The following is a 44569-nucleotide window of genomic DNA, read 5'->3' on the forward strand; positions in this document are numbered from 1 at the left end:
GTGCCGAGTCGGAGATCCTGTCCTTCCTCGCGGGCAACGTGCTGCGCGGCGAGACCGGCCTGGAGGAGCTCCTCGAGCGGGTCCGGGAGACCTTCGGCATGGAGTCGGCGGCCCTGCTGGAGCGGGAGAGCGACGTCGACCCGTGGACCTGCGCGGGCCGGGCGGGCCTCGGGCCGGCTGTGGCGCGGCCGGAGGACGCCGACGTGGACATGCCGGTGGGCGACCACATGGCGCTCGCGCTGACCGGCCGGGTCCTGCCCGCCGAGGACCAGCGAGTGCTGGCCGCCTTCGCCGCCCAGGCCGCGGTCGTCCTTGACCGCAGCCGGCTGCAGGAGGAGGCCGACCAGGCCCGCACGCTGGCCGAGGGCAACCGGATCCGTACGGCGCTCCTGGCCGCCGTAAGCCATGATCTGCGGACACCGCTGGCCGGGATCAAGGCGGCCGTGTCGAGTCTGCGGTCCGACGACGTGGCGTGGTCGGAGGAGGACCAGGCCGAGCTCCTGGAGGGCATCGAGGAAGGCGCCGACCGGCTCGACCACCTGGTGGGCAACCTGCTCGACATGTCCCGGCTGCAGACCGGTACCGTCACGCCGCTGATCCGGGAGATCGACCTCGACGAGGTGGTGCCGATGGCGCTCGGCGGGGTGCCCGAGGACAGCGTGGAGCTGGACATCCCGGAGAGCCTGCCCATGGTGGCCGTGGACCCCGGGCTCCTCGAGCGGTCCGTGGCCAACCTGGTCGAGAACGCCGTCAAGTACAGCCCTGGGGGAGTGCAGGTCCTGGTCTCGGCCAGTGCCATCGCCGACCGGGTCGAGGTGCGCGTGGTCGACCAGGGGCCCGGCGTCCCCGACGAGGCCAAGGAGCGTATCTTCGCGCCCTTCCAGCGCTACGGCGACGCCCCGCGCGGTGCCGGAGTCGGTCTCGGCCTCGCGGTCGCCCGCGGTTTCGCCGAGGCCATGTCCGGCACCCTCAACGCCGAGGACACGCCCGGCGGCGGCCTCACCATGGTGCTCACGCTCCGTGCGGCGGGACCGCGCCCGGAGCTTCTCCACCCAGCGGAACCCGAAAGGCAGGTCACATGACCCGGGTGCTCGTGATCGACGACGAGCCGCAGATCGTGCGCGCCCTCGTGATCAACCTCAGGGCGCGCAAGTACGAGGTCGACGCGGCGCACGACGGCGCCACCGCCCTCCAGCTCGCCGCCGCCCGCCATCCCGACGTGGTGGTCCTCGACCTGGGTCTGCCCGACATGGACGGCGTAGAGGTGATCAGGGGCCTGCGCGGCTGGACCCGCGTGCCGATCCTGGTGCTGTCCGCCCGGCACTCCTCCGACGAGAAGGTCGAGGCGCTGGACGCGGGCGCCGACGACTACGTCACCAAGCCCTTCGGCATGGACGAGCTGCTGGCCCGCCTGCGGGCCGCCGTCCGCCGCGCCGAGCCCACCGGGGGCGGCGAGGACGACGTCCTGGTGGAGACCGACGGGTTCACCGTCGACCTGGCGGCGAAGAAGGTGCACCGGGACGGCAGGGACGTGCGGCTGACGCCCACGGAGTGGCATCTGCTGGAGGTGCTGGTGCGCAACACCGGCCGGCTGGTCAGCCAGAAGCAGCTGCTCCAGGAGGTGTGGGGGCCGTCGTACGGGACGGAGACGAACTACCTGCGGGTCTACATGGCGCAGCTCAGAAGGAAGCTGGAGGCGGACCCGTCGCATCCGAAGCACTTCATTACGGAGCCGGGGATGGGCTACCGATTTGAGAAGTGAGCTGTGGGTCGGCCGGGGGTCCGGGGGGTGTCCCCCCGGGAGATGCAGCATCACGGAGCCGGGATGGGGTACCGGTTCGAACGTCAGTGCCTTGGGTACGAAGCTGTCGGCGGGCCCCGGTACGCTTTCAGACATGAGTGCTGTCCCTCGTTCCGAGAAGCCGGTGGGCCGGTTCCGGCGCATGCTCGACCGGCTCTCCTCGTCGCAGGAGGACCTGGAGTCCGAGGAGCTGCGGGAGGACACCGAGACCGCGGGCTGCACGCGGATCGGCGACTGCCACGACCGCCAGGTCGTGACCGTTACTGGTACCTTGCGCACGGTCACCCTGCGGCCGCGTGCGGGAGTCCCGGCCCTGGAGGCCGAGCTGTTCGACGGCTCCGCCGCCCTGGACGTGGTGTGGCTCGGCAGACGCTCCATCGTGGGGATAGAGCCGGGGCGCAAGCTGATCGCATCGGGCCGGATCTCGATGAGCCGGGGCCGCCGCGTGCTGTTCAATCCGAAATACGAACTGAGACCCCTCGGACGGGAGTAGCCGGTGACGTCGCTCGACAAGCCGACCGAAGAGACCGAAGAAGCCGCGCGGGATGCCCGGGCGGTGACCGAGGCCGCGCTGTTCGAGGCGTTCGGCGGCGTGCGGGGCATGGTCGAGACGGTGCTGCCCGGCCTCCTCTTCGTCACCATCTTCACGATCAACAAGGACCTGCACCTGTCGGCGATCGCCGCGCTAGCGGTGTCCCTGCTGCTGGTCGTGGTCCGCCTGGTGATGCGGGACACCGTCAAGCACGCCTTCAGCGGTGTCTTCGGTGTCGCCTTCGGCGTCGTCTTCGCGATGATGACGGGCAACGCCAAGGACTTCTACCTGCCCGGCATGCTCTACACGCTGGGTCTGGGACTCGCGTACATCATCACGACCCTGTGCGGCGTCCCGCTGATCGGTCTCATCCTCGGTCCGGTCTTCAAGGAGAACCTCTCCTGGCGCACCCGCAACCCGGGCCGCAAGAAGGCGTATGCCAAGGCCAGTTACGCCTGGGGCGCGATCCTGCTCGCCAAGTGCGCGATCCTCTTCCCGCTGTACTGGTGGGCCAACACCGCCCAGCTCGGCTGGGTCCTGGTCACCCTCAAGATCCCGCCCTTCCTGCTCGCCGTCTGGCTGACCTGGGTCTTCCTCGCGAAGGCGCCGGCTCCCATCGACGTGTTCGCGGAGATGGAGGCGGAGGAGAAGGCCGAGGAGGAGCGGAAGGCCGCGCTGGCGGCGGAGCTTGGTGAGGCTGCGGGTGGGCGGCGGCACCGTCGGGAGGCGTAGTACCCGGCGGCGGTGTCGGGTTGTTTCGCCCCCGCCGCCCCTTCCCATTCCCATCCCTGGGGGCTGCCGCCCCCAGACCCCCGCATTCGGCCTGGACGGCCTCGTCCTCAAGCGCCGGACGGGCTGAGTGGGAAAGGGCGCCCTGGGATTCCAGGGCGCCCTTTGCCGTCGTAATTCCTGAAAGGCTCAGCTCGCCGCGTCCTCCCGGCGCACCGACAGCAGGTCCTCCAGCTGCTCCTCGCGGGCCTGGGCGGCCACGAAGAGGAGTTCGTCGCCCGCCTCCAGGGAGTCGTCCCGGGTCGGGGTGAGGACTCGGGTGCCGCGGATGATCGTCACCAGGGACGTGTCCTCCGGCCACTCGACGTCGCCGACCTGGGTGCCGGCCAGGGCCGACTCCTCGGGGAGGGTCAGCTCGACCAGGTTCGCGTCGCCGTGGCTGAAGCGGAGCAGTCGGACCAGGTCGCCGACGCTCACCGCCTCCTCGACCAGGGCGGACATCAGACGCGGGGTGGAGACGGCCACGTCCACGCCCCAGGACTCGTTGAAGAGCCACTCGTTCTTCGGGTTGTTCACGCGAGCGACGACGCGCGGGACGCCGTACTCCGTCTTCGCCAGCAGGGAGACGACCAGGTTGACCTTGTCGTCGCCGGTCGCGGCGATCACGACGTTGCAGCGCTGGAGCGCCGCCTCGTCCAGGGACGTGATCTCGCAGGCGTCGGCGAGCAGCCACTCCGCCTGCGGGACGCGCTCGACCGAGATGGCGGTCGGCGCCTTGTCGATGAGAAGGACCTCGTGGCCGTTCTCCAGCAGTTCGCCCGCGATCGAGCGGCCGACCGCACCGGCACCGGCAATGGCGACCCTCATCAGTGACCGCCCTCCTCTTCGGGACCCTTGGCGAAGGACGCCTCGACCGTGTCGACCTCGTCCGTGCGCATCATCACGTGGACCAGGTCGCCCTCCTGCAGCACCGTCTGCGAGGTGGGCAGGATCGCCTCGCCGAGGCGGGTCAGGAACGCCACGCGGACGCCCGTCTCCTCCTGGAGCCGGCTGATCCGCTGACCCACCCAGGCCGCGGAGGTGTGCACCTCGGCGAGCTGGACGCCGCCGGTGGGATCGCGCCACAGCGGCTCCGCGCCCGAGGGCAGCAGCCGGCGCAGCATCTGGTCGGCCGTCCAGCGGACGGTGGCGACGGTGGGGATGCCCAGGCGCTGGTAGACCTCGGCACGGCGGGGGTCGTAGATACGGGCCGCGACGTTCTCGATGCCGAACATCTCGCGGGCCACGCGGGCGGCGATGATGTTCGAGTTGTCACCGCTGGAGACGGCGGCGAACGCGCCGGCTTCCTCGATGCCCGCCTCGCGCAGGGTGTCCTGGTCGAAGCCGACCCCGGTGACGCGACGGCCTCCGAACCCGGAGCCCAGTCGTCGGAAGGCGGTGGGGTCCTGGTCGACCACGGCGACCGTGTGCCCCTGTTGCTCCAGGGTCTGGGCGAGAGCGGAACCCACTCTCCCGCAGCCCATGATGACGATGTGCACGACCGTCCTTCCGATGTCAAGAGTTACTGCTCAGCCACATCAGGGTCTCAGACCGAGGCCCAAGCTACACACGCGCGGTAGGACGACGGCACCCCTGTGCACGGTTGCGTCCCTGCTCGCGGGTCAGCGCCGGCTGATGCTGCGGACGCTGACCAGAGTCAGGACTCCGAGGCCGACGAGGGCGGCGGCGGCGCCGATCAGCTCTGCGGTCGCGTGCATGGAACCTCCATGGGGCGGCAACGGCCGGGAAAACGGGCGGGTTTTGTCATATAGGCATGCGCATCGCGCCACCCGCGGAATCCGCAGCCGCACGACCCCCTGTTTTCACCCGTAGAGCAGATGGGGGGTGGCGGGTGGTTGGTCCCCTGTTCGAACGCCTACGATCCTCTGTTGTGTCCAAACTGACCGACGTGCCCAAACGGATCCTGATCGGGCGCGCACTGCGCAGTGATCGGCTCGGCGAAACGCTCCTGCCGAAGCGCATCGCCCTCCCCGTCTTCGCCTCCGACCCGCTGTCCTCCGTGGCGTACGCGCCGGGAGAGGTGCTGCTGGTCCTCTCCATCGCGGGCGTGTCGGCCTACCACTTCAGCCCCTGGATCGCCGTCGCGGTCGTGGTGCTGATGTTCACGGTGGTCGCCTCGTACCGGCAGAACGTGCACGCGTACCCGAGCGGCGGCGGCGACTACGAGGTCGCCAACACCAACCTGGGGCCCAAGGCGGGTCTCACGGTCGCCAGCGCCCTGCTCGTCGACTACGTCCTCACGGTCGCCGTCTCCATCGCCTCCGGCATCGAGAACCTCGGCTCCGCGGTCCCCTTCGTGGTCGAGCACAAGGTGCTGTGCGCGATCGCCGTGATCGTGCTGCTGACGCTGATGAACCTGCGTGGCGTTAAGGAGTCGGGCTCGCTGTTCGCGATTCCGACGTACGTCTTCGTCGCGGGCGTCTTCATCATGATCGCGTGGGGTGCGTTCCGCGGGCTGGTGCTCGACGACACCATGCGGGCGCCGACGGCCGGGTACGAGATCAAGGCCGAGCACCAGGGCCTGGCCGGATTCGCCCTTGTCTTCCTGATGCTGCGCGCCTTCTCCTCCGGTTGTGCGGCGCTCACCGGCGTCGAGGCGATCTCCAACGGTGTGCCGGCCTTCCGCAAGCCCAAGTCGAAGAACGCGGCGACCACGCTCGCGGCCATGGGCCTGCTCGCCGTCACCATGTTCTGCGGCATCATCGCGCTGGCCATGGTGACCAAGGTCCGCATGGCCGAGAACCCGGCCGTCGACCTGATCCACAACGGCGTCGCGCTCGGCTCCGACTACGTTCAGAACCCGGTGATCTCCCAGGTCGCGGCGGCCGTCTTCGGCAAGGGCAGCTTCCTGTTCATCGTGCTGGCCGCGGCCACCGCGCTGGTGCTGTTCCTCGCCGCGAACACCGCCTACAACGGCTTCCCGCTGCTCGGCTCGATCCTCGCCCAGGACCGCTACCTCCCGCGCCAGCTGCACACCCGCGGCGACCGCCTCGCCTTCTCCAACGGCATCGTGTTGCTCGCCGGCGCCGCGGCACTCCTCGTGTGGATCTACGGCGCCGACTCGACCCGGCTGATCCAGCTCTACATCGTCGGCGTGTTCGTGTCCTTCACGCTCAGCCAGACCGGCATGGTCCGGCACTGGAACCGCCACCTGGCCACCGAGCGGGACCAGGCCAAGCGCCGCCACATGGTCCGCTCGCGCGCCATCAACACCTTCGGCGCCTTCTTCACCGGGCTGGTCCTGGTCGTCGTCCTCGTCACCAAGTTCACGCACGGCGCCTGGGTCGCGCTGCTCGGCATGGTGATCTTCTACGCGACGATGACCGCGATCCGTAAGCACTACGACCGGGTGTCCGAGGAGATCGCCGCCCCCGAGGGCCCGAGCGACGACAGCATCCGGCCGTCCCGCGTCCACTCGGTCGTCCTGATCTCCAAGATCCACCGACCGGCGCTGCGGGCCCTCGCCTACGCGAAGCTGATGCGCTCGGACACGTTGGAGGCTCTGAGTGTCAACGTCGACCCGGCCGAGACCAAGGCGCTGCGCGCGGAGTGGGAGCGGCGCGGTATCGACGTACCGCTGAAGGTGCTCGACTCGCCCTACCGCGAGATCACGCGGCCGATCATCGACTACGTGAAGGGGCTGCGGAAGGAGTCGCCGCGCGACGCGGTGTCCGTGATCATCCCCGAGTACGTGGTCGGCCACTGGTACGAGCACCTGCTGCACAACCAGAGCGCGCTGCGGCTCAAGGGCCGGCTGCTGTTCACACCGGGCGTCATGGTGACCTCGGTGCCGTACCAGCTGCAGTCCTCGGAGGCGGCCAAGAACCGTGCCCGCAAGCGGCAGGACTGGAACGCGCCGGGTGCGGTGCGGCGCGGTCCGGCCGAGCAGCGGGCGAAGGAGACGTCCGCACCGAAGTAGACTGGAGGGCTGTTGCCCGGCCTTTCCCCCCCTTGACGTTGTGGAGTCACCCCGCCATGCAGGCAGAACCGAAGAAATCGCTGGTGGGGACGGAGTACGAGGTCGAGGTGGGGCCCGTCGCCCACGGCGGGCACTGCATCGCCCGTACAGCCGACGGCCAGGTGCTGTTCGTCCGGCACACGCTGCCCGGTGAGCGGGTCGTGGCGCGGGTCACCGACGGCGAGGAGGGGGCCCGGTTCCTGCGCGCGGACGCGGTGTCGGTGCTGGAGGCCTCCAAGGACCGGATCGAGGCGCCCTGCCCGTACGCCGGGCCCGGGCGGTGCGGTGGCTGCGACTGGCAGCACGCCAAGCCGGGGGCGCAGAGGCGATTGAAGGGCGAGGTCGTCGCTGAGCAGCTGAAGCGGCTCGCGGGTCTCACGCCCGAGGAGGCCGGCTGGGACGGCACGGTGCTGCCGGCCGAGGGCGACAAGCTCCCGGCGGGTCAGGTGCCGCAGTGGCGGACCCGGGTGCAGTACGCGGTGGACGCCGACGGCAACGCCGGTCTGCGCCGCCACCGCTCGCACGAGGTCGAGCCCATCGAGCACTGCATGATCGCGGCGCCGGGCGTGAGCGAGCTGGGCATCGAGGACCGTGACTGGTCCGGGATGGCGTCGGTGGAGGCGATCGCGGCAACCGGATCCCAGGACCGCATGGTGATCCTGGAGCCCCGCCCCGGCGCCCGCCTGCCCCTGGTCGAGCTCGACAAGCCCGTCTCCGTCATGCGCGTCGAGGAGCATGACGGCGGCATCCACCGCGTCCACGGTCGCGCCTTCGTCCGTGAGCGGGCCGACGGCCGCACCCACCGGGTGGGCAGCGGCGGCTTCTGGCAGGTCCACCCGCAGGCGGCCGACACCCTGGTGAAGGCGGTCATGCAGGGCCTGCTGCCCCGCAAGGGCGACATGGCGCTCGACCTGTACTGCGGTGTGGGCCTGTTCGCGGGGGCGTTGGCCGACCGCCTCGGCGACAAGGGCGCGGTCCTCGGCATCGAGTCCGGCAAGCGGGCGGTGGAGGACGCGCGGCACAACCTCGCCGCCTTCGACCGGGTGCGGATCGAGCAGGGCAAGGTCGAGAGCGTGTTGCCGCGCACCGGCATCACGGAGGTCGACCTCATCGTCCTCGACCCGCCGCGAGCGGGCGCGGGCCGGAAGACCGTCGAGCACCTGTCGTCGCTGGACGCGCGCCGGATCGCGTACGTCGCCTGCGACCCGGCCGCGCTGGCGCGGGATCTGGGGTACTTCCGGGACGGAGGGTATCGGGTGCGGACGCTCAGGGTCTTCGATCTGTTTCCGATGACTCATCATGTGGAGTGTGTGGCGATCCTTGAACCGGCCGCAAAGGGCTCCTGAACTGCAGTTTTGTGTGCACGCATCATGTGCGGTGTGGGCGTTACGGGCGATATCTTGACGCTGAAATGACGCTCGTGACGCTCATTTGACGCTCGTTCTGATGGGGCGTCAGGCGCGTTTTTGGGCTGGTCAGGGCACTCGCACGGGCGGCCGTAGCCGGACGGTGCTGTACTGAAGAGGCAGTATCTCTCCGCCCAGGGAGGGCGGCATGTGTCCCTCGCCTCCTCCCGATCGGGACGCGTGGCGCCGCCGATCGAGTTGGTCCCGCCCGCCGCGTCTCAGACGCGTCAAGCATCCCTGGATCACTGCGGGCCTGATCGTGCTCGGCTTTCTCGTGGCTTTCGGTGGTCTTGGGGCGCTCCTGGAAGAGCAGGACCGGAAATCCACCACCTCCGAGACGACGCCCTCCGAGACGCGCGACGCCCCCTTGCAGCCGCGCACGAGCGCCCCGACCCCTCCGATCACGAAGCCGCCGCCGGATACGGCGCCACCGGGCGTGGTGGTGCTGCGTGTCATCGACGGCGACACCATCGAAGTGCGCGGCGACGGCCATATCGTGCCGAAAGGCACCGTGGCCCGCGTCCGGCTCCTGGAGATCGACACACCGGAGCGGGGTGCCTGCTTCGCCGACGCCGCCACGGCTCGGACCACCGAGCTGCTTCCGCCGGGCAGCAGTGCGCGCATCCAGCGCGACGCAGAGTTGACGGACCGTTATGACCGCTACCTGCTGTACATCTGGAACGAGCAGGGCACCTTCGTCAACGAATCCCTCGTCAGCAGTGGACATGCCGAAGCCGTCCTGTTCCCGCCCAACGACAAGTACTGGCCGGTGATCTCCCAATCTGAGGACACCGCCCGTCAAGCCGTCGCCGGCCTGTGGGCGGCCTGTCCGGAGACGACCGAGCCTTCGGTACCGGACATGCCCGCACGTCCTGATCTGCCCGATGGGCCTCCGGCCGGCGTCCCCGACGTGGATTGCTCGGACCTTCCCGGTCCCGTGTGGGTCGGCCCCGAGGATCCCCACCGACTGGACCAAGACGGTGACGGCATCGGCTGCGACACCAACTGAACAAGAACTGACGGCTGCGTCCACCGAGCGCGACGTGCGCTTCGGCGTGGACGCGGGCTCACGATGAAGAGGCCGTGGATTGGTCTCGCCTGCATCGGCCAACCGATCATGGCGGGACAAGCCTTGGTGCAGTAAGGCGAGTCATAGATTCTGGGTGAAGAAGGCTGCCAGCTTGTCGGCGACCGGCTTGACGTACTGGTCCAGGTCGTACAGGTCGATGTGTGAGGCGCCCTCGATCAGGAACAGCTCCTTGGGGTGCGCCGCAGCCGCGTACGTCTCTTCGTTGTGAGGTCGGCTGGCGGATTCCGTGCCGACAATCAGCAGGAGGGGGTGCGGCGCGATGAGACTCACCACATCCAACACGGAGAAGACCATCTGCTTCTCCAGCGACCAGGCCAGAACCTTGTTCTCCCACCGGGAGTGTGCCCCGCGCGCCGGATTGAAGTAGTAGTCCGGAGCCTCCTTGAGCGGAGCGAAGGCGTTTTCGGCCTCCGGGCCTGGGATGACGGGGAAATATGTGGGCTCGTCTCCGCGTGAGAACGCCTGCCTGGCCGCACCGCAAGCCTCCAGCGTGGAGGCCAGAATGCCGTGGTCGCCGCCTGCCTGCTCATGAAAGACGCCACGCTGATCGCCTACTCCGCTGACGGTCGCAACGGCCTTGATCCTTCGATCGGTGGCCGCCGCGCGGCGGGCGTGTAGCCGCCTCCACCGCAAATACCCATGGCGCCGATCCGGTCCGGATCCACCTCTGGGCGGTTACCGAGGTAGGTCACCGCGTTCTTGATGTCCTCGATCTTCGCGAACGGGTCTTCGTCGTGGCGGGGGTAGCCTTCGCTCTCTCCGTACGACCGGTGGTCGAAGGCCAGGGCGACGAAGCCCCGGTCGCACAGTTCACGGGCGTAGCGACCGGAGGTCTGCTCCTTGATCCCGCCGCCCGGGCTCACGGTCACCACGGCGGCGCGTTTCTGGCCCGTCTCGTAGTCCTCCGGAAGGTAGAGGTGGCCCGCGACGGTAATCTCGCCGCTGCGAAAATGAACATCGATAGGCACCGTGTGCTCCTTCATTGCTTGCTCCTGGATTCCGCGGCCGAAAGGGACTTCCGGCGAATGAGCGGACCGTGCTGGGGGTCCAGGCTGCGGCAACTGGTTCAGGACGCCGGGCCGCAGTTCGAAGCGGTCAGGTTGATGGTGCCGCGCTGCACCTTCGCGTCGTGGGGCTGCTCGGTGATACCGGCGTTGGTGATGTAGATCCGGTTTCCGCGCACCGCGGTGGCGGTGGGGGAGGCGAGGCCGTCCAAGGCGGTGAGGACGGTTTCGGTGGTTCCGGCGGGGTGGATGACCGCGATCTTGGGGGGTGTGAGGCCGTACTGTGCGGCGAACACCACGTCGGAGCGGTCGTTGAGGAAGTTGAAGTCGTCGGCGCCGGTGAGGTTGCTGGTGACGGTGTGGATCCGGCCGGGTGCGCCGGTGACGGTGACCGGTATCCGCAGCAGGGTGCCCTTCGAGTAGTTGGTGACCCAGACGGCGCCCTTGTGGAAGCGGAGGCCGTTGGCGCCGAGCCGGTACGGTGCGGGAACGGACGGGTCCGGCGTGAAGGCGGGACCGGTCAGCCAGGCGCTCGCCGTTCCGCCGGAAGCCGGGACGGCCCATACGGTGCCTTTGAAGCTGTCGGCGGCGTACAGGGTGCGTCCGGCCGGGTCGAGGGCCAGGCCGTTGGGGAGTCCGTCGGTGGGCAGAGCGGCGATGCGGCGAGGGGTGCCATCGAGGGGCAGCTTCCATATGCCGGACCGTGAGGTGTCGGAGGACTTCACGTTGAAGTAGACGGTGCCGTCGCGGCCGCGCGTGATGCCGGCGAAGGTATCGCCCAGCTGCCCGGCGGCGATCACCTTGCTGCGCCCGGACGGATCGACCCGCACCAGCGTCGGAGGCTTGCCCGCGAAGCTGCCCGCCATGGAGATGGTCAGAGAACCGTCCGGGTTGACGGTGAGGTTCTCCGGCACCTCACCGGCGGCGAAGTCGAACGTGGCGAGCGTCTTCACATCGGTGACGACCGGCCTCGGGGACGTCCGGTCCGTCGCCGCGGACGCGTACGGCGCCGAGACGAGGACGGCCGCCGTCGCGACGATCGCCGCCGCGAGTCTGAACCGCTTCTCCAGGTGGAGGGTTGGCTGGGCTGTGGTGGGGATTCCCATGTGGTTCATCACGCTTTTCTTGGCGTTGGGGGGGGAAGGGACATCGGCGTGCCGCACCTTCGCTAGGGCAGGCGGGCCCAGAAATCGTTGAGGATCTCGGCGCCGACTGCGGGGGCGTCGGCCATCCACCAGTGTCCGGCGTCATCGAGGACGGCGACCTCCGCGCCCGCCTCGGTGGCCATCTCCTGCCGCATGTCGTGGGTGCCGGTGAGCAGGTCGTCCGTCACGAAGAGGGCCAGGCCGGGACGGGCCGCGGCGGCCGAAGCCTTCTGCCCGGCCTGTGCCAGTGCGGGCTGGGCGGCGGACCGGTAGAGGGAGAGAACCGCGCGCCACATGTGCTCGTCGAAGCCGGCGGCCAGCCGTGTGGCGATCGGCTCTCCCACACCCCACTCGCGGCAGTTGGCGATGTGCTCCTCCAGTGATGCCTGGAGCTTGTCCTCCACGAAGCGCTCGCCCTCTCCCGGTGTCTGCACCATGCGTGCCAGCGCGTGCCACTCGTAGTCGGGATGGAAGACGCCGATCGCGTCGCAGACCCAGCTGCGGATGAGGTCGGGCCGGTTCATGGCGAGGTTGAAGACGTGCAGGGCGCCGTAGTCGTGTCCGACGAGGTCGACCGGCTGCTTGAACTCCTCCAGGCAGGCGACCAGCCAGTCGAGATAGCCGTCCAGACTCACGTCGAAGCCGTCCCGCAGCGGCGCGCCGAACCCGGGGGGTGACAGGCAGATGATGTCGTCGCGGTCCAGCTCCTTCAGCAGCATTGACCAGACGGCTGATGTCTCGGGGCCGCCGTGAACGAAGACGGCGGGGCCGTGCGTGCTCATGAAATGCCTCTCGCAAGGGCTCAGAACTGCATGACGCGATGCCTGCCGAGCAAGGTGCTCGCCAGATGCCGCGACTCTAGTACGTACGATCGTACGTAACAATACGGTCGTACGTATCTGCCGGTGCGGTCGACCGTACATGAGCTAGATTGGTGCCATGCAGACAACTCGTCCTGGTGACCAGCGACGCCGGGTCGTCCTGGAGCGAGCCGTGCAGATCGGGTCGGTCGACGGCCTCGAAGGCACGACTCTGGGCCGGCTCGCGACCGACCTCGGCATGTCCAAGAGCAGTCTGCAGGCGCTGTTCCCCACCAAACTGGACCTGCAGCTCGCCACCGTCGCAGCCGCGCACGACGTCTTCTCCGACCGGGTCCTGGGCGCGGCCGGCAGGGCCGAACCCGGCCTGCCCAGTGTGTACGCCGTGCTCGATGCCTGGATCGACTGCCAGGACCTCTTCGACGGCGGATGCTTCTTCGCCGCGGCGTCCCACGAGTTCGACGGCCGTCCCGGCCCCGTCCGCGATGCCCTTCGCAACGGCTTGCGGCGCGGCCTCCAGGTGGTGGCCGAGCAACTACGCCTGGCCGTCCGCCTCGGGGAACTCGCCCCTGACACGGACATCGACCAGCTCGTCTTCGAACTGCACGGCGCGGTCCTCGAATCGAACCTCGCCCGCCAGCTCCTCGGAGACCCCAAGTCCGACGACCGCGCCCGCCGCGCCATCCGCGACCGCCTGGACCGGGCCGCCAGCACCCGACAACCGCAGGTCAACACCCCGGAAGTCCCCGGCGGTTAGCAGAGCTCGCCCACACCGCGTCGGCATCGAGAAAAGGTCATCGAAGGGCGCGGCACAGGCTTCCAGCGGCCCCGGGACGGGCTGACACGGCAATCACTCGGACATCACGGCGGCCAGACAGTGGGAAGCACCCACCGTCTGGCCTACTGCCGCCCTGAACCGCAGTCAACGAACCACGGCCGGCAGGGCCGCCGCGCACTCCGTCCGGTCGCCCGGATCCTGGTCATGCGGATGGAAGGTTGCCTAGGCGCTCGGCCATGTTCAGCTCGAACCCCCTGTCCTTGCCGAAGCCGGCGGCGTTCAGCCTCGTGAGCATCGCCTGTGCTTCGGGCCAGTTGTCCACCCCGGCGAGCACGTGGTTCGAGACCCAGAGGTCCCCTTCCGAGGGGACGCCGGCGCGCGCGTTGACCAGCTTCTTACCGGTCTCCAGCGCGCGCTTCTCGAAGCGGCTCACGCGCTCGGCGAAGGCGTCGACGAATGCGTCGAGTTCGCTGTCGGGAACGGCTCGGTTGATCCAGCCATAGCGTTCGGCGATGTCCGCGTCGAAGTCGTCCGCGCCGAGGACGATCTCGAGGGACCTTGAGCGTCCCACCAGGGCGGCGAGCCATTCGACGCCGCCGCCGCCCGGAATGGAGGAGCCGGCGACCTCGATCAGGGAGAACACCGCCCGCTCCCTCGATGCGAAGCGCATGTCGCAGGCGAGGGCGAACTCGAACCCCTGGGCTCGGGCTCGGCCGCGCACCTTGGCGATGCTGATCACGGAGGACTGTGCGAGTCGGGTCACGAAGCTCGGCCAGTGGTCGAACGACGCAGCGCCCGGCTGGTCCGGTACCACGCCATGCTGCTCAAGGTCGTGGTGGTTGACGAAGAAGTCCTCGTCCCCGCTCTCGAAAACGACGATCTTGAGATCGGTGTCGCGCTCGATCTCGTCCATCAGGACGTTCAGTTCCGCGAACGTCTCCAGGTCGAAAAGGTTCAGCGGGGGATTGTCGAAGACGATCCGCCAGTAGGAGGGCGATTGGCGGATGATGCTGAGTCGATTGGTGACGGCCATGCTGCGTACTCCGTTCAGAGGATCATTGCGAGGTGGGGTGCCGATTCAGGCGCCGGCCTTCGACAGCGCCTCGAACTCGTCGTCGGTGAGCTCGACACTCGCGCCGGCGAGGTTGTCCTCCAGGTGCGCGACGCTCGACGTCCCCGGGATCGGGAGCACGACCGGGGAGCGCTTGAGGAGCCAGGCGAGGGCGAGCTGCGACGGTGAGGCGCCGTGCTGCTTGGCGAGTTCGGTGAGCGGGCTGCCTTCGCCGGTGAGCTGTCCGGTCGCGAGCGGGAACCAGGGGATGAAGCCGATGCCCTGCTCGGTCGCCCAGTCGAGCAGCTCTTCCGAGGAGCGGTTGGTGAGGTTGTAGAGGTTCTGCACGGAGACGATCGGCGCGATCTCCTGCGCGGCCTCGACCTCGGCCACGGTGACCTCGCTGAGGCCGATGTGGCGGATCTTGCCCTCGTCCTGGAGCTTCTTCAGCTCGCCGATCTGGTCCTCGAACGGGGTGTCGGGGTCGATGCGGTGGAGCTGGAGCAGGTCGATGCGGTCGACGCCGAGGCGGCGCAGGCCCAGCTCGACCTGCTGGCGGAGGTAGTCGGGGCGGCCGAGGGGCGTCCAGAGGTTGGGGCCCTGGCGGGTCTGGCCGACCTTCGTCGCGATGACGATGTCGTCACCGTACGGGTGCAGAGCCTCACGCAGGAGGCCATCGGTGACATCAGGACCGTAGGCGTCGGCGCTGTCGAAGAAGTTCACGCCGAGCTCGGCGGCGCGCCTGATCACACGGACGGCTTCGCCGCGGTCCTTCGGCTCGCCCCAGACGCCCGTGCCGGTCAGCTGCATCGTGCCGTAGCCGAGGCGGTTGATCTTGAGGTCGCCGCCGAGGCGGAAGGTGCCCGAAGCCTCTGCCGGGCGGGTGTCGGTTGCCTTGCTCATGGGGGTGGTCCCTTCGGATCGGAGATCCGGACAGGTCGCGTACCCGGTCGTGACCGGGGCACCATGACCTGACCGCGTGCCATGACCCCACGATGCATCCTTGACATCTATGTCAAGGTCAAGCCGGACCGAGGTGACCCACCTCTCCGCAGGACGCGTGCGGCTTCCCGCTTGACCTTCCACCAGTGTCAACGTTCGACCCTGGGATCACGACGAAAGCACGACACCCCGAGGACGCGGCCCAGTTTCCCTGACGTCCCGGGGCGCCGCGACCGCGAGAGGGGTCGAGTGAACCAGACGTGGCGAAGGAGCAGGGTATGAGTGCGCAGGCAATCCGGGTCGGGATCATTGGGACCGGCTTCTGGGCGAGCTACGGGCACATCCCCGCGTTGCGGACCCTCCCGGAGTTCGAGGTGGTCGCAGTGTCGGCGCGCCGGAAGGAATCAGCGCAGCAGGCGGCCGAGAAGTTCGGCATCCCGCATGCCTACGAGGACGCCCACGACCTGATCAAGGACCCCGATGTCGACCTTGTGGCGGTGCTGACCCCGACTTCACAGCGAGTGCCGCTCGTGAAGGCCGCCATCGAGGCCGGGAAGGACGTCTACAGCGAGTGGCCGCTCACCACCCGTACGTCGGACTCGGAGGAACTGCTTGCCTTGGCCGAGGCGAAGGGCGTCCGGCATGTCGTCGGGCTCCAGCGCCGTCAGGGGCCCGCCGTTCGCTATGCGCGGGACCTGGTGGCGCAGGGCTATGTGGGGGACGTACGGGCCGCTCGTATCTCGGTCGGTGTGGACGCCTTCCCGCCCGTGATGCCGGAGAAGGTCGCCTGGACCTTCGACGTCGATGCCTTCACTCACGTGCTGTCCATCTACGGCGGACACTTCCTCGACGTGCTGTTCCAGATCGTCGGCCCTCCAAAGGACCTCACCGCGATCGTCGAGACCCAGTTCCCCGAGCTCACTGTCCTGGAGACCGGCAAGACCGTTTCCTCCGCCAAGCCCGACGAGGTCATGGCCATCGGCACCCTGGAGAACGGCGGCTTGTTCTCGGTCCAGCTGGAGGGCGCTCAGAAGTTCCCGACGGGCCTGCAGATCGACATCACCGGCACTGAGGGCGTCCTGCGGCTGACAAACGACCGTGCCTTCGAGAACGCCGAGGACAACACCGTCCATGGCGTCAACGGGGACAGCGGCAACGGGGCCACGCTCGCGGTGCTGCCCGTTCCCGAGGAGTACCGGTCCCTCCCGGACGCCTCGCTCGACGAGAGCGTGCAGGACCTGGCCCACCTGTATGCCGCGTTCGCCCGGGACAAGGCCACCGGCACCAGCGAGGCGACCACGTTCGAGGACGCCGTAAGGCAGCATCACCTGATCGACCGGACCCAGCAGGCGTCCGAGGAATTCTCGGCATAGAGAGACCGGCGGGACGGCATGCGCCGTTGTCCAAGGAGAGGCGGGCGTCATGCCGCAGACCTACAAGATCGGCGTCCTCGTGTTCCCGGGCGCTTGTCTGCTTGATCTGGCCGGCCCGCTCGAGGTGTTCGCGGAGGCCAACCGGGAGGGCACGCGGTACGAGGTGCAGACCCTCTCGGTCGACGGGCAGGACGTGACCGCGTCGATGGGGATGCGGATCCCTGTCGACGCTTCCGCCTTCGACGCCGGGCACTTCGACATCGTGCTGGTTGCCGGAGGGGAGGTTTTCCCCATCTCGCCGGTCGCGCCGCACCTCGCTGAAGCGGCTCGGTTCCTGGCGGAGCGCACTCAGCGGCTCGCGTCGATCTGCACCGGTGCATTCGTCCTCGGATCGGCCGGACTGCTCGACGGGCATTCCGCCACCACGCATCCGGACCATGCCGCCGAACTCGCGGCCCGCTACCCGGCGATCACGGCCCGTACCGATTCCAGCTATATCAAGTCCGGCTCGGTCTACAGCTCCGGATGTTTCACCGCGGCGATCGACCTCGCTCTGGCGCTTTTCGCCGAGGATCACGGAACGGACGAGGCGCGATCCGTCGCCCGTTCCCTAATCGTCTTCCAGCAGCGAAGAGTTCACCGAGCGCCGCATTCAGATCTCCTCTCCGGAATCGTCCCGCGCAACGCCGCCCTGCGTGGACTCATTCAGCACATCAACGAGGACCCGGTCGGCCCGCACACACTCGCCGATCTCGCAGAGAGGGCCCGTGTCAGCCCTCGGCAGCTCACCCGGCTCTTCCGCGCGGAACTGGACACGACACCACAGAAGTACGTCGAGAACGCGCGGTTCACGGTGGCGAAAGCACTCATCGAAGGAGGCCATTCCGTCTCCTTCGCGGCGGCCAACGCGGGCTTTGGCACACCGGAGGCGCTGCGTAGATCCTTCGTCGCGCACACCGGATCCCCGCCGTCCGAGTTCGTGCGTCGTCGGCGCCCATCCCACCGATCCGGCCCTCCTTCGCTCGGATAGCGCCGTATCCGCCGACGGGACATACCGGTGAAACAAGGCAGTGCGAATACTCTCCCAACCCCTTCCGGCCATGTGGATCCGGCCAACGGCAATGGCGAGGCTCGCCGACCGTTGCTGCCGTTGCCACCGCAAGACCGGTCGGCTGCGAATGGAGAAGAAATGCCTGCTTTCGAAGGCGCCAGAAGTTCCGAAGGCGCCATACCCGACCAGTCCAGTCGGCTCAAGAGCCTCGGTGTCGAGCTCAATGCCCTCAACACCATCGCCGAGGAGGAGCGCACCCAGAGGCCGCGTTCCCTGTTCTGGCCGTGGTTCGGATCGAACGTGTCCGTGCTCGGGCTGAGCTACGGCTCCTACCTGCTCGCCTTCGGAATCTCCCTGTGGCAGGCCACGATCGTCGGGCTGGTCGGGGTGGTGTTCTCGTTCTTGCTGTGCGGGTTCGTGTCGATCGCGGGCAAGCGCGGATCCGCGCCCACGATGGTGCTCAGCCGCGCCCCCTTCGGAGTGCACGGCAACCGCGTCCCCTCCGTGCTGTCGTGGCTGCTCGCCGTCGGCTGGGAGACGGTGCTCGCCTCTCTCGCCGTGCTGGCCACGGCGACCGTGTTCACCCAGCTGGGCTGGGACGGCGGTGTGGGCACGAAGATCCTCGCCCTGGCCGTGGTCGTCGTACTCGTACTGGCCGGGGGCATCGCCGGATTCGATGTGATCATGAAGATGCAGAAGTGGATCACCATCGTCACCGGCGTGCTCACCGTCGTCTACATCGTGCTGGTCTTCGACCACATCGACTTCGCCGCCGTCAGCGATCTGCCCGCCGGATCGCCCCAGGTCCTCATGGGCGGCTGCGTGTTCGTCATGACCGGCTTCGGTCTCGGCTGGGTGATCTCCGCCGCCGACTTCTCGCGCTATCTGCCCCGGAGCACGCCGTCGTCCCGGGTGGTCGGCTGGACCACGTTCGGCGGTTCGCTCGCCCCGGCCGTCCTGTTGATCTTCGGCATCCTGCTCGCCGGCTCCTCGCCGAAGCTGAACGCTGCCATCGGGCTCGACCCGATCGGAGCGCTGGCCACCCTGCTGCCGACTTGGTTCCTGGTGCCGTTCACGATCGTCACCGTGCTCGGCCTGGTCGGCGGAGCGGTGCTGGGCATCTACTCGTCCGGCCTGGCCCTGCTCAGCGCGGGCATTCCCGTCCCGCGCTACGTCGCCGTCGGCGTCGACGGTGTCCTGATGACGGCCGGGGCGATCTACGTCGCCTTCTTCGCCACCAGTTTCATCGGCCCCTTCCAGGGCTTCCTCATCACCCTCGGCGTGCCCGTGGCGGCCTGGTGCGGCATCTTCCTCGCCGACCTGCTCCTGCGCCGCGAGGACTACGTCGAGCGAGACCTCTACGACCCACGCGGCCGCTACGGCAGCACTCCCGCCCTGCCCCTGCTCATCCTGGGCGTTTCCACCGTCGTCGGCTGGGGGCTGGTCACCAACACCTTTGCCGGATGGCTCACTTGGCAGGGGTTCCTGCTGGAGCCGTCCGGGCTCGGCGGCCGTAGCGGCGCGTGGGCCTACGCGAATCTGGGGGTGCTGGTCGCGCTGGTCCTCGGCTTCGCGGGGACACTGCTCCTCTCCCGGGCCGCCGTACGCCGCCAGGAGTCACCACCGGCGCCGGCCGAGGCTCCGGACGCGATCCTGGACCCGGTCCAGTGAGCGCCGACGAGGTCGCCGCCGAGATCGACGTCGACACGACCCCGCTCTTCTCGTACGACCGCAATGTCTTCGGCCAGTTCGTCGAACACTTCCACCGCGAGATCTACGGCGGCATCTACGATCCGGGATCGCCGCTGGCCGACGAGCGCGGATTCCGCACCGACGTCCTCAACGCCCTCCGCGCCCTCCAGGTCCCCGTCGTCCGCTGGCCGGGCGGGTCCTTCGCCTCCGGCTACCACTGGAAGAACGCCGTCGGACCGGACCGCACCGCGGTGTTCGACCGGGCCTGGCGGGTCAGGGAGTCCAACCGGTTCGGCACCGACGAGTTCCTTGCGTGGACCGCGGAACTCGGCGCCCAGGCATACATCTGCACCAACGCCGGCACCGGCACGCTCGACGAGATGAGCGACTGGGTGGAGTACTGCAACGCGCCCACCGGCACCGAATGGGCCGACCGGCGTGCCACCAACGGCCGACAGCGGCCCTACGGCGTGCGTTATTGGAGCGTCGGGAACGAGAACTACGAGGAGTGGGAACTCGGCGCGGAGGACCCCGAGGCATGGGCACGCCGCGTGACCGAAGCAGCCAAGATCATGCGGCGCGTCGACCCGACGATCCGCCTGCTCGCGGCCAGCAACGGCGATCCCCAATGGACCTTGCCGATGCTCCGCAGCGCGGGGAAGTACCTCGACTACATCTCCGTCCACCGCTACTGGGACGCTCTCGCCGACCACAACCAGCCGGCCGGCTATCTGGGCAGCATGGCCCACACCATCGAGCCCGAGCGCACCATCGTGCAGCTCATCGCCCTCCTGGAAGTATCCGCCACACCTCACATCTCGATCGCCTTCGACGAGTGGAATCTGCGCGGCTGGCACCATCCCGAGGGCAACGGCCCCGACGCGATCGGCGCCCGTGACCTCAACGACGACAACTCCACCTACACGATGGCCGACGCGATCTTCGCGGCCTCGTTCCTGAACGCGTGCATCCGGCACGGCGATCGCGTACGGATGGCCAACTTCGCTCCCGGCGTCAACGCCCGCGGGCCCCTGTACGTCCACGAGACCGGCGTAGTGAAGCGCTCCACCTATCACGTCTTCGAGATGTACACCTCGCTCCTGGAGACACACACCCTCCCGGCCCTCGCGCGCACCCGAGGTCTGGACGCGGAGGGCACCGAGGTACCGCTGATCGACGTCGCCGCCACCGGCGATCCGGAGTCGGGCACCGTCTCGATCGCCCTGCTCAACAAGTCGCCCGAAAGCGCATCACTCGTGCGGCTGCGCGTGAACGGTGCCCTGGCCACGGACTCGGCCACGGTCACTGTCCTTGGAGCGGCATCGCCCGACGCCTTCAACGACGTCGCACACCCCGACGACGTGCGCCCGCACACCGACACGATCAAAATCATCGACGGTCGTCTCACTCTCGCCCCCCACAGCGTCATTGTCGTACGCCTCGACGCGGAGCCCAGGGACAGGAAAGGGCTCAGCTGGACCATCGGCACCTCGGGGACGCGCGGCCCGGGGAACACCCGTACCGGATGACCGACGCTTCTGTTTTCAGCGCCGCCCCGGCTCCCCTCTGAAGGGAAGCCGGGGCGGGATGCGTTGGGGTCAGTGGTGGCCGTCGCCGCCCGTGATCTCCCGGTACTCCTCGACGGTGGGCTTCGGGATCTGGGACTCCTCGCCGTAGTAGGCGTGGCTCAGCTTGGCCCGCAGCTTCTCGGAGCCCTTCACCTTGCGCGCGGCACCGTTCTCGTCGACCGCCGGTCCGATTGCGACCGGCTCGTACTGCTCGTACGCCGTGAGGGTGTGCAACTGCTCCTGGCTGAGCGGCTCGTGGACCTCGATGAACTCACCGTGCGGCAGGCGCTTGATGATGCCGGGGTCTCGGCCGTGCAGCGCCTTCGGTTCCAAGTCGGTCAGGGCGAAGTCCATCTGATGCAGCAGTTCCAGGGCGAAGATGTCGTTGCAGCCGGCGATCAGCACCACGAAGACTCAAAAGTCCTGAGGCGGCGGAAGCTGGCGATCGGCCGGGCCCGCTCCGGCGACTGCCTACGCGGCTCCGGCGGTGCTCCGTGCCGACGTCGCTTCGCTGACGGCGTCGATGTAGCTGTCGATGGCGTTCCGGTTTCGGGTGAGGCAGTCGATGCGGTCCGTCATCCGGTCGCGCTCCACGGCGAGGAGTTCGAGCAGTTCCGGTTCGGCGTCATCGACGACGATCTTCAGAGGGCTGCCGAGGCACGGCAGCATCTGCTTGATGATCCGGGTGGGAATGCCGCTGTCGATCAGCCCGCGGATCTGGGTGACCCGGCCCACCAGATAGTCGTCGTACTCGCGGTAGCCGTTGGGCAGCCGCCGCGGTTCGATCAGCCCCTGCGCCTCGTAGTAGCGCAGCGACCGCGCGGGTGTGTCCGTCAGCTTCGCGAGCTCTCCGATGCGCATGTGGCCGTCCTCACTTCCCATCAGCAGGCTCTGGGTTTGACCTTGACATCAATGTCAACCATGCACCGTAAGGTTATGACTCAAGTACAACAGGCGCCTACCCCCACTGGCCAGTCGGGTCGCCTTCCGCTCAGCGGCCTGCTCGCCCTCGCGGCCGGCGGCTTCATCACCATCATGCTGGAGACGATGCCGGCGGGAATCCTGCCGGCGATCAGCGGCGACCTCGGGATATCGGAGTCTGCCGCGGGCCAGACAGTGACCATCTTCGCGATCGGATCCATTGTCGGCGCCATCCCGCTGATCAGCGCGACGATGGGGTGGCCGCGCAGGCGACTGCTGCTCCTGGCTCTGGCCGGGTACGCCGTGACCAGCGTCGTCACCGGGCTGTCCGGCTACTTCGCCCTCACCCTCGCGGCCCGGTTCGTCGCCGGACTGTTCGCGGGCGTGCTGTGGGCGATCATCGCGCCGTACGCCCGGCGCATGGCGGCACCGCACCAGCAGGGCAAGGCCCTGACCATCGCACTGGCGGGCACCCCGATCGCGCTCGCGATCGGTACCCCTGTCGGAACACTCCTGGCCGACCTGATCGGGTGGCGCGCCACCTTCGGGGTGATGACGCTGCTCGCCGGTCTGGTGATCGTCTGGGTGCTCGCGGCAGTGCCGGACTTCCCCGGACAGGCCAAGGGGGAGCGCACGCCCGTCGGTCGGGTCTTCGCCATCCCCGGCGTGGTCCCGGTCCTTCTCGTCGTCTTCCTGTACGTGATGGCGCACAACGTGCTCTACACCTACATCGCCTCCTTCCTCGCCCCCGTCGGCCTGGACGGCAATGTCAGCGCCGTGCTGCTCGTCTTCGGCGTCGCCTCTCTGGCCAGCATCTGGATCACGGGCATCCTCATCGACCGCCATCTGCGGCTCCTCATGATCAGCAGTACCGCGCTCTTCGCGCTGGCGGTGCTCGCACTCGGCCTGCTGGCCTCTCTTCCCGTCGTTGTCTTCCTCAGCGCCGCGCTGTGGGGACTCGCCTTCGGTGGAGCCGCGAGCCTGCTGCAGACCGCCGCCTCCAACGCGGCCGGTGACGCCGTGGACACCGTCCAGCCGGTCATCGTGACCGGCTGGAACATCGGCATCGCCGGCGGCGGAGTCGTGGGCGGACTACTCCTCGGCGGCCTCGGAGCCTCGTCCCTGGCCTGGGGAACCCTCGTGCTCCTGGTCGTCGCGCTCCTCATCACCATCGCCGGACGGCGCCACGCCTTCCCCGCCCACCGCGGGTGACCTGAGGCCATGCCGCGCACCACACCCCCGAAGGAAACTCCGGCAGGTCTGCATCCACGCGAAGGAGAAGCACTGTGAAGAAGCAGATGCACAGCGAACCAGCACACCCGTGGCAGGACAAGCGGCTGACACCGGACGAACGCGCCCGGCTCGTCGTCACCGCGATGACCGAGGACGAGAAGTTCGCCTGGCTCTCCGCGCCGATCGCGGTCCCTATCCCCGGCCGCCCGCCGATCCCGGACGGTGCATTGGGCTCGGCGGCGTTCTACCCGCCGATCGAGCGCCTCGGTATCCCGGGCATCCAGCAGTCCGACGCCAGCCTCGGCGTGGTCAACCCCGGCGGTGTCCGCGAGGGTGACGAGGCCACCGCGCTCCCGTCCTCACTGCTGCTCGGCGCGACGTTCGACACAGAGACCGCCCGCGAGACCGGGGCGCTCCTCGGCCGGCAGGCGCGGGCGCAGGGATTCGCGGTGTTGCTCGCCGGCGGCGCGAACCTGGTCCGGGAGGCCACCGGCGGCCGTAATTTCGAGTACGTCGGCGAGGATCCGCTCCTCACCGGCAGGCTCGTCGGCGCGTCTGTCGCGGCAATCCAGGCCGAGGGCGTGGTGTCCACGGTCAAGCACTTCTCCCTCAACGCGCAGGAGACCGGCCGGGTGATGGCGGACTCCCGCATCGAGGAGGCCGCCCACCGCGAGTCCGACCTGCTCGCGTTCCAGATCGCGATCGAGGAGGGCCGGCCCGGGTCGGTCATGCCCGGCTACAACCTCGTCAACGGCCACTACGCCGGGGAGAACGCCCACCTCATCAACGGCGTCCTGAAGGGCGAGTGGCAGTTCGAGGGATGGGTCATGTCCGACTGGGGCGCCACTCACAGCACCGAGAAGGCCGCGCTCGCCGGTCTGGACGTGCAGTCCGGCGCCGACTTCGATGCCGAGCACTACTTCGGCGAACCGCTGCGTGCCGCGGTCCGCGAGGGCCGCGTCCCGCCCGAGCGCATCGACGACATGGTCCACCGGCAGCTGAGGACCCTGTTCCGGCTCGGCGTCATCGACAACCCGCCGACGCCCGGCGGCCCGATCGACCTCGCCGCGGGCCGCCGTATCGCCCAGCGCGCCGCGGAACGCGGCCTCGTCCTGCTCAAGAACGAGGCCGACACCCTGCCCGCGGCACAGGGCCTCGACCACATCCTGGTCATCGGCCGCCACGCCGACGCCGGCGTCCTCGCCGGCGGCGGGTCCTCCGCCGTCACGCCCAAGGGGAGCCTCGTCGAGCCGTCCGGCTTCGACCGGGTCTGGTCCGACCGCGTCCACCACCCGTCCTCCCCCCTGGAGGCCATCCGGGCCGAGGCCGGCGCCGGGCGCGTGGACTTCCTCGACGGCACCGACCACGACGCCGCGGTCGCCGCCGCCGAGGGCGCGGACCTCGTCGTGATCCTCGCCGAGGAGTGGCGCGCAGAGGGCCTCGACCTGCCGGGCGTCGGACTCCCGGACGGGCAGGAGGACCTCATCGAGAAGGTGGCCGCCGCGAACCCGCGGACCGTCGTCGTCATCGAGTCCGGCGGCGCCGTCAGCGTGCCGTGGGCGTCGAAGGTCCCTGCCGTCATCGCGGCGTTCTACCCCGGGATCGGCGGAGCGGAGGCGATCGCCGGAGTACTGTTCGGCCGGGTCAACCCCTCGGGTCGTCTCCCCGTCACATTCCCCGCCCACGTCGGCCAGTTGCCGCGCCCCGAGCAGTGGGACCCGGCCACGACGACATCGAACCCGAACCAGGAACGGATCGGGGAGATCTTCGAGGTCCCGTACGACATCGAGGGCAGCGACGTCGGCTACCGCTGGTTCGCCCGCGAAGAGCACACCCCGCACTACCCGTTCGGCTGGGGGCTCTCGTACACGACCTTCGCGTTCAGCGGTCTCACCGTCACCGCCGATGGCGCGGACGTGCGGGTGCGAGGAGTCGTCACAAACACCGGGACCCGCGAGGGGGCGGCCGTGCCGCAGGTCTACGTCGGCCGTGCTTGCCAGGACGGCGCAGACTTCGTCCCGCGTCTCGCCGCGTTCGACCGGGTGCACCTCGAAGCTGGCCAGAGCCGCTCGGTCGAACTGTGCCTCGAACCCCGCGTCCTCGCCCGATGGGACGACGTCGATGGCGCCTTCCACATCGCGGGCGGCGACTATGAGGTCCGCATCGGGGCGCATGCCCTCGACGAGGACGGCCCGACCCAGACCATCAAACTCGCAACCTCACTCCTGCACTGACACCCGCCCAACGAGAGGCCCTTGGCTGACGAACCTGTGGTCGGTTGGGCGCGCTGCGGAAGCTCCTTCGATTCGTCCGGCGGGCGCATGCAGTTACTGCTCCCGTGAACTTGGCCTGAGGCTCCTGCTTCGTACTCAGGTGACCTCGGCTGCCGATGTGGGCGCAGTCCGCTGCTGTCCCCGATACTGCAGGGATACCACCAGATTCGGCGCCTGTGCTGCGCTGCCGGTGAGGGGCACCCCGTCACCGAAGTGTGGCAGGCCACGGAGGAGGACTTGTGCAGGGCCTTGGACGGGCTCGTAGACGAGAAGGTGAGGAGCAGGGCCGAGGGCACGCTGGGCGGTGCGCTGGCGGAGGGCTTCTTCGCCCATGCCGTGGTGTTGGTCGAGGGGCGCGGGAATGAGGGAGTGATCACCGGTTGCGCGGACCGGTCGGGGATCAACCTGGGCGCGGAGGGCATCAGTGTCATCGAGGTCCACGGCAAGGACAACCTCATGATCTCTGACGCACTCTTCAGTGCCCTGGGCGTGCCCTGCTATGTCGTGTTCGACGGCGACGCCGGCATGGCGGAGCGCAAGCGGGCGCCGGTGCAACACCTCATCCCGCAGCAGCGGCAGGAAAAGGAGCAGGAGTCCGAGCGCCAGGCACGGAACAACCGGACCAAGAACGCGAATCTTCTGCAGTACCTGGGTGCAACGCCGAATCCCCAGCCCGCCGACGACTCGACCGGCCGCTACACCGTATTCGAGGACACCCTGGAGACCCACCTCGCCCAGCAATGGCCGACCTGGGAGGAGCGCAGACAGGAACTCGTTCGTACCGGCGAGGGTGTCGATGGGAAGAACGCTGCGACATGTCTGGAGACGACGCGGACGGTCGCTACGGAGCCCATCGTCTCTTCCTGCCTGCCTTGCTGGAGAACGTCCGGTCGCTGACCGGGCGACGATAGCCAGATGGTTCCCTCACGCGGGCTCGCAGTTCTGCGTCATTGTGGGAAGGGTTGCCGACTTGGCCGTGCTGGAGATGGAGGCCACCTGCAACCAAAGCCGTAAACACAGCAGATGAGGACCCATTTTGTCCAACACGGTCGGCGACTGCGGGGGCTACGAGATCTCAACACGTGAGGGGCTGCGCCCAACACGCTTTCCAAGTCTTCGTCTGGGGGTTCGGGGGAGATCGGGACGTTCCGACCTGCGGCGGAGCGGTTGGTCGGCGAGCTTCCGAACGGTCCCGGACGTCGGCGAATGAGACCAGAAATGAGACCGCAACGCGGTCAGGGACTTGCTGGTTAAGAGGCAGACGTGACCACATCCGGTAGCCGACCTGCAAGGTCGGCTCCCGGAATGAGTGCAAGAGGCTGACACCTACTTCGCCAGATGCTGGACGTTGTCGAGCATGGCTACCAGCTCGACGGGCGGCTCTGAAGAGGCAGTCAGAGTTGCCTCCCGGTAGGTGACTGCGTCTTTCCCGGCGAAGCCGTCACCAGAGTCGATCAGCTCCCGCCGACGTGCCCACCACGCTGGCCAGTCTGTCTCCAGGTAGGTCTCAAGGTTGTCGTGGAACACCGCGTAGGTGGCCTCCGCAGCCGTCGTGGGCCACGGGGTCACGGAAGCCCCGAGATATCGGAGGAGATCGGCGTTCTTCCCAGCGTTCTTCCGGGCCTGCCTCTCGAACTCCAGCTCCTTCTCTCGTCGCTTCTCCTGGGCCAAGTCCCGTACCGACTCACGCTTGCGCTGCTCCATGCCCGCGTCCCCGTCGAAGACGACGTAGCAAGGGACTCCGAGGGTGGTAAGGATGGCGTGGCACAGAAGCAGGTTGTCCTTGCCCTGGGCGTTGATCACGGTGACACCCAGGGCACCGAGATTGCGGCGGTGCCGCTCCGCGCAGGCGAGGAGCACGGCCTCCTCAGTGAATCCCTCGACCAGCATCACGGCATGGGCGAAGAAGCCTTCGGCCAGCGTGTTGGAACACCGGGTCCCCGCGTACCGCTTGATGGACTCCTCTTTGACCAGGCCCGCAAGGGTCTGGCAGAGGTCGGCCTCGGTCACCTGCCAGACTTGGGTGACGGGGTGCTCCGCAGCGCCCTCCCGGCTCAGGCGGCGGATCTGGTGGTAGTCGCGCGGATCGATGAAGATCGGACTGTGCGTCGCGTACATCACCTGGGTTCGTCCCTCGGGGGATGACGCGACCAGCTCACGCAGCACGCTCGCGAACGTCTTTGCCTGCGGGGGATGTTGGAAGAGCTCGGGCTCCTCAATGGCGAGGCAGAAGGTTCGGGTTCCGTCTTGCGGGTTCATACGCTCGGCAAGGAGCTTCAGGGCGGCGATGATCAGGGCACGCTGGAAGCCGTGACCCTGCCGGTAGACCGAGGTCTTGGCGGCGCCGTCCTTGATGCTGACCTCGAACGACGTCCTGGAGAGCTTCGGCGCCTGGACAATGGGGGTTACGACCACCTGGCGGCCCGTCGTGAACTTCGCGACCTCGTCCGACAGTGCGACCGAGAGATCGTCGAGCACAGGCCCGTAGACCTTGGTGTGCACGTCCTGGCGCGCCTGGTGTGCGTTCTCCTCGATCTCTCCGAGCTGCTCGGTCGCCTCCGACCGGTCCACGGCGTGATCGAGGATCCGCCCGATGGCGGTGTTCCTGCGGTCGTCGGTCTCCTCGTACGCGCGCAGATCGGCGGAGATGAACACGAAGTCGATCAGCTTGGCCAGCAGACTCTGCCCGGCGAACCCGAAGAAGTGTGTGTCCTCGACCTCTGACTCGGTGAGCCGCTCACGGTGGGACAGTTCCCAGAGCCGCATCGCCTCGTCGACAGCGTCCGCGTTGCCCGCCGGCGGCAGCTCGAGGTCCGGGTCGCTCTCCCGAAGGGCGCTATAGGCCCTGCGCTTGTCCATGGCTTTCGTGTGTCGGCGGACCTCCTCGAAGGGGCGGAACGCGAGCGCCTTGCCGGTGATCTTGTCTGCGCCGTCCTGCTAAGTGCGCCAGATGCTCACGCTCTCGGCTCCCTCAGGGGCGTAGCGGCCCAGAGACTCGCGGTCGTACGCGGTGAGACTGTCGAACTCCACCTCTACGGAGATGCGGTCGCCGTCCGCCGCGGAGTGAAGGTCGTCCGTGCTCAGGCCGACCTCCTTTTCACCGTTGAAGAACCAGTCGAGTGCTCGCAACACGGTGGACTTGCCGACCCCGGTCGGGCCGATGAAGGAGGTTATCTCCTCGAAGGAGATGTCCACTTTGTGTAGGCAGTAGAAGTTCTGGATGCGCACGCGCTTGATTTTCACGGCCGTCCTGAAAACGTGGTCCGGAAGGGCTCCTTGAGCCACTTGTGACGGTCGTGATGCTAGCGACGCAGGTTACGGGGTGTCACAGAATATGAGGCTCCCTGATCGGAACTTCCGGCATATATGTAAAAATCGACCACGAATGTCCGAACTTGCTTTTGAACATCGCTTACTTGGTCGGATTCTCAGCGGTCACTCAGTTGCTGTCCCGCGACAGGGAATCTTGAGCATGTGCCGTCGAATTTTGACTGCAGAGCGTGGTTCGACGAGTTAAGGTCGGTAGCGACTGATCTGCGCAACTTAGTCAAGCTGCCCCCCTGTTCCAGCAGGATTCCAACTGGTGGAAAAGGCCCGTGTATTACGTGCTGAAATCACCTACGCGCGCGGCGCTATTTGCCCCTTATCTCGTCCAGCTGCCTCTGCTCCCACCAGTCCAGGATCATCTGTAGACGCTTTACCGATGGCTCAACCGGGCTGAGCGCCCGGTCCAAGTTTATGAAAGGGATCATCAGGTCTAGGAGCGATGTGGTCTTCGTCTTCAGGTCGGACGCACGCTTGGTCCAGGACCGGAGCCGTGGATGTTCCTTGCTGATGCTCGTTAGCAGGCGACCGAAATCGTCGTCCGGAGCCGGGATCTGTATGTCGTCGCCGGGCGGATCCAGAAGTGTCTGCGCAATGACGACCGCCGTGGCAATGTTGTCCACTCGCTTCACGGTGTGATCGCTGAATCGCTCAGCCACTACCATCAGATCCATCTCCAGACCATCGGCGAGTAGTCCTGACAGTTCATGGGGCTGCACGACGGGGCCAGGTTTGGAAGTCGCCATCACCCAGGCGATCGGCTTGTGCCGGGCAAGGAGCTGGCTCGCTAGGATCATGTACGCCAACACGAGATCACTGATCAAACCCGCTTCGAGGGTCTCCCGGTGGTACGTCGCGTTGCGATACTCATGCATTCGATCGAGCACCTCGCACTCCTGGGACGTCAGCACCTTCTTCTTCGTCAGATATCTGGTCTTGTCGCGCAGGTTGTCGTCGATCCGCTTGCGCTGCTCCGGCCCTACGTGCTCTTCGACCGCCTTGTCCAACATCGCACTCAGCGGCACACCGTTGTCGCGGGACTCCTTCATCTCCCCGATGAGGCTGTCAGGTAGTTGCAGAGCGAGTTGGGCGTTGACTTCACGGCCCACGATCACCTCGACCAGGTGGTCGACAAGAAGCAGCGCAAGCCGATCATGCGCCTGGTCACCAACGGCCGCGCATCGTCGAATCTCAGAGATCTCAATCGCGAGCCAGTTCCACTGCTCGGTATCGACCACCGCCTGCACACGATCCCAGTCGCGCGCGAAGGGCTGAAACGGCATAACTTGACAATCCCATCCTGCGGATCCGGGGTACAGCAAGGTGTGGTACATCGCCGAATGCATGGCTCCGTTCGGGCCGAGCAGTGATCCGTCCGGTGCCGCCGCTCCTGTCAAAGGGAGGTGTCGGTCAGTACGAGAGCCGGTCGAGGGTCCTGGGCGTCGAGGAGTTCGTGGACCATCTTCTTGGGCCATCGCAACTCTCCCGCCAAGGTTTCCGCAGTAACGCCCTTCCGTTGGGCCATGTCCAGGGCACGCTGAAGCAATACCGGGACCTCTCCCGGGAAGCTGCGTACCGGCGTAGGAGGGAGCAAGCCTTCCGATCGCAGGGCTTTGAGGCGCTTCCATGCTCGGCTGCTCACTGCTTCGGTGTGCAGGCCCAGTTCGCGGCACCGCACCAGCAGGGAATCCAGAGAGACCCCCCAGGTTTGTTGAAGTCTTCCCAGAGCTGTGAAGTCGACTCGTGTCGGCAACGCACCGGTGAGCCGCGCGGAGGGTGTCAGGAACTCGGCGGCGAAGGCATCAGCTTGGCGTTCGTTTTGGATATCTCCGGGATGAGCTTCTCCGTGGAGGAGGAGGTGGCCTAGCTCATGAGCGCAGCTGAATCGGTGGCGGAAGACGTCATCCCGCTCGTCATTGAGCACGACCACCGGCCGTGGGAGCCGAGCTGTGGAGAATCCGTACACCTTGCGGCTGTCCGGGTTGAGATAGGGCATGACGCTCACCAAAATGCCATGCGACTCCAGCAACCGCACTAGGTGCGGAATCGGTCCATCGCCCAACCCCCACTGAGCACGCAGAGCGTGAGCGGCTTGCTGAGGGTCAGAGGCAAGGCCCGGGGTTGTCTCCCCGCCGTCCCAGCCCGGCAGGTCGACTCTGGGCAAACGGATGTGCGTCTCTAGCGTGTGCGCCAGTTCCCACAACAGCTCCGTGAACGACAAGCTTCGTTCGCGTTCCCGAGCGGGTGCGGACCTCAGGGACCGGAAGTGTACGGAGGCAGTGTCCAGCACGGCCCGTGGACGTCCTGCGGTGAAGAACGCGCTGGGCATTCCCAGTGCCTCGGCCAGCCGCCGTACCTGCTCCGGACGTGGCCGGATGGCCCCCGCCTCGTATTGACCGACGGCCGCCGGCGTTACGTCGATCTTGGTAGCCAACTCCTTCTTCGACCAACCTGCCAGGCGTCGGGCCTGGGTGAGTCGCGCACCATCAAAGGCCGCAGCCACAGAAGAGGAGACGTCCAGCGGCAAAACCGGCGCCAGTGACAAGGGGGGATGCTTAGCGTTCATCACTCTCGTTCGCGGTACCGTCTGCGTCTTCCAGGTTGATGTCGGGTTCGGCACCGGTACCGAAGCCTGGCGTGATCGGGGCCGTGGGCGCGACGACCGACAGGCCACCTGCACCGCCCTCGGCCTCGGCGATGGGGAAAGGCTCGATCCAGTCCCACTTAACGGAGCCCTCGGAGTCCAGTGTCGCTTCGCCGACGTAGCACTTGAGCAGGCCCCCCTCACGGTTGCTGGCATAGGCGAGTAGCAGCATCTTCGGCTGGTCGGGAAGCTCCTCTGGAGCCTCGTCCAACTCGTCGATGGTCCACTCCTGCCCGTCGATGCCTTCGCTGATCTGAAGGGCAGTCTGGACTTGCGGGGCGAGCTTGCCGTAGGCAGCGAACAGCTCCTGGCGGATCTGCGAGGCTCGCACCTTCATCTCGCGCACGTCGGTGGTGGAGTCGTTGGCGTAGCAGACGGGGTAGAGCACTGCACCATCGACGGCGAGCATGAATGTGCTTCGCACACGCAGGGGCTTGGCCTCGGGGAGGACCTCGGCCAAGTGCTCCTTGTCTTTCAGCGCACCCACACAGAACCGCCAGCGGTTGGTGCCGAAGGTATGGCCATCGCTCCACCTGCTGAACTCGTAGGCGTCGACCGCCTCCTGGTTGCCCGTTTTCAACGCCCAAATCACGTGACGCCGTATGCGTGGAGCGGAGGTTCCGACTGTCTGATCAAAGCGTGAAGGCTGCAACGCCACGCGAACCACCCCTGGGTCGACTACAGAAGGACTTTACCCAACGACGGCGATCATGGTTGCGCACTTTAGTTTCCGCGTCAATGCCGACACCGGCTTGAGGGTGGTTCGGGTATTTTTGCCCGACTTGGGAAACTTGGCGCGTCGTTGATGTTGCACCACATTCGCCGGACGCCATGCGGGGTGCGGCAGTAGACCTTGCACTACTGAGGGCGACCTCGCATGTCCATCACGCGAACTCACTGTGGTGGATGAGGCGATCGATTGGCCCGGAAGTCTCCGCTGCCGAACCCGAAGCAGAGGACATGCACCGCCGTACCTTCCTCGCCGCGAGCATCGCCGCGCTCGTGATCCCTGCCACCACGGCCGCCGCCCACAACGGCCTCGTTCAGGCCCTCCTGTCCGGACTGAGCCCGGCCAGCGCCGGTGACGCTCGCACCGCAGACGATCTGTTCGACTGTCAGCAGTGCTCCTTATGGTGTTGAGATGGCAAATGGGGTGTGGCACACCGGATATGACATAGAGATCAATCTGTCCCTGCCCGACCTCGGTCACGAGGATCGACCGGATCTGCTCCGAGAGATCACCGCGAGTGTCGCCGACCGCGACCCGCAGCTGCTCGAATGTCTAGCGCATCATGACGGGCGCGAGTGCCTGTCGGAGTCCGGCGGAAAGTCTCCGTGGATGTTCATCCGCCGAGGCCGTGTTGGGGGTCGCCGGCCGCTCGTGGCGTCACACCTGCCGATCACGCACAAGGCGACGCCGGCGGAGAGCGCACAGCACAAGGCCACGAAGGAGCGGGTCGTCGAGACGGCCTCGCGCTGCGGTCTGGATGCCGAAGCTGAAGTCTCCACGGCGAATCGGCGGAGCGTCTCTGATGCCCTCGTCACCGGCCCTGGGGGTATCCGTATCGGCTGGGAGATCCAGTACCACCACATCAGTCCGAGCAGTGTCCATCGCCGGTCCGTCAACGCCGTACAGCACGAGATCACGCCTCTGTGGGTGGCGAAGGACCGTACGGCCTCGCTGATCGACCGGGCGCCGTGGGCCCGCGTGGACGACATGCCGTGGAAGGACATCACCGACGGCAAGGAGATGGTGATCCGCGGTGGATACCACTACCTCCAGGTCTGGAAGTGCGTGCCCAGCAGTGATCGTCACTGCTCCCTGACCGAGGGAGCCGGCCACTGCGGCGGGATTCATGCCGAGTGGTTCCTGCCCGCCCTGTGCCATCCGGAGAAGAAGCCGGTCCAAATCGAGGATCTCGTTCTCTCCAGCGCGACAGGGGAGAGCGTCCCCGTGTACGTGCCCAATCGGGGCAGCGGCCGGGCCGGTCGGCACATGTGGGTGCCAGCAGACGACTGCGAGTTATGGCGGGAGCTGGTCGGGGAGAAGGCGCCGCTTCCCGTCGTGCCGGAGCAGGAGGAGGACGATCAGATCACCTTCACCGAGCAGGAGATCGACCGAACCTGCCGCGCCGGCGAAGAGGGATGGTTCGTCAGCGACGCCCGGCCCATCCGCGATCTGGGACAGCCCACCGGTGGCTACACCTTGCCGCGGATGCCGCTACAGCGGTCCGTGAAGCCGACGCTGATCACGTCCGTGGAGCGGGCTGCCGCCTCGGCCGCGCTGGGCTGCCCGCCCTGGGAGCTGGGACTGTGCGCAGGCTGCGGTCAGCTGATGCGTCGGCACGGACGCCACGCGGCCATGTACTGCGCGGTGTGCCGCGCCGAACTCAACGGTCGATAGCTGAGGAGCCTTCGCGCTGTCCTGTGTGGACCTTGTAGACCCCGAATTGGGCGTTCTCGACCCGGCCCTGCCCTGCCCTGGCGAGTCAGGGGGCCCGAGGCGGCTCACAGGCCGGTGACCGGCTGCCCGGTGAGTGCTTGGGCGATCTGCCACAGCTGTCCGCCGCGGGACGCCTTCACGAGAACGACGTCGCCGGGGCGGAGGATGGAGGCCAGGTAGGCGGCGGCGGTGCCGTTGTCGCCGACCATCGCGATGTCCGGCACGCCTGCCGCGCCCGCCGCGAGGGCGAGTTGCTTGGCGAGTGTGTTGCCGACCGCCACGATGAGATCGACGCCGTTCTCCGCTGCCATGCGTCCGACCTGGCGGTGGGCTTCCACGGCTTCGTCGCCCAGCTCCAGCATCTCTCCGAGTACGGCGATCCTTCGGCCGCCTGCGGCCTCGGTCGTGTCGCCGTCTGTCTCGGGCATCAAGACTCTCCGTTGTTCAGGGGCGCGAAGGTGATCGCGCGGCCGGCGTAGGAGGGGGACAGGCGACTCAGGGGGACTTGATCGTGCGTCTGGCCCCAGGCTGATGGGTCCCGGATGTGGACGGTCGGGTCGGGACTGTCCTCGTAGCCGCGAAGGATGACGAGGTGGCCTCCGGAACGTCCGTCGTCGGGGAGTTGCTCGGTGACGGACACGATGACGGGTGCGTCATCGAGGCGGCCGAGCAGGTCTTCGACGGGCACGGGCTTTGCGGTCGCAGGGACACCGAGGTCGGTAGCCAGGCTCGCGATCCCCGCGTGGAGTGCTCCACGCGGGGTCAGAACCTCGTGCTTGACCGCGAGTTTCAGGAGTTCCGTGACCGTGGGTGCCTTGCGCCCGTAGGCGAGCAGGATCATTCTCAGCGACGCCAGGCCGCATGCCCGGTTGGACCATTCCACCCTGTCCCCGAGTGCCCACCCTCCGTGCAGATCCCATTCCTCGGGGGCGATGAGCTGTCGGCACATGGGGACATCGTGGACGCGCGACACGGTGGGCGGGCTCCTACGGTGAGACGGCAGCCTCCCGAGTCAGTGTGGTGCCGGCGAACGCGGGAGTGGGCAGAGGAACATCGTATGGCGGTCGGGTCAACGCCTCGTGCAGCATCGCCACTACGACATCTGTGTGCGTGAGCCCGACCATCGCGGCGCCCACCACGAAGTTGCTGTCACGGGACATGCCCGGGGTGCTGTTGACCTCCAGCACGTACGGCTGGTCGTCCTCGGTGAGGATGAAGTCGACGCGCGCCGATCCACGCAGCCCGAGCCCGTCCCACAGCGTCGTGGCGTACTCGGTGACCTTGGTCAGCGCCTCGGGTGACAGCTCGGCTGCCCGTACGGCTACGGCGCCCCTGGAATCCACGTCGAGCTTCGTGTCGGCGTCGTAGAACTCCGCCTCGGTGGCTTCGGTGGCCAGCGGGGGAAGTACGACGACCGCGCCTCCGGGTAGTTCCAGGAGTCCCACGGTCAGTGGCACGCCGGTCAGGTAGTCCTCGACCAGTACGGCGTCGCCTTCCTCGCTGGCAGCGTCCGCCAGCGCCCTGGGAAGGTCCGCCTGTTCGCGTACCAGGCTCATGCCCACGCTGGAGCCGCCGAAGGGCGGTTTGACCATCGCAGCCTGCCCGTTCCAGCGCATCGGGCCACCGGACCACACCCACCATCCCGGCGTGGGGATGCCGAGGCTCAGCATCACCCGCTTGCAGAGGATCTTGTCGGCGGCCACCGCGGATGCCGCGACTCCGCTGCCGCAGTACGGCACGCGCAGGTAGTCGAGCAGGCCCTGCAGCCTCCCGTCCTCTCCGTATGGACCGTGAAGGTTCGAGAGGGCGACGTCATACCCTGCCAACTCCGTGATGAAGTCCGGCTCGCACGGGTTCAGCACTTTCCAGCGGGCTCCGATGTCGTCCAGGGCGTCGGACAGGGCGGTCACGGAACGCTGGTCCATGGGGCACTTCGAGTGGTAGAGCCGGTCCTCGGCTGACACGGGCCCGTAGACGAGGGCGACGCCGAGCCCCTCTCGGTCACGCTGCCAGTCGCGAAGTGTCTGGGCGGCCTCGCGCACCGCGAGGCCAGAGCTGGAGTCGAGGAACTGAGTCATGCGAGGACCCCTTCGAAGGTGTGGGTGACCAGTCCGCCGACCCAGTGCGTCCGGTTTGGTCGGTCGGGATGTGGCCGGACCGTGAGCGGTTCCCCGGCGCGGTTGTGGACGGTGACGGCGCGCGGCGACACGAGTCCGCGCATGGTGGCGATGACGACGGCCGCGACGGCTCCGCTCCCGCATGACAGGGTTTCCGCCTCGACGCCGCGTTCGTAGGTGCGGATCTTCAGCGCCTGGCTGCCGGCGGCCTGGACGAAGTTGACGTTCGTCCCCAGCGGTGCAAGGTCGGAGTGGTGGCGGACGAGGCGCCCGACGAGTACCGCGTCGATGGCGTCGACGTCGTCCACGATGGCGACGACGTGTTCGGTGCCGGTGTGGGCACTGTCGAACCAGGTCGGCCTGCCGTTGATGACGGTCTGGACACGTCGGGGGTGGACCGCGCCGACCTCGGCCGTGACCCACACGGAGTCGTCGCTCACGATCGCCTCGTGCATCACCCCCGCCATGCGGAGGCTCATCTCGCGGAAGCCGTGGTCGTGGTGTGCAGCCCAGGCGGTACACCGCAGAGCGTTGCCGCACATCGTCGCGATCGAGCCGTCGGCGTTGAAGCAGCCGACTTCGAAGACGACCGGGCTGATGCTGATCTGGCTGCTGATGACGAGGCCGTCCGCGCCTACGCCGGTTCGTCTGGCACAGAGGCGCTCGGCCTCCTTTGGCCAGTCCTTCTCGCCGTCCGGCGCGGGGTCGGATAACAGGACGAAGTCGTTCCCCGCTCCGTGGATCTTGCGGAAGCGCATGGCAAAGCTCCTCGCTGGCGTGAGGTGACAGTTCTCGTGATGACTGAATGGGGCTTCGGGTCAGAGGAGTTCGACGGGCCGATACGTGGTAGCCGGCTCCTTCATGACCCACGGGGAGTGCCCGTCGAAGATCAGAACCCGGCGCCCCGCGGTGCCGGCGGACCTCATGTCGTGGACCCGCAGGTACAACCCGTCGAGGAAAACGAAATCGCCTATCTGGACATCGCTTGGTTGCCTCTGACCGGGGATGGTGCCGAGGGGCGGAGAGGGTGCAGGAGTTGGGCCGGTGGTGCGGCGCTCGTACATTCAGCCTCTCCAGATGGCCAGGAGGATCGAACCGCCGAGGGCCAAGAGGCTTGCCACGTAGCAGAGTTGCTGGTTCCGGGGGCTCAAGGGGCACCGACCAGGTGGCCGCGAAGGCGGTCGCGGACTGACGGGATACTGATCTCCCCAAGGGGCATCCAGGCCGCTGCGCCGGCTTCGATCACCATCGGAGCGATGGCGCCGGAGTGGGCCCGGAAGAGGTACCTGAAGCCGATCCGGAGGCGGGGGCCGTACCTGTGTTGCCCCGCTCTGGTCACGTCGATCAGGAAGGGGCCATCGCTGTCGGGCTCCGTCCATACTTCGCGAATGCCGACTGCCTCGGTCAACAGACGCAGGGCTGCCTCGCTGAGTGAGTCGTCCTGTTCCTCCGGCTCCGCTTCGGCGAGGGCGAAGGCTCCTTCGTGCCGCAGGGACAGGACGCGATTGCGTTCGTCGACGACGACCGCGCCCGTCGTCACGAGGGGGCAGCGCCAGCTGTGGGTGCAGGTCCCGCGCTGTGCGTGGTCGCGGGCGGCGTCGTACACCGGCATCAGCGCCATCTGCTCGTCAGGGTGCTCGTAGATGTAGTTGGAAAGCTCCCGGACGATCTGGTCCTCCCGGATACTCACGGGGCACCGAGCCCGTGGCGCTGTGAGTAGATCCACAGGAGCCTTCGCGTGATGTCGGCGACATCCCGGAGGTAGATGAAGACGCCGAACGACGGAGTCTCCGCGGTTGGACGGTTCTGCAAGTCGATGAGCCGGTACCCCTTGCGGAACAACTCCCGCACCTCCTCGTCTTCGTCCGCCCCCAGGTCCTCACCGAGTAGAAGGTTGAGGTGTCCGACGATCTCCGGCAGGGAGGTGTCCATGTCTTTGCGGGTGGAGGTGGCCATCTGCATGGAGAGGGCTGCTTCGGTGCTTTCCGAAATAGTCTCGACGTCGACTGGGAGAACTTCGGTCCCAGCGCTGTCGGTTGCTCTCGATGCCTTGCCGCTACTTGCCACAGTGATCACCGTCTCGCCCCTTCAGTGCGCGTTTCCGGCCGTGCCAGTAACGCTAAGAAGGGCGACAGGAGGGGCTCTACGAGTGTGCCGGAACTTGCCGGGCATTCACCCCAGGGATTCGATGGCTGCCGTGATGAGCTCGCGCGCCGCCGGGCCGTAGACGGCAAGTTCGGCCAGATCCGTGAACGTCTGGGCATACATGGCAAGTTCGTGCTTCTGCGTGACGGCGAGGTGGGCCGAGACGAGTTCGACGTGGACCGTGTGGTCGTCGTACAGGAAGAAGCCCTCGACAGGCCAGAGGCTGGAACGGTCGGCGTCTTCAGGGATGATGCCGATGCTTACCGAGGGAAGCGCCATAACGCTGAGAAGATAGCCGAGTTGACCGGCCATCACGTCCGTGCCGCCTATGCGCTTTCGGAGTGCTCCCTCTTCCAGGAGGACCGCGAACGTGTGGTTGCCGTACACGATCTGCTGCTTCTCCACGCGCACCCTGACGGCCGCCGGCACGTCATCAACAAGGCCGCGACGGTCGCGAATAGAGGTGAGCAGTGCAGTGATGTATGAGGCCGTCTGCACGGGGCCGGGAATGAGCCACGGCGAGTAGATACGGAAGCGTTGAGTGCGTTCCCACAGGGGGAGGACGGACTCCTGGGCCTGCTTCAGGCCGGTGCGCTCCATCCGGCGCCACTCGACGAACATGCCCTCGATGCCGCGAGCTGTCGAGACGAGATCCTCGGCCACGCTCTCTGCGCCGCAAGCGGCAGCCCACGCACGAAGGTCGCGCTCCGAGGGCGGACGCGTGCCGCTCTCGAAGCGCGAACACTTCGACTCGTGCCAGCCGAGGCTGTTGGCCAAGGCTCGCTTGGTGAGCCCGGCTTCGAGCCGGATTTCGCTCAGGCGTTTACCCAGGGCCCTGCGGGCTTCCTGAACGCTCGAAGATGGCGATGTCATGTCGCTGCGATGTGGCCGTTCGGGTAATCAGGCCGGCTGGAACTCTGCGTGCGGTGTCGCCCGCGCCCACACGGCCTCGAAGGCCGACTCGCAGAGCTTTGCCACCTCCGGATCCTCCGTGAGTTCCACCTCCATGTTCTCGCCTTCGCCGTCGAAGTGGTTGACGAGGACGAGGCTGGAGTCGAAGAGCCAGAAGTCGTTGCCCGGAAGCGTGAGGCCCGTTGCGTTTCGCCGGGAGAGCCAGCGCACCTCTTCGCCGGCAGCGATGTTGAGTCCATCGGTCACGTCGTACTCGAAGCGGATGTACTCGCTGACGGGCGTCGAAACGATCCGCGCCCGGCGCACCTCGACGCCCCGGGAGGTAGCGGCCGTGACGAGGCTGAGCCAGTCGGCCCAACGCTCGGCAGGGTCGAGCGTTTCACCGGCCTTCCAGTCGATGAAGGCCGGATCCGACTTCATGTAGGCGTCGCGCATCTCCAGATGGACGGCCGTCCTCTGGCAGTCGCGGAACAGCTCCTCAAACGTCGGGGTCCTCATCGGCCTTCTTCACCTCCAGGAAGAACTGCACCATGCGTCGGGGGATCTCCACGACCGATTCATGGCCGGGGATGTCCATCTGCGCGAGGCGCTCGATGTCCTCCACCTTCAGCCCCTGCACGAGGTAACTGTCCTTCTCCTCGTCGAGGTAGATGGTGGGGGAGCCGCCACTGGGACTCTCCGGGTCCTTACCGAGCTTACGCAGGGCCATGATGTCCTCCTCGGATGCCGGTAACGATCTCTGTGCCAGAGCTTGCCCGTGGCTGCGGTGTAGAGCGAGGAACTTGCCGAAACTTGCCAGCTGTAAGGAAGTTGACCTTACGTGGCTGGGGCAGAGTGACGAGTAGTGGGCCGGCCGCAGCGCCCCGGGGATGGCCGGATCCGATTGCTGTCCGCTCCTCCTCGCTGGGAAACCCTGGTCGATGCGCATGGGTGCTAGGCGCGGATCACTTCGATGATTTGCCAGTTCGCCGGAGGCAGACAGGGAAGATCCCGAAACCACTGGCGTTCTGCGCACGGGCATGTCAACGTGGACGACCTTCCGAAACCGCAGGTCAACGACGGTCAGTAACTCATCCCGAGCGCACGGAGGCGCCCCTGTATCCGCACCACCCCAGCGATCCTTCCCGTCCCGACTCACCGGAACCCGTGTACTGGGTCACCCCGCGTCACCTCGCCGGTGACGATGATGCTCTCGCCGAGCGGATCGGCGACACCCTGGCCGGCCTCGGCTGGCGCATGTGGCCCACCTCGCGCCACACCCTGCTGTACGTGAGCCCGGACGAGCTGCGTGGCGCCGAGTGGATCCTTGCGGCCTACCCATTCGAGCTGGGCGGGCTGCCCGTTGCGTGGCAACTGAGTGCCCGCCCGCATGCCACATCCGTGATGACGGAGTGGAACGCGTACTTCACCACCGGCGTTCCGTACGAGGCGCTCGCCGATCTCCTCCTGGCGATCGACGCCCGTGAGGCACCTGACACTGGCTTCGCGGGGCCGGAGACGGTCCTTGACGCGCTCAGCATCAGCGGTTGGATCCGCGACGTGGATCGGCCTCGTACCACCGCCATGGACCCCGGGTTTTCCTCCAGCGTCTCCCTGGAGATGGTGCCGCCGCTCATTGAGGACGCTGACCCGCGTCCTGACGTGGTGGGCTGGCAGTCGTGGGCGGAACCCGTGCTCGGCGCCCCGTACTTGTGGTGTGCCAGCTTCAGCGCCAGCGTTCCGAACGACTTGGTCGCCGCGTTCGCGTCATCGCTTGCCTCACCGGTCCCTGTGCCCCGCCGCAGCTTGCCCAAGAGCACCGAGGGACGGCTCACGGTTGTCCGCCGCAGCTGACGAGCCGCGCTCTGGAGGAGCCGCAGGTCAGACGTATGCGGGCACATTCCCCGCCCGTCCGATGGCAGATAGGGAGAGATCTTGTTCTTTCGACGCGCCCGCGAGGACCGCGCGTTCCGTGAAGCCCAGCGTGCTGGCCACGAGCTGCTGCTGCAGCTGCAGGCCACACAACCCTGGCGCGACCTCACCGAGCCAGCCGCACCGGCTGCGGAGGAATCGGCGATGAGTGACCTCCCACCGCCGGAGTTGCGGGTGCCGTCCCGCCCGGAGGTGGCCGGGCTGATGATGCGCTGGGAGCAGCCACTCGTCATCGATGGCGAGGTCCGCACATGCCCCGAGTGCGGCGTGTACCGGGACTGGATCGTCTTCTGCATGCGCGACGACTCGGTGTGGCTGCGCTGCCGGGCTGGTCACCAGGTGCAAGAGCCGCAGTTGGACGCCGCCTGGTACAACCGCAACTCCGGTCCGGTCGACCACTGGCACCCCACCCTCGAAGAGGGCCTGCGCCACCTCGGCCACTGAACCCCGAACCCCTACGCCCCCTTTCACTGCCGGTACCCGGAGGGCTGGCCTGGTCAACCCGTACGTACCGCAGGCCACTTAGGGTTCACATGCGCCTTTCCACCACGACCGTTCTCACCTTGAACTTCTTCGCCGTCCTGGCCCTGGCGGGCTGCTCGACCGGTAGCAGCTTCTCCGCCGGCCCAGGGTCCTCCGCGGCCGCACCGTCCGAGAGCGCCTTGGCGTCAGTACCGCTGTCCTCCGCCGCACTGGCCCAGCGACTCCTGGACGACAGCGACTTGGGCGAGGGCTACACCCACGTACCGCAGCGCCCCACAGCCGACAACGACGTGACCGTGATCGGCTGCCCGGCGCTGGAGAGGCTCGGATCCGACGCGGCGACCGGCGCCGGCCTCGACTTCTCCCGTAAGGCGAAGGCATCCTTCGCCTACGACGGCGGCAGCGCCTCCGAGGTGTCCGAGGAGTTGTATAGCGACACAGCCGTGAAGCTGTCGAAGGGCATTGGAGAGGTCTTCGACGCCATGGTCTCCTGCCCCACGTACCAAGTCGCCTCAGGCAACACCGTCATCGACATGGGTACCCAGAAGACTGCCGCCCCTGAGCTTGGGGACGAGCAATGGAGCCAACTGCTCACCTACTCGGCCGGAGGGCAGCGCAGCGTCGTGAAGCAGGTGGCGATCCGCACCGGCAATGTCGTGATGGTCGTATCCGGTTGGCCGGGGCTCGTAGATGCCAACCTGGAGAAGGCGCTCGCGAAGGCCCAGGCCGCATCCTGACTGCCCTGCCCCATCGGTGCCCCTCTGCCTTGCTCTGGCAGAGGGGCACCGGCGTATGTCTGGAATCACCGTGCCTTGCGGGACGGGTTGTCTCGGGTCGGCGAGGGTCGGGCGGTGCGAGCGTTGCCCGTGGTCCTGGCGGCGTGTTCGGGCATCGCAGTCGCGTCGGCCGGCAGGTCGGCCATGCGGCGCAGTCGCCACACCAGCACGTCGCTGACTGAGTCTGCGGTCTGCAGCTCCCGCTGCCCGGTTGTTTCCACCAGGAGCGCGGCCGGGTCGTGTCCGGCTGCCTCGACGTCGGCGAGGGTAGCGGCCAGGGAGTGCCAGCCCGGTTCGGCGAGGACCTGTTCCGCCAGCTCCGGCACCGCCTGCCGCAGAAGGACGGCCTGCTTCTGGCGCAGGGGCTGGGACAGGCGTCGGCCCCGCTGGTACAGCACGGCCAGCGGGACGTCGGCAGCGGCCTGGTAGGCGGCGCGCAGGTGCTCCGCGGCTTTCTGGGCGGCGGCGGCCTGCTGGGCGTGATCCTTCCTCGCGTGCCAGTGGGCGGCGGCAGTGACGAGGAAGAACGCCATGTCGATCACCATCGCGGTGGTGGCCCCGTCCTCGCCGCGGCCGAGCGCGGGCCCGTTATAGATGAGGTCGCGGGCGGCCTGGCGCAGGGCGCGGTCGTGCCCGTGTTCGGCCTTGATGTGGGAGCGGGTGGCACGCTCGAACACGAAGGCTGCTTCACGCAGTTGGCCGCGGGTGTGGGCAGCGGATGTCTCGGCGAGTGCGTCGAGGACCTCACCGGCAGCGGCGATGTGTGCTGCCACTTGGGCGTCCTCACCGTGGTCGATGAACAGCACCGCCTGCCACGCCGCGGTGGCCGCCCGGCGGCGCGCGGTGGCCGGGCCGCTCGGCGCGGGGCCCGTGGTCTGGTCCGAGGACGCTCCGGTGCCCTGGTTCGGGGCGTAAACGGTCCAGCGTTTGCGGACACGAGGCAGGGACAAGTCGGGGGAGAGGGTGGAGCCCGCGTAGAACACCGGCTCCTTCTCGCCGTTGCGGTCGTCCGGGAGAGCGACCTTGTAGCCGAGCAGGTCGCCGGAGGGTGCTACGCGCTTCCGGATCAGCAGTCCGGCGGCGGCCAGACGGTCGAAGAACTCCTCCTCGCTCGTCGCTCCCGCCACCACACGACGCACGGTCTCCCGAAGCTCCTCGCGCGCCGGTCGCTCTCTGCCCTCGCGTTCGGCTTTGTGGCGTTCGGCGCTGGTTGGCAGTCTGGCGGCCGTACCGTCCCCCGGTGCGACCTGGTGCAGGCCGAGTTCCTTCTCGATGAGGCGGCATTCGGACTGGGCGCGCTTGCCGGAGCGGTGATGGTCGGGGCGGCGGCCGTCTTCGCGTACGAGGGTGGCGATGATGTGGATGTGGTCGTCGGCGTGACGGACTGCGGCCCAGCGGCAGCCGGCACCGTCGCCGGGGTCGATGCCGGTGGCGGCGATCACACGGCGGGCGATGTCGCCCCACTGTTCGTCACTGAGGATCGGGTCATCGGGGGCGGCGCGCACGGAGCAGTGCCACACGTGCTTTTCCGGGCGCTGGTCTGAGTCGAGGAGGGCAAAGGGCTGGTCGAGGAGACGTCCGAGGTCCTTCTCCGTCACCGAAGGATCGCGGCCGGGATCGGGGGCGGCCAGGTAGTCGAAAGAAGCTACGAGGTGCGGATCGACGTGTTCCTCGTGGGTGCTCTCGTCGTACAGGTAGAGCAGGAGACCGAGGGTCTTGCTGCCTTGCTGGTGGATTCGGGGGATCAAGCGGCCTTCCCCTCCTCTCGGTTGGCGACCCTGTCCACCGCACGCTGGACGGCCTGCGCGGTGCGCTGCAGATCGGCGAGAGTGCCGGCGAAGTGTGGAGCGTCGGCACCGGAGTTGAGGGCCTTCGCGGCCTGGTTGACGTTGCTGCCGGCCCAGCCGAGCTGGCGGCGCACGCCGAACAGCGCGGTCAGGATGTCCCGTTCGGTGGCGATGGCGGCTGCGGTGCGGGACTGATCGCGAGCGGCGGCCAGGGCGGAGTGGGCCATGAATCCGGCCACGCTCATGTCGACGTGTTCGGCACCGGATTCGATGATGGCGAGTTCTTGTTCGTTGAGGCGGACGCTGTGGGCGGGGCGCTGCTTCTTGTCACGCGGACGTGACTTCCCCTGCCTGGCCTTGCCCTTGTGGCCGGCCCTTCCTGGCTGCGATCCGCCCTCGGTCGCAGCCTCCCCGCCCGGCGCCCCCTGGTGCCGGGCGGGCCCCGCCACCCCCGGGGCGGGGGCGGGTTCGGGCGCTCCCCCTGCGGGGGAGTGTCCGAACCTCCAACTTGCTGTGCGACGTGAGGCCGCACGTTCGGAAGTGAGGTAATTCTCGTGGAGAGGTTCAGACAAGGAATTCCTCCGAATTAGTGTCTCGATTAC

General features: G+C 67.6%; 45 protein-coding genes and 1 pseudogene (1 of these 46 only partly in view). 20 read left to right on the top strand and 26 right to left on the bottom strand.

All coding sequences use genetic code 11. From position 1 onward, the window contains the following. The 4 genes from IG08_RS0122935 to IG08_RS0122950 form a co-directional block, all read left to right on the top strand. Positions 1 to 1082, top strand: the 3' end of a protein-coding gene (locus IG08_RS0122935; protein ID WP_030605577.1) for a sensor histidine kinase. It extends 1462 nt beyond the left edge of the window; only the last 1082 of its 2544 coding nucleotides appear in the window; the start codon falls outside the window, past its left edge; it ends in the stop codon at positions 1080 to 1082. Next, complete coding sequence (locus IG08_RS0122940; RefSeq protein WP_030605579.1) at positions 1079 to 1762, top strand: response regulator; 684 nt, start codon at positions 1079 to 1081, stop codon at positions 1760 to 1762. Before IG08_RS0122935 ends, IG08_RS0122940 begins: the two co-directional genes overlap by 4 nt. Positions 1763 to 1895: 133 nt before the next feature. Then, positions 1896 to 2294, top strand: a complete 399-nt coding sequence (locus IG08_RS0122945) for an OB-fold nucleic acid binding domain-containing protein (RefSeq protein ID WP_043454926.1) — start codon at positions 1896 to 1898, stop codon at positions 2292 to 2294. A 3-nt stretch (positions 2295 to 2297) separates the two neighbouring features. After that, the gene (locus tag IG08_RS0122950) at positions 2298 to 3065 is read left to right on the top strand and encodes a DUF3159 domain-containing protein (RefSeq protein ID WP_030605581.1); all 768 of its coding nucleotides are present in this window, start codon (positions 2298 to 2300) and stop codon (positions 3063 to 3065) included. A 186-nt stretch (positions 3066 to 3251) separates the two neighbouring features. Here IG08_RS0122950 and IG08_RS0122955 read toward each other — a convergent pair whose 3' ends face one another. Continuing rightward, a complete protein-coding gene (locus IG08_RS0122955) occupies positions 3252 to 3929 on the bottom strand; it encodes a potassium channel family protein (RefSeq protein ID WP_030605584.1) in 678 nt (225 codons plus the stop codon). Then, complete coding sequence (locus IG08_RS0122960; protein ID WP_030605586.1) at positions 3929 to 4600, bottom strand: potassium channel family protein; 672 nt, start codon at positions 4598 to 4600, stop codon at positions 3929 to 3931. The genes IG08_RS0122955 and IG08_RS0122960 overlap by 1 nt, the downstream gene beginning before the upstream one ends. Before the next feature lie 392 nt (positions 4601 to 4992). On the opposite strand from IG08_RS0122960, the gene IG08_RS0122970 reads away from it, so the two are divergent. The 3 genes from IG08_RS0122970 (at position 4993) to IG08_RS0122980 (ending at position 9495) form a co-directional block, all read left to right on the top strand. Next, on the top strand, positions 4993 to 7041 hold the full coding sequence (locus IG08_RS0122970; RefSeq protein WP_030605589.1) for an APC family permease: 2049 nt from the start codon (positions 4993 to 4995) through the stop codon (positions 7039 to 7041). A gap of 56 nt (positions 7042 to 7097) precedes the next feature. After that, positions 7098 to 8426: a class I SAM-dependent RNA methyltransferase gene (locus tag IG08_RS0122975; protein WP_030605591.1), complete on the top strand. Its 1329-nt coding sequence runs from the start codon at positions 7098 to 7100 to the stop codon at positions 8424 to 8426. A 496-nt stretch (positions 8427 to 8922) separates the two neighbouring features. Further along, entirely contained in the window at positions 8923 to 9495 is a 573-nt protein-coding gene (locus IG08_RS0122980) for a thermonuclease family protein (RefSeq protein WP_043454928.1), read from the top strand. Between the two features lie 141 nt (positions 9496 to 9636). On the opposite strand, the gene IG08_RS60715 is transcribed toward IG08_RS0122980, so the two are convergent. From IG08_RS60715 to IG08_RS0122995, 4 genes are all read right to left on the bottom strand, one after another. Continuing rightward, a complete protein-coding gene (locus IG08_RS60715) occupies positions 9637 to 10209 on the bottom strand; it encodes an alpha/beta hydrolase family protein (RefSeq protein ID WP_199820891.1) in 573 nt (190 codons plus the stop codon). Then, on the bottom strand, positions 10128 to 10559 hold the full coding sequence (locus tag IG08_RS60720; RefSeq protein ID WP_199820892.1) for an alpha/beta hydrolase: 432 nt from the start codon (positions 10557 to 10559) through the stop codon (positions 10128 to 10130). The genes IG08_RS60715 and IG08_RS60720 overlap by 82 nt, the downstream gene beginning before the upstream one ends. Before the next feature lie 83 nt (positions 10560 to 10642). Then, positions 10643 to 11695 (bottom strand): SMP-30/gluconolactonase/LRE family protein, encoded by a 1053-nt coding sequence (locus tag IG08_RS0122990; protein WP_234342944.1) that lies wholly within the window; start codon positions 11693 to 11695, stop codon positions 10643 to 10645. Positions 11696 to 11748: 53 nt separating this feature from the next. After that, complete coding sequence (locus IG08_RS0122995; protein WP_030605597.1) at positions 11749 to 12507, bottom strand: alpha/beta fold hydrolase; 759 nt, start codon at positions 12505 to 12507, stop codon at positions 11749 to 11751. Positions 12508 to 12664: 157 nt separating this feature from the next. Here IG08_RS0122995 and IG08_RS0123000 point away from each other — a divergent pair, with 157 nt between their 5' ends. Further along, a complete protein-coding gene (locus IG08_RS0123000) occupies positions 12665 to 13300 on the top strand; it encodes a TetR/AcrR family transcriptional regulator (protein WP_063757785.1) in 636 nt (211 codons plus the stop codon). A gap of 223 nt (positions 13301 to 13523) precedes the next feature. Here IG08_RS0123000 and IG08_RS0123005 read toward each other — a convergent pair whose 3' ends face one another. Then, entirely contained in the window at positions 13524 to 14354 is an 831-nt protein-coding gene (locus IG08_RS0123005) for an enoyl-CoA hydratase/isomerase family protein (RefSeq protein WP_030605602.1), read from the bottom strand. Between the two features lie 45 nt (positions 14355 to 14399). Further along, the gene (locus IG08_RS0123010) at positions 14400 to 15275 is read right to left on the bottom strand and encodes an aldo/keto reductase (protein ID WP_030605603.1); all 876 of its coding nucleotides are present in this window, start codon (positions 15273 to 15275) and stop codon (positions 14400 to 14402) included. A 317-nt stretch (positions 15276 to 15592) separates the two neighbouring features. On the opposite strand from IG08_RS0123010, the gene IG08_RS0123015 reads away from it, so the two are divergent. The 4 genes from IG08_RS0123015 to IG08_RS0123030 all read left to right on the top strand — a co-directional run bounded on the left by IG08_RS0123015 (position 15593) and on the right by IG08_RS0123030 (position 20959). Continuing rightward, positions 15593 to 16687 (top strand): Gfo/Idh/MocA family protein, encoded by a 1095-nt coding sequence (locus IG08_RS0123015; protein WP_030605605.1) that lies wholly within the window; start codon positions 15593 to 15595, stop codon positions 16685 to 16687. Positions 16688 to 16736: 49 nt separating this feature from the next. After that, positions 16737 to 17717 carry a GlxA family transcriptional regulator gene (locus tag IG08_RS0123020; protein WP_043454930.1) on the top strand — a complete coding sequence of 327 codons (981 nt, stop codon included), beginning with the start codon at positions 16737 to 16739 and terminating at the stop codon, positions 17715 to 17717. A gap of 159 nt (positions 17718 to 17876) precedes the next feature. Continuing rightward, the gene (locus tag IG08_RS0123025) at positions 17877 to 19409 is read left to right on the top strand and encodes a purine-cytosine permease family protein (RefSeq protein WP_078655700.1); all 1533 of its coding nucleotides are present in this window, start codon (positions 17877 to 17879) and stop codon (positions 19407 to 19409) included. Next, positions 19406 to 20959 (top strand): alpha-L-arabinofuranosidase C-terminal domain-containing protein, encoded by a 1554-nt coding sequence (locus IG08_RS0123030; RefSeq protein WP_052424833.1) that lies wholly within the window; start codon positions 19406 to 19408, stop codon positions 20957 to 20959. Before IG08_RS0123025 ends, IG08_RS0123030 begins: the two co-directional genes overlap by 4 nt. A 69-nt stretch (positions 20960 to 21028) precedes the next feature. On the opposite strand, the pseudogene IG08_RS0123035 reads toward IG08_RS0123030, so the two are convergent. Both IG08_RS0123035 and IG08_RS0123040 read right to left on the bottom strand, forming a co-directional pair. Next, positions 21029 to 21322, bottom strand: a pseudogene (locus IG08_RS0123035) (cytochrome bc1 complex cytochrome b subunit); the annotation flags it as partial. Between the two features lie 147 nt (positions 21323 to 21469). Then, a complete protein-coding gene (locus tag IG08_RS0123040) occupies positions 21470 to 21859 on the bottom strand; it encodes a MerR family transcriptional regulator (protein ID WP_030605618.1) in 390 nt (129 codons plus the stop codon). Between the two features lie 75 nt (positions 21860 to 21934). On the opposite strand from IG08_RS0123040, the gene IG08_RS0123045 reads away from it, so the two are divergent. The 3 genes from IG08_RS0123045 (at position 21935) to IG08_RS54360 (ending at position 26322) form a co-directional block, all read left to right on the top strand. Continuing rightward, complete coding sequence (locus IG08_RS0123045; RefSeq protein WP_030605620.1) at positions 21935 to 23131, top strand: MFS transporter; 1197 nt, start codon at positions 21935 to 21937, stop codon at positions 23129 to 23131. Positions 23132 to 23205: 74 nt separating this feature from the next. After that, positions 23206 to 25386: a beta-glucosidase gene (locus IG08_RS0123050; protein ID WP_199820893.1), complete on the top strand. Its 2181-nt coding sequence runs from the start codon at positions 23206 to 23208 to the stop codon at positions 25384 to 25386. Between the two features lie 252 nt (positions 25387 to 25638). Beyond that, positions 25639 to 26322 carry an ATP-dependent endonuclease gene (locus tag IG08_RS54360; protein ID WP_052424834.1) on the top strand — a complete coding sequence of 228 codons (684 nt, stop codon included), beginning with the start codon at positions 25639 to 25641 and terminating at the stop codon, positions 26320 to 26322. 429 nt (positions 26323 to 26751) lie between these two features. On the opposite strand, the gene IG08_RS54365 is transcribed toward IG08_RS54360, so the two are convergent. From IG08_RS54365 to IG08_RS0123075, 5 genes are all read right to left on the bottom strand, one after another. Continuing rightward, positions 26752 to 28284, bottom strand: coding sequence for an ATP-dependent nuclease (locus IG08_RS54365; RefSeq protein WP_234342945.1), 1533 nt, complete (start codon positions 28282 to 28284; stop codon positions 26752 to 26754). Between the two features lie 78 nt (positions 28285 to 28362). After that, positions 28363 to 28653 (bottom strand): AAA family ATPase, encoded by a 291-nt coding sequence (locus IG08_RS57305; RefSeq protein ID WP_158812266.1) that lies wholly within the window; start codon positions 28651 to 28653, stop codon positions 28363 to 28365. Positions 28654 to 29057: 404 nt separating this feature from the next. Further along, on the bottom strand, positions 29058 to 30032 hold the full coding sequence (locus IG08_RS0123065; protein ID WP_234342946.1) for a hypothetical protein: 975 nt from the start codon (positions 30030 to 30032) through the stop codon (positions 29058 to 29060). 110 nt (positions 30033 to 30142) lie between these two features. After that, complete coding sequence (locus IG08_RS57310) at positions 30143 to 31294, bottom strand: helix-turn-helix domain-containing protein (protein ID WP_234342947.1); 1152 nt, start codon at positions 31292 to 31294, stop codon at positions 30143 to 30145. Between the two features lie 10 nt (positions 31295 to 31304). Beyond that, entirely contained in the window at positions 31305 to 32051 is a 747-nt protein-coding gene (locus tag IG08_RS0123075) for a hypothetical protein (protein WP_106981003.1), read from the bottom strand. A 302-nt stretch (positions 32052 to 32353) separates the two neighbouring features. Here IG08_RS0123075 and IG08_RS0123080 point away from each other — a divergent pair, with 302 nt between their 5' ends. Continuing rightward, positions 32354 to 32533: a hypothetical protein gene (locus IG08_RS0123080; RefSeq protein ID WP_030605629.1), complete on the top strand. Its 180-nt coding sequence runs from the start codon at positions 32354 to 32356 to the stop codon at positions 32531 to 32533. Position 32534: 1 nt separating this feature from the next. Continuing rightward, a complete protein-coding gene (locus IG08_RS0123085) occupies positions 32535 to 33797 on the top strand; it encodes a competence protein CoiA family protein (RefSeq protein ID WP_234342948.1) in 1263 nt (420 codons plus the stop codon). A gap of 104 nt (positions 33798 to 33901) precedes the next feature. On the opposite strand, the gene IG08_RS0123090 is transcribed toward IG08_RS0123085, so the two are convergent. The 9 genes from IG08_RS0123090 to IG08_RS0123135 all read right to left on the bottom strand — a co-directional run bounded on the left by IG08_RS0123090 (position 33902) and on the right by IG08_RS0123135 (position 39719). Further along, the gene (locus IG08_RS0123090) at positions 33902 to 34264 is read right to left on the bottom strand and encodes a glutamate ligase domain-containing protein (RefSeq protein ID WP_030605633.1); all 363 of its coding nucleotides are present in this window, start codon (positions 34262 to 34264) and stop codon (positions 33902 to 33904) included. Then, positions 34264 to 34785, bottom strand: a complete 522-nt coding sequence (locus IG08_RS0123095) for a C39 family peptidase (protein ID WP_030605636.1) — start codon at positions 34783 to 34785, stop codon at positions 34264 to 34266. The genes IG08_RS0123090 and IG08_RS0123095 overlap by 1 nt, the downstream gene beginning before the upstream one ends. Before the next feature lie 37 nt (positions 34786 to 34822). Next, complete coding sequence (locus IG08_RS0123100; protein ID WP_030605638.1) at positions 34823 to 35914, bottom strand: D-alanine--D-alanine ligase family protein; 1092 nt, start codon at positions 35912 to 35914, stop codon at positions 34823 to 34825. Beyond that, positions 35911 to 36711 carry a diaminopimelate epimerase gene (gene dapF, locus IG08_RS0123105; RefSeq protein WP_030605640.1) on the bottom strand — a complete coding sequence of 267 codons (801 nt, stop codon included), beginning with the start codon at positions 36709 to 36711 and terminating at the stop codon, positions 35911 to 35913. Before dapF ends, IG08_RS0123100 begins: the two co-directional genes overlap by 4 nt. A gap of 389 nt (positions 36712 to 37100) precedes the next feature. Beyond that, positions 37101 to 37643 (bottom strand): NUDIX hydrolase, encoded by a 543-nt coding sequence (locus IG08_RS0123115; protein WP_030605643.1) that lies wholly within the window; start codon positions 37641 to 37643, stop codon positions 37101 to 37103. Then, positions 37640 to 38029: a hypothetical protein gene (locus IG08_RS0123120; protein WP_030605644.1), complete on the bottom strand. Its 390-nt coding sequence runs from the start codon at positions 38027 to 38029 to the stop codon at positions 37640 to 37642. The genes IG08_RS0123115 and IG08_RS0123120 overlap by 4 nt, the downstream gene beginning before the upstream one ends. Before the next feature lie 96 nt (positions 38030 to 38125). Further along, positions 38126 to 38971, bottom strand: a complete 846-nt coding sequence (locus IG08_RS0123125; RefSeq protein ID WP_030605645.1) for a helix-turn-helix domain-containing protein — start codon at positions 38969 to 38971, stop codon at positions 38126 to 38128. 27 nt (positions 38972 to 38998) lie between these two features. Continuing rightward, positions 38999 to 39508 (bottom strand): DUF6879 family protein, encoded by a 510-nt coding sequence (locus IG08_RS0123130; protein ID WP_030605647.1) that lies wholly within the window; start codon positions 39506 to 39508, stop codon positions 38999 to 39001. Then, positions 39489 to 39719 carry a hypothetical protein gene (locus IG08_RS0123135; RefSeq protein WP_030605648.1) on the bottom strand — a complete coding sequence of 77 codons (231 nt, stop codon included), beginning with the start codon at positions 39717 to 39719 and terminating at the stop codon, positions 39489 to 39491. The genes IG08_RS0123130 and IG08_RS0123135 overlap by 20 nt, the downstream gene beginning before the upstream one ends. Before the next feature lie 437 nt (positions 39720 to 40156). On the opposite strand from IG08_RS0123135, the gene IG08_RS0123140 reads away from it, so the two are divergent. The 3 genes from IG08_RS0123140 (at position 40157) to IG08_RS0123150 (ending at position 42141) form a co-directional block, all read left to right on the top strand. After that, entirely contained in the window at positions 40157 to 40843 is a 687-nt protein-coding gene (locus IG08_RS0123140; protein WP_030605649.1) for an SPDY domain-containing protein, read from the top strand. 81 nt (positions 40844 to 40924) lie between these two features. Next, a complete protein-coding gene (locus tag IG08_RS0123145) occupies positions 40925 to 41365 on the top strand; it encodes a hypothetical protein (protein WP_052424836.1) in 441 nt (146 codons plus the stop codon). Between the two features lie 89 nt (positions 41366 to 41454). Next, positions 41455 to 42141 carry a hypothetical protein gene (locus tag IG08_RS0123150; protein ID WP_030605652.1) on the top strand — a complete coding sequence of 229 codons (687 nt, stop codon included), beginning with the start codon at positions 41455 to 41457 and terminating at the stop codon, positions 42139 to 42141. A 65-nt stretch (positions 42142 to 42206) separates the two neighbouring features. Here the strand turns inward: IG08_RS0123150 and IG08_RS0123155 are convergent, their stop codons facing one another. Both IG08_RS0123155 and IG08_RS0123160 read right to left on the bottom strand, forming a co-directional pair. Continuing rightward, complete coding sequence (locus tag IG08_RS0123155; RefSeq protein ID WP_030605653.1) at positions 42207 to 43928, bottom strand: relaxase/mobilization nuclease domain-containing protein; 1722 nt, start codon at positions 43926 to 43928, stop codon at positions 42207 to 42209. Further along, positions 43925 to 44416, bottom strand: a complete 492-nt coding sequence (locus IG08_RS0123160; RefSeq protein WP_030605654.1) for a plasmid mobilization relaxosome protein MobC — start codon at positions 44414 to 44416, stop codon at positions 43925 to 43927. The genes IG08_RS0123155 and IG08_RS0123160 overlap by 4 nt, the downstream gene beginning before the upstream one ends. Positions 44417 to 44569 lie beyond the last annotated feature (153 nt).

The organism is Streptomyces fulvoviolaceus (assembly GCF_000718165.1).
Taxonomy (GTDB): Bacteria; Actinomycetota; Actinomycetes; order Streptomycetales; family Streptomycetaceae; genus Streptomyces; species Streptomyces fulvoviolaceus.

Bases quoted from the DNA above. Each gene is read 5' to 3' on its own strand.
- IG08_RS0123095 (WP_030605636.1), bottom strand. From the start codon at position 34,785: ATGTGCCGACAGCTCATCGCCCCCGAGGAATGGGATCTGCACGGAGGG.
- IG08_RS0123150 (WP_030605652.1), top strand. From the start codon at position 41,455: ATGCGCCTTTCCACCACGACCGTTCTCACCTTGAACTTCTTCGCCGTC.
- IG08_RS0122955 (WP_030605584.1), bottom strand. From the start codon at position 3,929: ATGAGGGTCGCCATTGCCGGTGCCGGTGCGGTCGGCCGCTCGATCGCG.
- IG08_RS0123080 (WP_030605629.1), top strand. From the start codon at position 32,354: ATGCACCGCCGTACCTTCCTCGCCGCGAGCATCGCCGCGCTCGTGATC.
- IG08_RS0122945 (WP_043454926.1), top strand. From the start codon at position 1,896: ATGAGTGCTGTCCCTCGTTCCGAGAAGCCGGTGGGCCGGTTCCGGCGC.
- IG08_RS0123020 (WP_043454930.1), top strand. From the start codon at position 16,737: ATGCCGCAGACCTACAAGATCGGCGTCCTCGTGTTCCCGGGCGCTTGT.
- IG08_RS0123000 (WP_063757785.1), top strand. From the start codon at position 12,665: ATGCAGACAACTCGTCCTGGTGACCAGCGACGCCGGGTCGTCCTGGAG.
- IG08_RS0123135 (WP_030605648.1), bottom strand. From the start codon at position 39,719: ATGGCCCTGCGTAAGCTCGGTAAGGACCCGGAGAGTCCCAGTGGCGGC.
- IG08_RS0123010 (WP_030605603.1), bottom strand. From the start codon at position 15,275: ATGAGCAAGGCAACCGACACCCGCCCGGCAGAGGCTTCGGGCACCTTC.
- IG08_RS0123125 (WP_030605645.1), bottom strand. From the start codon at position 38,971: ATGACATCGCCATCTTCGAGCGTTCAGGAAGCCCGCAGGGCCCTGGGT.
- IG08_RS0123065 (WP_234342946.1), bottom strand. From the start codon at position 30,032: ATGCCGTTTCAGCCCTTCGCGCGCGACTGGGATCGTGTGCAGGCGGTG.
- IG08_RS0123090 (WP_030605633.1), bottom strand. From the start codon at position 34,264: ATGCCCGAGACAGACGGCGACACGACCGAGGCCGCAGGCGGCCGAAGG.
- IG08_RS0122975 (WP_030605591.1), top strand. From the start codon at position 7,098: ATGCAGGCAGAACCGAAGAAATCGCTGGTGGGGACGGAGTACGAGGTC.
- IG08_RS0123040 (WP_030605618.1), bottom strand. From the start codon at position 21,859: ATGCGCATCGGAGAGCTCGCGAAGCTGACGGACACACCCGCGCGGTCG.
- IG08_RS60720 (WP_199820892.1), bottom strand. From the start codon at position 10,559: ATGAAGGAGCACACGGTGCCTATCGATGTTCATTTTCGCAGCGGCGAG.
- IG08_RS0123045 (WP_030605620.1), top strand. From the start codon at position 21,935: ATGACTCAAGTACAACAGGCGCCTACCCCCACTGGCCAGTCGGGTCGC.
- IG08_RS0122940 (WP_030605579.1), top strand. From the start codon at position 1,079: ATGACCCGGGTGCTCGTGATCGACGACGAGCCGCAGATCGTGCGCGCC.
- IG08_RS0122990 (WP_234342944.1), bottom strand. From the start codon at position 11,695: ATGAACCACATGGGAATCCCCACCACAGCCCAGCCAACCCTCCACCTG.
- IG08_RS0123005 (WP_030605602.1), bottom strand. From the start codon at position 14,354: ATGGCCGTCACCAATCGACTCAGCATCATCCGCCAATCGCCCTCCTAC.
- IG08_RS0123085 (WP_234342948.1), top strand. From the start codon at position 32,535: ATGGCAAATGGGGTGTGGCACACCGGATATGACATAGAGATCAATCTG.
- IG08_RS54365 (WP_234342945.1), bottom strand. From the start codon at position 28,284: ATGGACAAGCGCAGGGCCTATAGCGCCCTTCGGGAGAGCGACCCGGAC.
- IG08_RS0123025 (WP_078655700.1), top strand. From the start codon at position 17,877: ATGCCTGCTTTCGAAGGCGCCAGAAGTTCCGAAGGCGCCATACCCGAC.
- IG08_RS0123100 (WP_030605638.1), bottom strand. From the start codon at position 35,914: ATGACTCAGTTCCTCGACTCCAGCTCTGGCCTCGCGGTGCGCGAGGCC.
- dapF (WP_030605640.1), bottom strand. From the start codon at position 36,711: ATGCGCTTCCGCAAGATCCACGGAGCGGGGAACGACTTCGTCCTGTTA.
- IG08_RS0122995 (WP_030605597.1), bottom strand. From the start codon at position 12,507: ATGAGCACGCACGGCCCCGCCGTCTTCGTTCACGGCGGCCCCGAGACA.
- IG08_RS0123130 (WP_030605647.1), bottom strand. From the start codon at position 39,508: ATGAGGACCCCGACGTTTGAGGAGCTGTTCCGCGACTGCCAGAGGACG.
- IG08_RS0123015 (WP_030605605.1), top strand. From the start codon at position 15,593: ATGAGTGCGCAGGCAATCCGGGTCGGGATCATTGGGACCGGCTTCTGG.